Origin of the sequence: [Collinsella] massiliensis, assembly GCF_002161605.1 — a bacterium.
Classification (GTDB): Bacteria; Actinomycetota; Coriobacteriia; order Coriobacteriales; family Coriobacteriaceae; genus Enorma.
Genome location: NZ_NFIE01000001.1, coordinates 1 through 56,116, shown reverse-complemented (window position 1 = coordinate 56,116; position 56,116 = coordinate 1). Strand labels below are relative to the sequence as shown.

The following is a 56,116-nucleotide window of genomic DNA, read 5'->3' as shown; positions in this document are numbered from 1 at the left end:
TATCTCATACCAGCAGGTCAGGGATTTGGAAGCGCGCGAAACTATCCTAACAATTTGCGCAACGGAGCGCTAAAATATGCATCGGCGCGAAACGTCATCGGCGATGCCCGCCGATCTCGATTTGGTCCGAACGGAGTCGATGGGCGGCTCCGTGCGATATCAGGCTGCATGGCCTGTGTTTGGAGGCAAATATGGGACGTTTTACCAACCCGCGTGACCTGTACTTCGGTGAGGGTGCGCGCCATGAGGTGAAGAACCTCAAGGGCGAGCGCGCGGTCATCGTCACCGGCGGCGGCTCCATGCGTCGCGGCGGCTTCCTGCAGGAGCTCGAGGCGGACCTCAAGGAGGCCGGCTTCGAGGTCAAGCTCATCGAGGGCGTCGAGTCCGACCCGTCCGTCGAGACGGTTATGAAGGGCGCGGCCGTGATGACCGAGTTCCAGCCCGACTGGATCATCGCCATCGGCGGCGGTAGCCCGATCGACGCCGCGAAGGCCATGTGGATCAAGTACGAGTACCCCGAGACCACCTTCGAGGACATGTGCAAGGTCTTCGGCCTGCCCGAGCTGCGCACCAAGGCTCACTTCTGCGCCATCTCCTCGACCTCCGGCACCGCGACCGAGGTCACGGCCTTCTCGATCATCACCGACTACTCCAAGGGCATCAAGTTCCCGATCGCCGACTTCCAGATCACGCCCGACGTGGCCATCGTCGACCCCGAGCTCACCTACACCATGCCCGCCAAGCTCTGCGCGCACACCGGCATGGACGCGCTGACGCACGCCATCGAGTCCTACGTCTCCACCGCCTCCTCCATGTACACCGAGGCCAACTCGCTGCACGCCATCCGCGAGATCGTCGAGTGGCTGCCCAAGTCCTACAAGGGCGACAAGGAGGCCCGCAAGCACATGCATGACGCGCAGTGCATCGCCGGCATCGCCTTCTCGAGCGGCCTGCTCGGCATCGTGCACTCCATGGCGCACAAGACCGGTGCCGCCTTCACCGGCGACCACATCATCCATGGTTGCGCCAACGCCATGTACCTGGGCAAGGTCATCCAGTTCAACGCCAAGAACCCCGAGGCCAAGGCCAAGTACGCCTACATCGCCAAGGAGATCCTGCACCTCCCCGGCGAGACCGAGGACGAGCTCGTCGCCGCTCTCGTCCAGGAGATCCGCGACCTCAACGACAAGCTCGACATCCCGCAGGGCATCAAGAACTACGGCAAGGGCGGCGTGAAGGCCGACGAGTCCATCATCGACTACGCCGAGTTCGAGGAGAAGAAGCACGACGTCGCCGCCAACGCGCTGCTCGACGCCTGCACCGGCTCCAACCCGCGCCAGCCCACGCAGGAGGAGATGGAGAAGCTCCTCGAGTGCGTCTACAACGACGTGGACGTGGACTTCTAAGCCACGGGCTTAACGCGTTCGGAACCCCGCCAAGGTTTCCCCGCGAACGCCGCGCCGCCAAGCGGCTGCAAGGACGTTCGCACGGGGCCCTTGGCGGGGTTCCTGCATTACGAGGGAGTAAGCGACGGGGCGACCCGATGCGCCAAGCGAAGGCTTGCAGCGTTCAGGTCGCCCCGTCGGTTTTTGCGTGTGCCCTCCTCGTTACCCGAGCACCTGGATGCCCTTGGGGTAGCTGTTGAGCACCTCGCAGCCGTCCTCGGTGACGATGACGAGGTCCTCGATGCGCACGCCCATGTCGCCCGGCAGGTAGATGCCCGGCTCGATGGAGAAGCACATGCCGGGCTGCACCGGCTCGTCATGCGTGGCCGAGACATCGCCCGGCTCGTGGTCCTGCAGGCCGATCTGGTGCCCGAGGCGGTGGTTGAACTGCGGGCCCCAGCCGGCGTCCTCGATGATGCGGCGCGCCGTGAGGTCGATCTCGGCGAACGTCACGCCGGGGCGCACGATGGCCTCGGCGGCCTCGTTCGCGCGCCGCACCGCGTCGTATACGGCGCGCTGGTGTTCGGTGGGCTCGGCGGTGAAGAACGTGCGGGTCATATCCGAGCAGTACCCGTCGCGCTTGCACCCCACGTCGAAGAGGACCATGTCGCCCGGGGCGAGCGGCGTCGCGTCGGGCTCGTGGTGCGGGTCGGCGGCGTGCGCGCCGAAGCTCACGATCGGCGAGAAGGAGTGGTCCTGCGCGCCGAGCCTGCGGTACGTGGCGAGCAGCCCCTCCGCGATGTCGAGCTCCGTCGCGCCGGGGCGCACCTGCTCGGCGAGCCAGGCCATGGCCTCGTCGTTCGTCCGCGACGCGATGCGCATGAGCTCCTGCTCACGGGCGTCCTTGATGGCGCGCGCGTCGTCCACGGCGTCCGAGGCGAGCACGAAGTTCGCGGCAGCCCCGGCCTGCATGAGCGGGACGAGCCAGCGCGCGGCGAGCTCCTTGTCCACGCCGAGCGGGCGCGCCGCGTCGATGGCGTCGCAGAGCATGGGGATGGGGTCGTCGGTGTCCGAATGGCTCACCACGCGCGCGCCGGTGGCGGACGCGTCGGGGAAGAGGCGGTTCACGAAGAGCGTCGGCGTGCCGTCGAGCGGCAGGTAGAGGGCGAGGAGCCGCTCCAGGGGTTCGGTGTAGTAGCCGGTGAGCCACCAGATCGAGAGCGGGTCGACGATGAGCAGCTGCGTGAGGTCGCGCCGCCTGAGGTTCGCGCGGACGCGCTCGATGCGTTCGATGTCCATACTGCCTCCTTGGGTTTTGGCGATGTCGCGGCTAAGTGTAGCATCGCGCGCTGAGGACAGCTGGCAGGGAGCTCCGCGAGGGGCTGGTTGCCCCGTTGCGAAGCGCGGAAGCGCGTGCGGCCGGGAGTTTGTCGCCCCTCCGGGTGCCTCCCGTAAAACTCATTCCAGTTGTGTGTGCATCTTTTTGGGAAGGGCGCCGATACCGCCCTTCCGTCGCAACAAAACCCCAGGTCGCGAAGAGCTGGATGTGCGATGCGGACGGCGGGCGCAAAAAGATACACACACAACTGGAATGAACTTTCCCGTGCCCCCCGCGAGAGCCCGTTTTCCGCCCGGTTGCCCCGATGCGCGACCCGAAACCCGCCCCGCCGAGCGCTTCGCCGCGCCGGTGGCGTGTTTCCGTTCGGGTGCGCGCGCCCGAGCCGCTCCGCCCCGCGCCCCGCCCGCGTATAATAATGCGAATTGACCGGGTGTCGCCTGCGCGCGCCCCGGACAGCACGATACGTAGATTGGAGCGCCCATGGCACTCACCGAAGACGATGTGCGCGGCATCGCGGACTACGCGCGCATCGCGCTCGAGGGCGACGAGCTCGCCGAGATGTGCGCGTACATGAACGACGCCGTCGAGATGCTCGAGCCCATCCTCGCGTACAACCTCCCGGACGTGGACCCCACGTTCCATCCCATCGGCGGCCTCTCGAACGTCATGCGTGATGACGCGCCGGATGCCGCGCGCGCGTTCACGATCGACGAGGCGCTCGGCAACGCGGCGAGCACGCGCGGCCGCAGCTTCCGCGTGCCGTCGATCCTAGGCGAGGAGGAGTAAGGCATGGCGACCCTTGATACCCTGACCGCCCGCCAGATCGCGGCGGGCGTGCGCGACGGTGCGTTCTCCGCGACCGAGGTCGCCCGCGCCGCGCTCGATGCCATCCAGGCGCGCGACACCGAGGTGCAGGCGTTTCTGCAGGTGACGCCCGAGCTCGCGCTCGAGGCGGCCGCGCGCGTGGACGCCGCCCGCGCCGCGGGCGAGCCCCTGCCGCCGCTCGCGGGCGTGCCGCTCGCGGTGAAGGACAACATGAACCTCGCGGGCACGCGCACCACCTGCGCCTCCCGCATGCTCGAGCACTACGAGAGCCCCTACACCGCCACGTGCGTCGCACGCATGCTCGATGCGGGCTGCGTGCCGGTGGGCAAGGCGAACATGGACGAGTTCGCGTTCGGCTCCTCGACGGATTCCTCCGCCTTCCACCCCACGAACAACCCCTGGGACACCGCGCGCGTGCCCGGCGGCTCGTCGGGCGGCTCGGCGGCGGCGGTCGCGGCGGGCGAGGTGGCGCTCGCGCTCGGCTCGGACACGGGCGGCTCCATCCGCCAGCCGGCGTCGTTCAGCGGCGTCGTGGGCATGAAGCCCACCTACGGCGCCGTGTCGCGCTACGGCGTGGTGGCCTTCGGCAGCTCGCTCGACCAGGTGGGGCCCTTCGGCCGCACGGTCGAGGACGTCGCGCTCGCCATGGACGCCCTGGTGGCGGGCGGCCGCGACCCGTATGATTCGACCTCGCAGGACGTGCCCCCGCGCTTCGCCGATGCCGTGGACACGGACATCGCGGGCATGCGCGTGGGGATCATCCCGGCGTTCATGGACGCCGACGGCCTCACCCCGGAGGTGCGCCGCGCCGTGGAGGGCGCCGCGCGCGCGCTCGAGGCGGCGGGAGCCGAGCTCGTGGAGGTCGAGCTGCCGCACCTCGACGCCGCCATCGCCGCGTACTACGTGATCGGCCCGGCGGAGGCGTTCAGCAACCTCGCGCGCTTCGACGGCATCCGCTACGGCTACCGGGAGCCCGACTGCGCCACGCTCGCCGCCCAGAGCTCGCTGTCGCGCGCGCACGGGTTCGGCGCGGAGGCGAAGCGCCGCCAGATGCTCGGCGCGTACCTGCTCTCCTCGGGCGTGTACGACAAGTACTACTACGCCGCGCAGAAGGCGCGCACGCTCATCACGGAGGACTACGCCCGTGCGTTCGACCGCGCCGACGTGCTGCTCATGCCCGCCGCGCCGCGCACGGCGTTCAAGCACGGCGAGATCAGCGACCCCACGCAGATGTACCTCTCGGACATGTACACCATCTCGCTCAACATCGCGGGCAACGGTGGCATCACCGTGCCCGTCGGCCTGGGCGAGGAGAGCGGGCTGCCGGTGGGCGCGCAGCTCGTGGCGCCCGCCTTCGCCGACGAGCGGCTCATCGCGTTCGGCGCGGCGCTCGAGCGGGCGTGCGCCGGCGCATGGGATGCCGTGCGCGGCGCCGCTGCCGCGGGGGAGGGTGCGCGCATGGGCGCCCCCGTCGCGCCCGCGTTCGCCGGGAAGGGGGGTGAGCTCGCATGAAGGAGCTCAACGAGGTGCTGCGCGACTGGGAGGCCGTGATCGGCCTCGAGATCCATACCGAGCTCACGACGCTCGAGACGAAGATGTTCTGCGGCTGCAAGCTCAGCCACGACGACGAGCCGAACACGAACGTGTGCCCCGTGTGCCTGGGGCTCCCGGGCGCGCTGCCGGTGCCGAACAAGCGCGCGATCGAGTACATCGTGAAGGCGGGCCTCGCCACGAACTGCGAGATCCAGAAGCACTCGATGTTCTACCGCAAGCACTACTTCTATCCCGACATGGCGAAGAACTTCCAGACCACGCAGGGTCCGGTGGCGTTCGCCATGCACGGCAGGCTCGACCTCGAGGTCACGGGCCGCGGCGCCGCCGAGCGCCCGGAGTGTGCGTTCGGCGCGGCGGAGGCCGAGAGCCTGGCGAGCGCCTCGGCGGGCGCGGTCGGCCTCTCCGCGAGCATGGCGCGCGACCTTCCCGAGCAGGGGGGCGCGCTCGCGGGCCTCTCGGGCTACGACACGGCCTCGCTCGCCGTGCCCGAGCGCCGCGAAGACGGCTCCTACACGGTGCCCATCCGGATCCTGCGCATCCACATGGAGGAGGACGCGGCAAAGATGGTGCACGTGGGCGGCGAAGAGGGGCGCATCGGCGGCGCGGCCGAGAGCCTCATCGACTACAACCGCTGCGGCACCCCGCTCATCGAGCTCGTGACCGAGCCCGACCTGCGCACGCCCGAGGAGGCGCGCCTGTTCATGGAGAAGCTCCGCCGCATCTTCCTGGCGCTCGGCATCTCCGACTGCTCCATGGAGAAGGGCTCCATGCGCTGCGACGGCAACGTGAGCCTGCGCCGCCGCGGCGACGCGCGCCTGGGCACCAAGACCGAGCTCAAGAACCTCAACTCCTTCAAGGCGCTGCACGACGGCCTCGCGTACGAGATCTGCCGTCAGGCCGAGGTGCTCGAGGCGGGCGGCGAGATCTACCAGGAGACGCGCCACTGGGAGCCGAGCCGCAAGCGCACGGTCGCCATGCGCGTGAAGGAGACGGCGGACGACTACCGCTTCTTCCCCGACCCCGACCTCGCGCCGTTCGACCTCACGGACGAGTTCATCGAGCACTGTCGCGCGGAGCTGCCGGAGCTGCCGGACGAGCGCCGCGACCGCTACGTGCGCGAGCTGGGCATCAAGCGCGCCGACGCGGAGCAGATCGCGGGCGACCCGGAGGTCGCGGCCTTCTTCGAGGAGGCGGTGGGCGGCCTTGCCGGCAAGGAGGCGCAGACCGTCGCGAACCTCGTGGTGAACGAGCTGCCCGCCTACCTGCGCGGCGCAGGGCTCGTACTCGCCGAGAGCGTGCTGCGCCCCGAGCAGGTCGCGGGCCTGGCGAAGCTCCTCGCCTCGGATGCCATCAGCTCCAACCAGGGCCACGAGGTCTTCGAGGCCATGGCCGCCTCGGGCGACGATCCCGAGCGGATTGTCGATGCGCGCGGCATGCGCCAGGTGAGCGATGCCGGCGCGCTCCAGCCCATCGTGGACGAGGTGCTCGAGCGCTGCGCGGAGCAGGCGCAGCAGTACCGCGACGGCAACCAGAAGGTGCTCGGCTTCCTCGTGGGCCAGTGCATGAAGGCGAGCCGCAGCAGCGGCAACCCCAAGCGCTTCAACGAGCTGCTGCGCGCGGCGCTCGAGGCATAGAAACGCCGGTGGGCGGGTACGTTTCCGAACGCGCCCGCCCGCTGGTTTTGCATGCGCGTATGCACGGCGCGCCCGGTGCCGCCGCCGCGCTATGCAGTTTCAAATCGTGGATACTTTATTTCGATAAAGTTTCCTATCAGTTTTGTATCAATTCGCACCCCGATGGAAGCTATTGTTTCCCTACCCAAAATATACGGAAGGAGTTTCATCTATGTCCATGGCAGATATCTCGCGCCGTCGGTTCATCGAGGCGATGGGCGCGGTCTCCACGATCGGTCTTGTGGGTCTTACCGGCTGCGGTGCCCAGCGCGCCAGCGACACCGGTTCCTCTGCGGGTGAGGGCGGCATCGCCGACACCATCACCTTCGCGCAGGGCGCCGATCCGCGCGGCCTCGACCCCGCCTACGTCGACGACGGCGAGTCCGCCAAGGTCATGTCCAACATCTACGACACGGTGCTCCGCTTCGACGTCGAGTCCACCGAGGTGCTCCCGTGCCTCGGCGAGATGCCCGAGATCTCCGATGACGGCCTCACCTACACCTTCAAGATCCGCGAGGGCGTGAAGTTCCACGACGGCACCGACTGCGACGCCGACGCCATCGTGACCTCCATCACCCGTCAGCTCGAGCCCAACCGCACCGAGGACATGCCCTATGCGTCCTTCGTGTTCGGTTCCGAGGAGGCGAACACCGGCATCGCGTCCATCGAGGCGCCCGACGCCACGACGCTCGTCATCACCCTCCGCTCGCCCTCCACGCCGTTCATCAAGAACATGGCCATGACGCTCGCCGCCCCCATCGTGGCGCCGTCCGCCATCGAGGCCGGCGACTCCAACGAGAACCCCGTCGGCTCGGGCCCCTACAAGTTCGTGTCCTGGTCCAAGGGCGAGAACATCGTGCTCGAGGCCAACGAGGACTACTGGGATGAGGAGCGCAAGCCCCAGACCAAGAACGTCATCTTCCGCTTCATCACCGAGAACTCGAGCCGCGTGACCGCCCTCAACAACGGCGAGGTCGACATCATCGACGGCATCGACGCCTCCGTGGTGCCCACCATCACCGATGCCGGCAACAAGCTGTTCAGCGAGGACGGCATGAACATCAACTACCTCGCGTTCCGCAACGACACGGGTGCCTTCTCCACCGTCGAGGCGCGCCGCGCCTTCTGCCAGGCCGTGAACGTCGAGGAAATGGTTCAGAGCCTCTACGGCGAATACGCGGGCGTGGCCACCTCCGTCATGCCGCTGTGGATGGCCCCGTACGACGAGGACATCAAGCAGACCGCCTACGACCCGGAGGCCGCGAAGGCCGCCTTCGCCGACCTGGGCATCACGAGCTGCACCATGCTCACCTACACGAACCCCCGTCCGTACAACTCCATCGGTGGCCAGCCCCTCGCCGAGGCCATCCAGGGCTACCTGGCCGATGCCGGCGTCGACATGGACATCGTCTCCTATGACTGGACGACCTACCAGACCAAGGTCGACACGGACGCCTTCGACTGCTGCCTCTACGGCTGGGTGGGCGACAACGGCGACCCGGACAACTTCATGAACCTGCTCGCCGATGAGAACGTCTCCATGAACGTCGGCCGCTATCGCAGCGATGCGTACAACCAGCTCATCCAGCAGGGCCTCAGCACGCCCGACGGCGACGAGCGCGACGCCATCTACAAGCAGTGCGAGCAGATGGTCGCCGACGAGATGCCGTGGATGCTCATCAGCCACGCCAAGAACCTCGCCGCCTACGCGCCGAGCATCAACAACTTCTACTATCACCCGACGGGAGTCGTCCACATGGAGCTCGTCACCAAGACGGCGTAACGCTCCCATGCTCACGACGCGGTTTTGCTAACATAACGCGGGCCGGGCTTGCTCGGCCCGCGTTGTCGTTGCAGGCAGGGCGCGCAGGGTCGCGCCGCTATGAATGGAAGGAGGGGGTAGCATGCTGAAATACGTTCTCAAGCGCATCTTGCTGGCGATCCCGGTTCTGCTGGGCGTCTCCATCATCGTGTTCCTCATCATGCGCGTGTTCTCCGCTGATCCGGCGCCCGTCGTGCTCGGACAGCATGCTACTGAGCAGGCCATGGAGGCCTGGCGCGAGGCGAACGGGCTGAACGACCCGCTCATCGTGCAGTATTTCAATTTCCTGGGAGGTGCCCTCACGGGCAACCTGGGGGAGAGCTACTACACCCACACACCCGTCACGCAGGAGCTGCTGTCGCGCTTCCCGGCGACCATCGAGCTCGCCCTCGTGGCGATCATCATCGCCTCCGTGGTGGGCGTGGCGCTCGGCGTGCTCTCGGCGACGCACAAGAACTCGGTGATCGACGGCCTGTCCACGATCATCGCGCTCGTGGGCGTCTCGATGCCCATCTTCTGGCTCGGCGTGCTGCTCATCATCTTCTTCGCGGGCTACCTGCATGTGCTGCCCAGCTCGGGTCGCATGGACCCGTTGCTCCAGCCGGTGGGCGGTACGGGTTTCTACCTGCTCGACACCCTGCTCATGGGTGACTTCGAGGCGTTCTCGGATGCCGTGGCGCACATCACCCTGCCGGCGCTCGCGCTCTCCATGTACTCGCTCGCGGTCATCACGCGCATGACCCGCTCGAGCATGCTCGAGACGCTCGGCGAGGACTACGTGCGCACGGCGCGTGCCAAGGGCCTGAAGAAGCGTCGCGTGGACATCCATCATGCGCTGCGCAACGCGATGCTGCCCGTCACCACGGTCATCGGCCTGCAGCTGGGCAGCCTCCTCGGCGGCGCGATGCTCACCGAGACGGTCTTCGCCTGGCCGGGCATCGGCAAGTTCGTGGTCGACAGCATCCTGAAGTCCGACTTCCCCGTCGTGCAGGGCGCGGTGCTGCTCATCGGCACGATCTTCATCATCATCAACCTCGTGGTCGACGTGATCTACGCATACCTCGATCCGCGCATCTCCTATAGCAAGGAAGAGGGGTGATCGACATGGCAGAGGCAACGCTTCAAGCGAACGAGCCCCAGAAGCAGGCGCAGCCCGATCCCGAGAGCGCGCCCAAGCAGGCGGAGAAGACCGAATCGCTGTGGAAGGACGTCTGGTACTCGCTGCGCCAGAACATCCCCGCCATGGTGAGCCTTTTCGTCATCCTGCTGCTCGCCATCGTGGCGATCGTCACCTACTTCTGGCCGCAGGTGCTCCCGTACGACCCGTACGCGCAGGACCTCTCCGCGTCGTTCCAGCCGCCCAGCGCGGCGCACTGGTTCGGCACGGACCAGCAGGGCCGCGACATCTTCAGCCGCGTGCTCATCGGCAGCCAGATCTCGCTCACCGTCGGCCTGCTCTCCGTGGCCATCTCGCTCGTGATCGGCGTGGTGCTCGGTGCCGTCGCGGGCTATAAGGGCGGCATCGTCGACACCATCATCATGCGCATCATGGACATGATGCTCGCCATCCCATCCATCCTGCTCGCCATCGCCTTTATGGCGGCGCTCGGCCGCGGCATCGACAAGGCCATCATCGCCATCGGCTTCGTGTCGATCCCCGAATACGCGCGCATCGTGCGAAGTCAGGTGCTCGCGGTCAAGCAATCGGATTACGTGGCGGCCGCGCGCGTCATCGGCGATTCCGACGCGGTGATCATCTTCAAGCACGTGCTGCCCAACGTCATGCCGTCCATCATCGTCCGCGCGACGCTCGGCATCTCGAGCGCCATCCTCGACGCGGCCGCCCTCGGCTTCCTCGGCCTGGGCGTGCAGCCGCCGGCGGCGGAGTGGGGCGACATGCTCGGCCGCGGCCGCAACTACATCTTCGCGGCGCCCTACGCCATGATCTTCCCCGGCCTCGCCATCACCATCACCGTGCTCGCGTTCAACCTGCTCGGCGACGGCATCCGCGACGCCTTCGACCCCAAAGCCAGGAAGAGGTGATACCTGTGGCATTGCTTGAAGTGCACGACCTCGTCACCGAGTTCCCCACGCGCAAGGGCGTCGTCCGCGCCGTGAACGGCGTCTCGTTCGACGTCGAGCCCGGCGAGATCCTCGCCGTGGTGGGCGAGTCCGGATCGGGCAAGAGCGTGACCTCGCTGTCCATCATGCGGCTCCTCCAGGATCCCGGCCATGTGGCGGGGGGTTCCATCACGTTCGACGGCAAGGACCTGCTCGCCGCGACGGAATCCGAGATGGAGCAGATCCGCGGCGCGCAGATCTCGATGATCTTCCAGGAGCCCATGACGAGTCTGAACCCCGTGTACCGCGTGGGCGACCAGATCGTCGAGGCCATCCGCACGCACTCGGACATGAGCAAGAAGGACGCCTGGGCGCGCGCGGTCGAGATGCTGCGCGTGGTGGGCATCCCGAGCCCCGAGGAGCGGGCGCGCGACTTCCCGCACCAGATGTCGGGCGGCATGCGCCAGCGCGTCATGATCGCCATGGCGCTCTCCTGCGACCCGAAGCTGCTCATCGCTGACGAGCCCACCACGGCGCTCGACGTGACCATCCAGGCGCAGATCCTGGAGCTCATCTACAAGCTGCGCAACGAGTTCAACATGGCGGTGCTGCTCATCACGCACGACCTGGGCGTCGTGTCCGAGGTGGCCGACCGCGTGGTGGTCATGTACTGCGGCCAGGTGGTCGAGGAGGGCGAGAAGTTCGAGCTGTTCGAGTACCCGCTTCACCCCTACACGCTGGGCCTCCTGCGCTCCATCCCGCGCCTCGAGGACGAGGCGTCCGAGCGCCTGTACATGATCAAGGGCTCCGTGCCCAACCCGCTCGACATGCCGAGCGGCTGCCCGTTCTCCGACCGCTGCGAGCGCGTGACCGAGCGGTGCCGCAGGGAGCGCCCCGAGCTCAAGGAGGTTCCGGGCACCACGCGCCGCGTGCGCTGCTTTCTCTACGACGACGAGGCGGAGGTCGCCCATGCCGTGGAGGCCACGGAGAAGGCGCACGTGGTCAAGGCGAAGCTCGAGGCCGAGGAGCGCGAGCGCATCGAGCGCGCGCGCAAGATGAGCGGCGGCGCCGAGGTGACGGTGGAGATCGAAGAGGAAGAGGAGGTGCGCTAGCACATGGCTATCGATAAGACGGATACCCTCATCGAGGTGCAGCACCTCACGAAGAGCTTCGTCGCCGGGTCGAGCTTCTTCGGCAAGCCGACGTCCTTCGTGCGCGCGGTCGACGACGTGAGCTTCTCGATCCGCCGCGGCGAGGCGTTCGGCCTCGTGGGCGAGTCCGGCTGCGGCAAGACCACGATCGGCAAGATGATCGTGGGCCTGCTCAAGCCCACGAGCGGCAAGATCCTGTTCGAGGGCGAGGACATCACCGCCCTGAACCAGCGCGACCGCCGCAAGCTCTGCAGCGACATCCAGCTCATCTTCCAGGACCCCTACGCGAGCCTGAACCCGCGCATGACCGTCGGGCAGATCGTCGCCGAGCCCATGATCGTGAACAACATCCTGCCGAAGGACAAGATTGACGACCGCGTCGACGAGCTGCTCGAGCGCGTGGGTCTCGCCTCGTACATGAAGAACCGCTACCCGCATGAGTTCTCCGGCGGCCAGCGCCAGCGCGTGGGCATCGCTCGTGCGCTCGCGGTGAACCCGAAGCTCATCGTCTGCGACGAGCCGGTCTCGGCGCTCGACGTGTCCATCCAGGCGCAGGTGCTCAACCTGCTCGACGATCTGAAGGAGCAGTTCGGCCTCACGTATCTGTTCATCGCGCACGGCCTGAACGTGGTCAAGCACATCTCCGACCGCGTGGGCGTGATGTACCTCGGCCGCCTCATGGAGGTCGCGCCGAAGAACTCCCTGTACCACGAGCCGCTGTGCCCGTACACGCAGGCCCTGCTTTCGGCGATCCCGAGCCCGGATCCCAAGCTGCAGCGCAAGCGCATCATCCTCGAGGGCGACGTTCCGAGCCCCATCGACCCGCCGGCGGGCTGCCGCTTCGCGAGCCGCTGCTTCGCGAAGGTCGCCGCCTGCGACGTGGCCGCGCCCAACCAGCGCGAGGTGCTGCCCGATCACATGTGCGCGTGCCACCGCTACGACAACGTGCTGCCCGAGCGGGCGCACGAGGTCGCGCGCGAGATCCAGTACGACGCCGCCCGCCCGAGCTATGGCCGGGGGAGCGACCTGGTGAACGCGGATCCCGTGGTCACGTCGTAGGACGCGGACGATATAGCTGAACGTTGTATATGAGAAAGGGCGAGCTCCCGAGGGGAGTTCGCCCTTGTTGTGTTTGGTGGAGCCGCGGAGAATCCGCGTATTCGCTACGCGAATACGCAACCGCTGCGGCGGCTTGCGCCGCCTTGCGCGCTGCGCTGGCAAAGACGCTTGCGCGCTTTGCGCAGCTTCGCGCCCCGCACGGAGTTCGATTCTCCGCGCCGCAAAACGACATGCGGGCGATGGCAGAAAGCGCCGTCGCCCGCATGGGATATGGTGGTGGAGCCGCGGAGAATCGAACTCCGGTCCACGGTAGCCCCCTGATCGGCATCTCCAGGCTCAGTCGCTGGTTTGGTCTCGGGCGCTGTGCGCGCAGCGACACGCTCGCAGCGCCCCAATCGGTTCGGTCTTAGCCCGCGCCATACCGATCACGTGCGCGGGAGCATTCCCCTAGCATGACACCGCACCCGGAGCGGGGAACATCCGGGATTGGTGTGTCGCTATAAACTAAGCGGCAAGAGCCAGCTGAGGCTCGTAAGAAGAATTCTTGTCAATTCAATTTGACGGTACCCCTGTTTAACGTGGCGAGGAGACCACGGCCTGCTTCCTCTCTCAAGGCTATCGTGTCGAAACCAGTCGGCCCCGAAGGGGTCTGGATCGGCAGGGTGGATTCCATCCGCCGAACTCGACCTGTCAAAGAACGGCGCCCGAAGGCGATACTCCAGCATAGCACGGCATGAACCGCTGCTCAAGCGCACGGCGTAGGTGCCCGTGATAAAAAGGTGTCAGTCACCTTTTTATCACCACGGCGATGCTTCGCACGCGCATGCGTGACTGGGTGATAAAAAAGTGACTGACACCTTTTTATCACGGCGGGGAGCGCGACGTAACGAACCGTGCCCCGTGGGTAGAATGAGCCGAAAAGCACCCGGGCACGGGAACGGCGACCGTGCGGTACGGAAGAAGGAGATACGCATGCGAGATGCGTGGAGCGGCATGGCGGACACGGAAGGTGCCGAGCGCGCGAGGAACGCGGGGCGCGCCGCCCTCATCCTCGAGGGTGGCAGCTTCCGCTCGGAATTCACCGCGGGCGTGCTCGACGTCATGCTCGAGCGCGGCATCGAGGTGCCCGCGTGCTTCGGCGTCTCGGCGGGCGTGCTCTGCGGCCTCAGCTTCAAGTCGCGCCAGATTGGCCGCGCGAACCGCGTGAACCTCGCCTTCTGCAACGACCCGCGCTACATCTCCACGCGCTCGCTCGCCACGACGGGTAGCATGATCGGCTACGATTTCATGCTCAACGAGGTGCAGGACCGTATCGACCCCTTCGACACGCGGGCGTTCAGCGACAACCCCATGCGCCTCATCGCTACGGTGACCAACATGACGTTCGGCACGGCGGAGTACCTCGAGGTGCGCGATGCCTCGCTCGATATCGACATCGTGCGCGCGTCGACATCGTTGCCCCTCGTGACGCAGCCGGTCGAGATCGCAGGCAGCAAGTACGTCGACGGCGGCGTGGCCGATTCCGTGCCCATCGAGCACGTGCTGGGCGACGAGGGCTTCGACCGGGTGCTCGTGGTGCTCACGCAAGACCGCTCCTACAAGAAGGAGCCGTACCCGCCCGAGTTCATGGCCGCGGCGCGTGCGCGCTACACCGCCTACCCGTACCTGCTCGACGCCCTCGAGACGCGGCACGACCGCTACAACGCGCAGCGCGAGCGCATCTGGGAAGCCGAGCGCGCGGGCAAGGCGCTCGTCATCGCGCCGTCCCGACCGGTGGAGGTGGGGCATGTCGAGCGCAGCGCCCCGAAGCTCCTCGAGCTCTACATCGAGGGCAGGCAGGAGGCCGAGCGGCACCTCGACGAGATTGCAGCGTTCCTCGGATAGCCCCATGCGCACCCGATGTGCTCGATGTAACCATTCTGCAAAAAACTGAATGAACGAGCGCCGAAAATTCGATTCAGCGTGTAGCTGTGCTACCCTTGCAGGGCAATGCGAGCGGCGTGCCGGCGGTAGCTTCCGGGCGCGCCGCCGAAGAGAACCACGTGAAGGGACGAGGCACATGGCGTATGCAGCGGGAGTTGTCGGGGCGGCGGGGTACGCGGGCGTCGAGCTCGTGCGCCTGCTTTTGGCGCATCCGGATTTCGAGCTGCGCGCCATCACGTCGAACGCGGATGCGGGGCAGGCGCTCGCGAGCGTCTACCCGGCCTTCGCGGGCGTGAGCGACCTCGTGTTCACGACGCATGACGACCCAGCGCTCGCCGGGTGCGACGTCGTGTTCCTGGCGGTGCCGCATACCGCCGCGCTCGCCGTCGTGCCGCAGCTGCTCGCCTCCGGCGTCACGGTCGTGGACCTCTCGGCCGATTACCGCCTGGACGACCCGGCGGTCTACGAGCGCTGGTACGGCGTCGCGCACACCTCGCCCGAGCTTATCACCGAGCGCGCCTTCGGCCTGCCGGAGCTCTTCGCCGATGACCTTGCCCGCCTGGCCGAGCGCCATGCTGCGGGAGATGCCGTGCTCGTTGCCTGCGCGGGCTGCTTCCCCACGGCGACCTCGCTCGCCGCGGCACCCGCGATGCGCCTGGGCTGGGTCGCGGACGAGGGACCCGTGGTCGTGGACGCCATCTCGGGTGTCACGGGCGCCGGCAAGACGCCCTCCGCGCGCACGCATTTCTGCAGCGCCGACGAGAACCTCGAGGCATACAACGTGTGCCGCCACCGCCACACGCCCGAGATCGAGCAGATCCTGGGTGCCTCCGGCCGCGTGGTGTTCACGCCGCACCTCGCCCCGCTGCGCCGCGGCCTGCTCTCGACGGTGACCCTGCCGCTCGCCCCGGGCGCGCGCGGCCTCACGGCCGAGGACGCGGTGGCGTGCTATCGCGATGCGTACGCCGGCCGCTCGTTCGTTCGTGTGCTCGACGCCGGGCAGACGCCGAAGACCGCGTCCGTCGTCGGCAGCAACGCCTGCCAGATTGGCCTCGCCGTGAACGCGGAGGCGGGCGCGCTCATCGCGATCGGCGCCATCGACAACCTGTGCAAGGGCGCTGCCGGCCAGGCGGTGCAATGCGCGAACATCGTGTTCGGCCTCGATGAGCGACGAGGCCTGCCCCAGGTCGCGTTGCCCATCTAGTCGCGCAACCTGGCTTCCGCGATCGGGCGCGCCGGACGTCTTGCCTGCGTCCGGCGCGCCTTCGCATCACACGATTCACCCCTACGGATTGGAAGATGACCCGATATGGATTACGAAGCATTCGACGAGCAGCTGCGCGCCGTCCCGAACGGCGGCGCGACGAGCGCGGCGGGATTCCGCGCCTCCGGCGTGCATGCCGGTTTCCGCAAGAACCCCGAGCGCGCCGACCTCGCGCTGCTCGTGGCCGATGAGCCGTGCCCCGCGGCCGGCACGTTCACCCAGAACCGCTTCTGCGCCGCGCCCGTCACGGTGTCGCGCGAGCACCTGGGCGGCGTGGGCGCGGGCATGGTGCGCGCCGTGGTGGTGAACTCCGGCAACGCGAACGCCGCCACCGGCGAGCCCGGCCTCGCGGCGGCGCGGGAGACCTGCGAGATCGCCTCCCAGCTCTTGGGCTGCGAGCTTGAGCAGGTGCTCGTGGCGTCGACGGGGGTCATCGGCGTGCCGCTGGAGACCGGATGCTTCGAGACGGGCCTGCCCCGCGCGATCGACGCCCTGTCCCGCGACGGCGGGGCGGCGGCTGCCCGCGCGATCATGACCACCGACACGCACCCCAAGGAGTACGCGGTGGCCTACGAGTCGCGCGACCTCGAGTACGTGGGCTGCACGTTCACCGTGGGCGGCTGCGTGAAGGGCTCGGGCATGATCATGCCGAACATGGCCACGATGATCGCCCTCATCACCACCGACGCCCCCGTTGCACCCGAGGCGCTGCACGCGCTGCTCTCGGACGCCGTGGCGCGGACGTTCAACAAGGTGACGGTCGATTCCGACACCTCGACGAACGATACCTGCATCATGCTCGCCTCGGGTGCGGCGGCGCGCGGCGCGGCGCCCATCGCCCCGGGCAGCGAGGCGTACGAGGAGCTCGGGTACGCGCTCCTCGTGGTGTGCGAGTCGCTCGCGCGTGCCATCGCCGCAGATGGCGAGGGATCCACGAAGCTCGTGACCGTGAACGTGGACGGGGCGGCGACGCCTGCGGACGCGGACGCCTGCGCCCGCGCCGTGGCGAACTCGCCGCTCGTGAAGACCGCCATCGCGGGGCGCGACTGCAACTGGGGCCGCATCGCCGCCGCGCTCGGGAAGTGCGGCGTGCCGTTCGACCAGCGTAAGGTCGACATCGACATCATGGGGCTGCCCGTGTGCCGCGCCGGCCTCACGGTGCCCTTCGACGAGGACGAGGCGCTCCGCCGCTTCGAGGCGCCCGAGATCGTCATCTCGGTCGACCTGGGCGCCGGCGCGTGCTCCACGACGGTCTGGACGTGCGACCTCACGCACGAGTACATCTCGATCAACGCGGATTACCGTTCGTAGCGCGTGATCGGCGCAGCCGCCCCGCGCGCCCCGCTGCCGGGCGGCGCCCGCCACGCGTTCTGCCTGTTTGCAACCTTTGGGAGGAATGAGATGAAGTACGCGCGCGACCTCGCGCCCGCGCTCACGAACGAGCAGTTGGGCGAGCAGCTTTACGAGACGTTGCCGTGGGTCAAGAGCATCACCGGCAAGACCGTCGTCATCAAGTACGGCGGCGCGGCCATGGTCGATGCGGACCTGCGCGAGAAGGTCATGGGGGACATCCTGCTGCTCAAGATCATCGGCGCCCGCGTGGTGATCGTGCACGGCGGCGGCGCGGCCATCAACGAGGCGCTCGGCCACTACGACCTGCCGGTCGAGTTCAAGGGCGGCCAGCGCGTGACGACGCCCGAGGCCATGGAGATCGTGCGCGAGGTGCTCGTGGGCAAGGTGAACCAGGAGCTCGTCGCCGCGCTCAACAAGCACGGCGCCGTGGCGGTGGGCGTCTCGGGCAGCGACGGCGGCACGATCCTGGCCGAGCAGCTCGACCCGGAGCTCGGGCGCGTGGGCAAGGTGTGCCAGGTGAACACCGACTACCTCGAGACGCTCCTCGAGAACGACTACATCCCCGTGGTCGCGACGGTCGCGCAGGGCACCGATGGCGGGTTCTTCAACATCAACGCGGACCTTGCCGCCGGGCACATCGCCGCCGCCATCCACGCCCACAAGGCGATCTTCCTCACGGACGTCGATGGGCTGTACGCGGATTTCGCGGACAAGACCTCGCTCATCTCGAACCTCACGCTCGACGAGACCGAGGGGCTGCTGCGCGCGGGGGAGGTCTCGAAGGGGATGATCCCCAAGCTCGAGGCATGCGTGACGGCGCTCAAGGGCGGCGTGTACCGCGCGCACATCATCAACGGGACGACGCCGCATTCGCTGCTCGTGGAGCTCTTCACCTCGACGGGCGTGGGCACCGTGATGCACTCGACGCTCGAGTCCTACGAGTTCGACCAGCATCCGCATCCGGTGGGCGCGTTCGCCTCGCGCCTGGTGGAGACCGAGGAGTGGTAGCCAGGCGGGATTCGAGATGGCCGTTTCGCAGGGAGACGATAGGGTAGGGGGACGAGATGTCGTTTGAGATGGAGCATGAGCTCGACGCGGCGTACGTGATGCCGACGTTCGGGAGGAGCCCGGTGGAGTTCGTGAGCGGCGCGGGCATGACGCTCACCGACAGCGCGGGGAGGGAGTACCTCGACTTCCTCGCGGGGATCGGGGTGTGCTCGCTCGGTCACGGGCACCCGGCGCTCACGCGCGCCCTCGAGGAGCAGGCGAAAAAGCTCCTGCATGTGTCGAATTACTTCTACGTCGAGCACCGCGGGGCGGTGGCGGCGCTGCTCTCCAAGCTCGCGAACGGGGACGCCGCCGGCGCGCGCGAGCTCGCGGAGGCGGTGCGCTCGGGCGACGAGCAGGTTGTGCGCACCGCGGCAGCGCCCGCGGAGGGCGAGCAGGTGTGGCAGACGTTTTTCGCGAACTCCGGCGCGGAGGCGAACGAGTGCTCCATGAAGCTCGCGCGGCTCTACGCCAAGCGCGCGGGCAACGGTGGGAACACCATCGTCTGCCTGCGGGGTGGCTTCCACGGCCGCACGCTCGAGACGCTCGCCGCCACGATGCAGGACCGCCTGCAGGACGCCTTCCGCCCGCTGCCCGGCGGGTTCGTCGCCTGCACGCCGAATGATGTGGACGAGCTGCGTGCGATCTTCGGGCGCCTGGGCAGCGAGGTCTGCGCCGTCATGATCGAGCCCATCCAGGGTGAGAGCGGGGTGCACCCGCTCGACGCCGCCTTCGTGCGGGCGGCCGCGGAGCTCGTGCACGGCGTGGGCGGCGTCCTCATCTCCGACGAGGTGCAGGCGGGTGTTTTCCGCTGCGGGGCGCCCTTCGCCATCCAGCTTGCGGGCGTCACGCCGGACATCATGAGCCTCGCGAAGGGTATCGCCGGCGGCGTGCCCATGGGCGCGTGCGTCGCGCGGGCGGAGGTGGCCCAGGTGTTCCGCCCGGGCGACCATGGGACGACGTTCGGCGGCAGCTGCCTCGCCGTCGCGGCGGCCGAGGCGGTGCTCTGCGAGCTCGTGCTGGGAGGGTACGCCGAGCGCGCCCGAGAGGTGGGCGCGTATCTGGCCGAGCGGCTCGCGGAGCTCCCGCACGTGGTCGAGGTGCGCGGCGCGGGGCTCATGCGCGGCTGCGACGTGGACGAGGCGGCGGGCGACGCGCACGACATCGTGGCCCGCGCGCTCGAGGCGGGCGCTGTCATCAACGCGACGGGCGCGCACACGCTGCGCTTCCTGCCCCCGCTCATCTGCACGAAGGCCGATGTGGACGCGCTCATGGACGTCCTCGCCGCGGTGGTAATCTAATACGGGGGGCGAGATTGCCGCCTCCTGACGGAGGCGTTTCGGCTATACTCCTTTCACACGGGCGATTGGCGCAACGGTTAGCGCAGGTGCTTTACACGCACAAGGCTGGGGGTTCGAGTCCCTCATCGCCCACCCGGGATATGTGGCGGCGCCGGCGACGGCGCCGTTTTTTGTCCGCGCCCGATGGGGGACTCGAACCCGTGAGGGCGCGGAGCGGTGCAAACGCGCTAGCGTTTGCCGCGGAGCGCGCGAGGCCGCGCACGCGGCCGAAGCGGGGCGCGCGGCGGAGCCGCGCGGAGTCCCTCATCGCCCACCCGGGAACATGGGGCGGCGTCGGCGACGGCGCCGCTTTTTCGTCCGTGCCCGATGGGGACTCGAACCCGTGAGGGCTCGCCGCCCATGCGGAAAAGCGGTGCGCTCGCGACGCCGCCCCGGTCATGCCCGCATCGCGCAGGTATGATGGAGGGGCAGGTAAGCGACCGACGCGGAGGAACCATGGATATTCCCTATTTGCCCGAGGTGCCGACCGGCGAGCTGCGCGAGCGCCTCGCCCGGGTGCGCTACGTGTTCACCGACCTTGACGGGACCATGATGGGGCCCGGCTCCTCGGTGCTCGCGAACGCGTCGGGCGAACCGAGCCTCGACCTCGTGCGCACGCTCCTCGAGCTGCGCCAGGCGGGCGTCCAGGTCGTCCCCTGCTCCGGCCGCAACCGCGCGATGATGCGCGAGGACACGCGCCTGCTCGGCCTCAACGCCTTCATCGGCGAGATGGGCGGCATCGTCATGACCGACCTCTCGCACGATACCTGGGAGTACTTCACGGCCGAGATGGCGTTCGACCCCGCCTGCGGCCTCACCCCGCACGAGGTCATCGAGCAAACGGGGCTCTGCGAGGCGTTCATCTCGCGCTATCCGGGCATGCTCGAATACCACAACGACATGTCCGCCGGCTACAAGCACCGCGAGGTGACGATCGGCCTGCGCGGCGAGATCCCGGACGAGGAGGCCATCGCGCTCCTCGACGCCTCGGGTATGGCGCTCGATTGGGCGGACAACGGCTTCCTAAACTACATCTCCGCACCCACCACGCTCCAGCTTCCCGAGGGCGTGCGCGGCCGCGCGTTCAACGTCATGCCCAAGGGGCTCAACAAGGGGCGTGGCATCGGCCGGTTCTGCGAGATTCTCGGCATCCCGCGCGAGGAGACGCTCGGCATCGGCGATGCCGCCTCGGACTTCCTCATGGCGGACTACACGGGCGCGTTCATCATGGTCGAGAACGGTCTGGCGGATCCGGGCGCCGAGGAGTTCCTCGCGACGCACCCCGAGGCGCGCGTCGCCCCGGGCCGCATCGTCGACGCCTGGGTGGCGGGCATGCGCAGCCTGCTCGAAGCGAAGGGTCGCTAGCCCATGGCAGACGCATCGAGCACGCGCGCGGCGAGCCTTGGTGCGACCCGCGCAGGGGACGAGCTGGCGCTCATGGAGGACGACCGTCCCATCGGCGTCTTCGATTCGGGCCTGGGCGGCCTCACCGTCGCCCGTTCCATCGCGACCGCGCTGCCGCATGAATCGATCTACTACGTGGGCGACACGAAGCGCTGCCCCTACGGCACGCGCACCGAGGACGAGGTCCGCTCGTTCGCGCTGCAAGCCGGGCGTTGGCTCGAGGCCCACGACGTGAAGATCATGGTCATCGCCTGCAACACGGCGACGGCGGCGGCGCTCACCGTCGCGCAGCAGACGCTCGCGATTCCGGTAATCGGCGTCATCGCGCCGGGTGCGCGCGCGGCGATCAACACCACGCGTACACGCACGGTCGGCGTGCTCGCGACGCCGCTCACGGTGCGCACGGGCGCGTATACGCGCGCCATCCACAACCTCGATGCGAGCGTCGAGGTGTACGGCTGCCCGGCGCCGAGCTTCGTCGAGATCGTTGAGCGCGAGCTCGCAACCGGTGCCCACCTGCAGGAGCGCTGGCTCGAGGACGGCGACATCTTCGACACGCCCCAGGTGCGCGCGGAGGTGGCGCGCACGCTCACGCCCATCACCGAGACGAACGTGGACACCGTCGTGCTCGGTTGCACGCACTTCCCGCTGCTCGCGCGCCCCATCCGCGCGGCGCTCGGGGCGGGGGTGCGCGTGGTGTCGTCGGCGGAGGAGACCACGCGCGAGCTCACGGACATCCTGAGCCGCCGCGGGCAGCTCGCGGGCGAGCAGACCGTGCCGCAGCACCGCTTCGCCACCACGTCGGACAACATCGCCGAGTTCGCGGCGGCGGGGAGCTTCATCTTCGGGCGCCCGCTGCGCAGCATCGAGCACGTGGGCATCGATGAGCTGGAGCGCTTGGCGCGATGATAAAATCCAGCCTGTCTGCTTTTTATCATGCATTGGGCAAGGAGCATCATGGAGTATATGGAGATTGACCGCGAGGGCGGCCGTGCCGCGAACGAGATGCGCGAGGTGTCGCTCACGCGCGAGGTAATGGGTAACGCGCTCGGGTCGTGCCTCGTGGAGTTCGGCCGGACGCGCGTGCTGTGCGCCGCGAGCATCGAGGAGGGCGTGCCCGGGTGGCGCAAGGCGAGCCGCGCGGGGTGGGTGACGGCGGAATACGCCATGCTGCCCGCCGCGACGAACCGCCGCTCCGCGCGCGAGCGCGGCAACCGCAAGGGCCGTTCCATGGAGATCGAGCGGCTCATCGGCCGAAGCCTGCGCACGGTCACGAACCTGCGGGCGCTCGGCGAGTTCACGGTGACGGTCGACTGCGACGTCATCCAGGCGGACGGCGGCACGCGCACGGCGAGCGTGACCGGCGCGTGGGTCGCGCTGCACGACGCCCTCATGGCGTGGGTCGAGGCGGGCAAGATCGCGCGCCTGCCGCTCACCGGGCAGGTCGCGGCGGTCTCGATGGGCGTCGTCGACGGCTGCGAGCTGCTCGACCTCGATTACCGCGAGGACTCGCGGGCAGAGATCGACATGAACCTCGTCGCGACCGATACGGGCGAGATCGTCGAGATCCAGGGGACGGGCGAGCGCACGCCGTTCGATCGCGCGCGCCTGGGGCGCCTGCTCGACCTCGGCGACGCCGGCATCAAGAAGCTCATCGAGCTGCAGAACGAGGTCACGGCGTTCCGGGATTAGTCGCGCGCCGCTGCGGCGGGAGAAACGCATGCAACGGCATGAATTCGGGCACAGGCACTACGGAGGCGGACATGGCACTGGAGAAGATCGACCCGGCGACGCTCGACCCGGAGCACACGGTGGTCGTCGCGACGGGGAACGCGCATAAGCTCGTGGAGATCGCGGAAATCTTGGGTCACGCGCTGCCGGGCACGCGCTTCGTGGGCGTGGGGCAGCTCGGCGACTTCCCCGATCCCGAGGAGACGGGCACGACGTTCGCGGAGAACGCCCTCATCAAGGCGGAGGCCGCTGTCGCCGAGACGGGGTTTGCCGCCGTCGCCGACGATTCCGGCCTCATGGTGGACGCGCTCGGCGGCGAGCCCGGTGTGTACTCCGCGCGCTACGCCGGGGTGCACGGCGATGACGCGGCGAACAACGCGAAGCTGCTCGCCAACCTCGAGGGCGTGGAGGATGCGCAGCGCACCGCGCGCTTCGTGAGCTCCATCGCCTTCATCGAGCGCGACGGCACGGTGACGATGGGCGAGGGCTTCTGCGAGGGCATGATCGGGCGCGTCGGCCGCGGCGAGCACGGCTTCGGCTACGACCCGCTCTTCCTGCCGGACGATACGCCGGGCAAGACCATGGCGGAGCTCGAGCCGCAGGAGAAGAACGCCATCAGCCACCGCTTCCATGCGCTTGAGGACCTGTGCGCGAAGCTCGGCGCGCGCGGCGACGCCGGGGATGCCGCTGCCGGCGCTGCGAGCCCGCAGGGAGGTGCCCGATGAGGGCGGTCATCCAGCGGGTGCTGCGCGCGAACGTGACGATCGACGGCGTGGAGACCGCGCGCATCGGCCAGGGTTACCTCATCCTGCTCGGCGTGGCGGCCGAGGACACCGAGGCGGAGGCCGAGCGCCTCTGGAAGAAGATCTTCGCCCTGCGCATCATGGAGGACGAGGCGGGCAAGACGAACCGCTCGATCGATGACGTGGGCGGCGATGTGCTCGTGGTGTCGCAGTTCACGTTGTTCGCCGACTGCCGCCATGGGCGCCGCCCGTCGTTCACCGGCGCGGGCGACCCCGGGCACGCCAACGAGCTCTACGAATACTTCGTCTCGCTCGCGCGCACAGATGTGCCGCGCGTCGCCACGGGCACGTTCGCGGCGGACATGAAGGTCGGTCTCGTGAACGACGGTCCCTTCACCATCGTTCTCGATACAGACACGCTCTAGGGGCGCTGGCGTCCGCCTGCGCCCGGCCGCACGCCCGCCCTGCGTCGGCGATTCGCATTTTACCTGCATGGCTGCTATAATCTTTACGTTTGACTATCTTGGGGGCATGCTCCCCATATTCCATATGCCTGCAGGAGGCGTCGTTTCATGGCAGAAGCTGAAGTCAATAAGGTCGAGGAAATCCAGGAGCTGCTGCGCGGCATGGTGAACCGGCCGGTGAAGGTCAAGGCCAACATGGGCAGGACGCGCGTCATCGAGCGCCTGGGCGTCATCAAGTCCGTGCACCCCGCCGTCTTCGTGGTCGAGGTCACGGAGCGCCGCGGCCGCACCTCGCGCCAGAGCTACCAGTACGTCGATGTGCTCACGGGTACGGTCGAGCTCTTCGACACCGAGACGGGCGAGCATATCTTCACGCCCGCGTTCGACCAGCCCGATGAGGGCTAGCGGGCCGAAGCGCCGCGTCGTCGTCTCGGCTCCGGCCAAGGTCAATCTCTATCTGGGCATCCATACCGAACGGGACGAGCGCGGCTACCATCGCGTCGATTCCGTGATGGCTGCGCTCAGTCTCGCGGACACGGTCACGGTCGAGCCCGCCGGTACCCTCGAGGTCGTCACCGTGCCCGCGGCGGATTTCCCCATGGAGCAGAACACGGCGTACCGCGCCGCGGTCGCGCTCGCGCAGGCGTTCGGGCTCGAGCCCCGCGCACGCATCGCGATCGAGAAGCGCATTCCGCTCCGCGCTGGGCTCGGCGGTCCCTCGGCGGACGCTGCGGCGGCGATCATGGGCCTCTGCGCGCTGTGGGGGCTCGACGTGCACGATGAGCGCGTGGAGGCGGTCGCGCGCGCCATCGGGGCGGATGTCCCGTTCTTCCTGCATGGCGCCCTTGCGTACCTCGACGGTGCGGGGGATTGCCTGCGCGAGCGCTTCGAACCGCTCGCCGGCCTGCCCGTCGTGCTCGTGCGGCCGCAGGGCGAGGGCGTGAGCGCGGGCGCCGCATATGCGCGCTTCGACGAGGATCCCCAGCCGCTGCCGCCGCTCGAGCCCGTCCTCGAGGCGCTGCGCGCTCACGATGCCGCCGCGCTCGCCGCGCGCGTGGCGAACAACCTCGCGCCCGCGTCGTGCGCGCTCGCGCCCGAGATCGACGAGGTGCTCGCGTGGCTACGCGGTCGCCCCGGCGTGCGGGCAGCGCTCATGTCGGGCTCGGGGTCGTGCTCGTTCGCCCTCTGCGCGTCGCTCGATGACGCGCGCGCGATCGTCCAGGCGGCACAGGCCGAGCGCGGATGGTGGGCGTATGCTGCGACGATGGAGAAGTCGGGAGCGCGCGTGATTGAGCGCTAGCATTGTCCGGCATGTTCTGCTACTATACCTACTTGCTTCGGGTTGTGGCTCAGTTTGGTAGAGCACCGCGTTCGGGACGCGGGGGTCGCTGGTTCAAATCCAGTCAACCCGACCATAGCAAAGACGCAGGCCAGAGTGGTTATCCGCTCTGGCCTGCTTTGTTTTAGGCTGCTTGAATGGGTTGGTTGGGGACGTGTTCCTTTCAACCCATTTGGGGGGGGTGAAAGGAGCACGTCCCCAACCAACCATGCGATCCGTTTAGCTGTGCGACCCCACGCTGGGTGGCGTACCGTGTGCGCGCGATGTATGCGCCCAGGCGGAAAGTATTTCACATCGCGGCGGAGAAGCCGCGCTATCTTGCAAGCTTGCTCGAGGAGTCGGGTTCGCGCGACTTGCGGCGACAGGGTGAGCGCCATCGCCTTCGCGTGCTTGCTGCGATGCGCCCCCGATGGTAGGCTCCGTGTTCCTCAAATATTTTGGAAATCAATTTACAAAAATGATTAGCCATAGTACAATACCCAAAATCACATTCCGCAAAAGGAGGAATCGATGAGCGAGATGACCTTTACCTCAGCCAGCGCCTCAAAGTACATTCGGAGCTTAGAGCAGGAAAAAGCGCATCTCATCGCCCGTGAGCGTGAGAACGCCACCTACGTTTTGTCTCAAGGCGAAGAAGGGCTTCCTCCCGAGTACGATTATGAGCAGACGTTTACCCTAGTCGATGAAATTGACGGCAAGGTGCGTGCTGTTCGCCATGCCTTGCATGCCTTTAATGCCACGACGGTCATCCCCGAAGAAGGGATTACGATCGACGAGGCGTTGGTGCTGATGGCTCAGCTCAATAACAAGCTTGCGCGCCTTGAGCGACTTCGCTCGCATGAGGCGAAGAAAAGGTGCCCTGCGAGCATGTTCAGGGGAAACGTCGTTGTCGAGTACGAATATGCGAACTACGACGTTGCGCGCGCAGCGCAGGATTACCGGGAACTGTACGAGCGTATCGCGGAGCTCCAGCTGCGCTTGGATCTGGTGAATCAGACCGAGCGATTCTCCGTGACCATCTAAGCATTCGATACTCTCGTTCCGGGCGCAAAGTTCCTCTATTTGGTTATGAAAAGACCATCGGTTGCGGTTCACGCGTTTAAGTTGTTCCTAGTTTGTTGTTAGTAGTGCGTTACTGATAGTGTGTTGCAACAACACGTGGGATCGCATTCCTGTCTGCTTTGCGCCGAAAACCTCCTGCGCCATCTTAGCTGATGCCCGCAGGTGGTCGCAGAGGTTCGGTTTCATGCGGCCGCTTTCGTCGTTAGCCCATCAAATCAAATGCAAACAAGTTCTCACGTTCGGCGGTTAAGCTACGGGCGGTTTGCTCGAGTTCGAGCAAACGGTCGGCATGTTCGGTATAGGCTTTCGCTATAGCAGCCTGCACGGTCACATCGGGGATGGGAATCGATGCGTTGCGCAGGTCGCGCGGCGATATCTGACGGAGCGTCGATGTACCGCTTGCGGTTTGATTGAGGATCTGCTGGCCTTGGGAACTCGTAAGGAAAGCGAGCAGGAATACCGGGTCTACCCCTTCGGTCACCTCGATTGCAAAGAGGTTGTCTGCAAGAAGATAACCGTCGACACGCTGCGCGAATGAGTTTTGGTCGATGAGGCAGGCTTTGTAGGGATGCCCGGTCCGCGACAGAACGAGCCGTGGGCCCGAGAACGGTTTGATGTTCTGGGCGGTTATATCTGCGGAGTTGTAATAGCGAGCGCTGCAGGGAAATCCCCTGTCCGCGTCGAGAAGATAGTTCCGTCCATGCTGGAAATCCTTGGAGGTGATGTAGGCGATTGCAGGATGCGCGCAGGTACGACTCGGATAGAATGCGCGTTTCGAGTTCGTCGCCTGCAGAGGGGCAACTGAAGAGAGCTTGTTTTTTGGTATTCCGCGGACAACGGTGGAGAACTGGCTGAACGGCTTCGCGTTCTTTGGAGGACGCGGTGGCGTGAGGTATCTGTCTGGAATCAGCAGGTAGTCGTTAGCGATGACGTCTTCAGGACGCAGGGAGACGTTGTGTTCGGCGGACCGCTTTCCTTCCTCCGTGCGCTCGTCATTGCATGATGGCGCTACGAACTGGATGGTCTCGGAATTCCGCTGTAGTAGGACGATGGCATCGTAGCTGATGTCTACGGATACGCCCTGTTCGTTGGCGTAGGACACATCAAAAGGTGTGGGCAGCTTGATTATCGCCGAGATGTAGTGATGCTCGACGAACCTTCGCTGTCCGATGCGCCACGCCATGCGCGATAACTGTGCGTTTTCCATAAGGATCGCCGCCGCACCCTGCTCGCCAGCCAGGTACAGTGCGATGCCCGCAAGCGTCCAGGCGGTGTGACGAGGGATTTCGATGCCGAGGCTCGTGTATACCGCTTCGAGCGCGTCGGTCTCGTCTTGCGTGATCGAAACGCTTCGTGGTGGCGCGCAGACCGCTAGACGGGTGCCGTTTTGGCGTTGCGAGGGAAGGGGGATCACGCCGGTCGGGGCGGAAACATTGCGCAAATCGGCGGAATCGTGCAGGATGGTGCAATCGTGCAGGATCTCATCGAGTTCAAGCACCGTACCGGTGGAGCACGACCCCTGAACCTCGTAGTCCCAATCTTTGGAGCCGAAGAACGCAGAGACCTGAGTCACGCCGGCGAAAAGCTCGACCACGCTCGCAGGTTCCCCCTGGATTAGTTGCATGCAAGTACCCAGGCCATCCGTAAGTCCATCCTGCGCTGCCGAACTGATAGCGATCAAATCATCCACGCAAACCCCTTTCATGCTCTATCCATTGTACTGAAATGCTGGAAAGTAATTTCCACAAGAACGTGGGAGTGACGCGTTATGCATGTGACAGATGAGTGCGCTCAGCAGTTTCTCGAGGTCTTCCAACAGTTTGTGCGGTATGCAAGCGGCCGGTCGATGGGTCATGCGGCGGTAAGTCCCTATCCGTTTGCCGAGGATCCCGGCGATGATCCCACACACGATCTCGAGACCTGCTTTCAGAACATGCTGAGTAGGCCAAGTATCGTTGAGAGGTTTGTCGATATGAACCGGCACCGCCTCTCGGAGGATCAAGAGGCGATCGCGCTGGGATGGGAAGACCGCCTATGTGGAACGTGTATCATGCTGGGATTCGCAGACGACTACGTCGTGGTGGATCATGACGGCATGCTGTTCGCAGCCGATGACATCTCGGGCGAATTCATGGAGCGGGCCTCCCAGATGCCCTTTGCGGCAGAGGCCATGCTTCTCCCATATGCGGGAGAGATCGTGTTGCCGAAGCCGTTTCGCGTCATGGGATTTTCCAAGGCTGCTTACAGCAAAGCCGAGATAGCAAGTTTCCTTGAAGCGAAGCCACCACTCATTCGCGGAGCGGAGGCATTGCGCTCGGTGGCGCGCGTTCTGCATGAGCCGTTCAACAACTGGGAAGCAGGTGAGTCCGAAGCCGATTACTGCTGGAGGGAACCCGAGCCTCGAGCTTTCCGTCGCGGTGCGCTCTACGGCCTCGACGGCGTGGAGCGCGAGAAGCTGGTGAACAGGGAGGTGGGGCACTATGGGTACGAGTTGGGCAGCGATTGGTGGCGTAGAAAAAGGCAGCGCCCCATCAAACAGGCCATTGAGCCAACGCTTTCCGCAGCGCTTTCGTGCTTAACTAAGAGCGAATTGCTGGATATTGCAAGAGCTGTGCAGCTGAAGAAATGCTCTGTCTTGAAGAAGGCAGACCTTGCGCAAAAGGCCTGCACGCACCTGTTGTCTAGTCGAGACGCGGAGGCCTTGAGCCCGTTTGTCGAAGACTGCCTCGATAGCGAATTGGATCTGCTGGGAGAGCTGCTTGAAGCGGGCGGTGTCATGGGCATCCCTGCAGATGATCACCCCTTTACCGCAACGCATGCCCCTCTGAGCTTCACATACCAAGACGGGGATAATCTGATTGCGTTTATACCACGGGAGTTTTGCAACGAACGACTTGAACGCTGCTTGAGTAGTGAGCGTGCGAAGCGCAGGCAAGAACGTCAGGCTCGGTCTGCTCTGGACGCTTGCGTATTTCAGTACGGCATCATTCCGCTCGCAGAGGCATATGCGGAGTATGCAAGGCTTGCAGAAGATCCGGAGGACATCCAGAGGTTTCGCGCATTGGCGATGGAGCAGTCGGGTGCGGCCAGGCTGGTACATGAGGGTGAGACGGAGTACCTCATGCATGCCTCACTAACGGACGACAAAGTTCAGGCGGTCGTCGCACAGATTTGCAAATATGAATCGACGTGTCGATCTGCATACTTCTCTCGCATCGCGAAGGCGCGAGACGATGGGGCGATGCGACGCATGACGACGGGTTTGATGGAGTTTGACCGTCGCGAATACTGCGCGAGGCGCAGACAAGAGATACGTACATGGATTGAGAGCAAAAACGCCGCCGATGTGAGCCGCCTTATCGAGGCACATGACCAGGCGCCGCGCAAACCGTTGAACGCCGCCTACCTAGAATACGGACCCGTGGAGGCGGTGCGTATGTCCCCTGAGGGGCGAGCGCTTCAGGCCGTGCTGGATGGACTGGTTCCCTATAGCGAAAATGAGTATCGGTTCGCGGATAAGCTGCTCGAGGAGATTGCGACCTGCAGCGTGGAATGCGGTGAGTTGGATGGCGCATTCGATGCCTTGCGGCGCGAAGAGTACGATTTCCAAGCCACCTATGCGCCTGTGCTTATTCGGTCGGCGATGAACCTTTACAACAGCCTGCCTTTGTGGGGAGAACGCGGATGGTCGGCCAGAGAACGCGCCGAGAGCATCGCGGGAAAGCCTATAGCGTTTGCCCCTGACGGTGTGCCGCTTTGCGCTGGTTCTTTTTACACGGCTGCGGAGGTTCAGCAATTCGGGGCTACTCCGCCTTCATAGGGGGTTTCAGATTTTCAGTGGATGGTCGCGACTCAGTTGGTTCCCAAGCACCGACCAAAAGACTCGACCGGTTCCGCTACGCGACCTCGCTCTTGTTGTCGCGGTGCCGGGATCTCCCATGTTGGCTCCAAAAGATAAGAAAAATGCGGCTGAAGGTACGGGTACCCGCAGCAGCTAAAAGCCCGAGGGCTTTTCACAATAACTGAAGTATACCCGAGTGAGACGAACGGGGGAGGCACTTGGGAAGTGCGGGCCATCCATCGAAAGGTCCCATAGCTCGCGCTTCACTTCGGTGCATGGGAGATAAACGTGCACCACGCGGGCGAACACGGTAAAAGAGCCGCATCTCTCCCGAAATCTGCCCACTCGCCCTTACCGCCCGATGGTCTCCTCCACGAGGTCGATGAGCTCCTGCTGGCTGTGCACGTTGCACTTGTGGTAGATGTGGCGTGTGTGCGTCTTGACCGTGTTGCCGGAGATCGTGAGCCGCTCCATGATGGACTTCCCGCTGTGGCCGCGCGCGAGCAGCTCGAAGATCTCGCGTTCGCGCGCCGTGAGGCCGCGCTCCTGCGCGAAGAGCGCGAGCGCCGCGGCGGCACGCGCCCCCGCATCGGCTCCCGGCAGCGCCTCGCGCTCCTCGGTGGGCGCCGCGGGCACGATCTCGCTGAAGAACGCGCGGAAGCTGAATCCCGACAGGCCGATCCACACGAACGCGAAAAGCACGAGCACGAGCGCGGCGCTCGTGATGAGGATCGCATCGGCGCTACCCCCGTCCTGTGCGGCGAGCGCGCCCCGGGCGATCGCGAACCCCACCGACGAGGAGCAGCTCGACACCGCGAAGCCGAAGGGGATGCTCGCGAGCGACCACGCGGGGTTGCGCGCGGCGATGCTCGCGAAGGTGGAGAGCATGAGCGCGTAGAAGCACTGCGACCCGATCTCGATGATCGTCGAGGTGAACCCCTGGGAGATCGAGGTCGCCGGCATGAGCAAGAAGCCCGCGACCACCACGAGCGCGCTCACGTGGAAGGCGGCGTCCTCGTCGAAGGTGATGCGCTTGGCGCGGCTCCATACGAGCATGAGCGCGCCGAACACGACGGCGATGAGCGCGTACTGCCAGTTCTCGATGGCGCCGAATCGCACCGAGGTCGAGAAGCCGAAGGTGGTCTCGAACAGGGCGATGCACGCGAAGAGCTTGCTCGAGATGGGCACGAACGAGAACGGGTTCGTGGGGGCGAGGTCGCTCGGCGGCGCGGCGTCGCGCATGCGGGCGAACAGGTCGCGCTGGCAGGCCGAGCCGGAGGCGATGAGCGTGCAGAGCATGATGCTCGCGAGCATGAGCGGCGAGGCCTCGGCGGCCGAGCGCATGAGCGGCCACACGGCGTACCCGATGGCGATCCCGCTCAGCGCGGCGAACATGGTGCGGTCGCCGCGCGGGATGCGCGAGAGCGTGAGCACCGCGAGGATGGTCCCCCAGGCGCGCCCGATGTTGAACAGGGTGTCCGCCACGAGGAACAAGGTGGTGTCCGCTGGGTTGGCGGCCACGCTCGTCCACAGGATCGCGCCCACCGCGGCGCAGGCGGCGGCGATGCCCGAGAAGCCGGCGAGCGACAGCGCACTCGGCTGCCGGCGCGCCAGAATCGCCACGGGCACGTAGATGAGGCCTGAGATGAAGATGCTCACGTTCATGGCGACGCCGTCCACGACGGGGAGCATCACGCTGTTGTGCATGAGCATGACGAGCTCGACGAGCGCGATCTGGAACACGGCGGCCGACCAAGGGAGCGAGGGGAGATGTCCCTGCGTATCCGCCATGTAACCCCCTCTCACCCCATTGGGGTGATAGCCGTTTACCGTCTAAATCATACCGCTTGCCCTCGCGAGCGGCGGGTGAAATCGCCGACCGATGCGCCCCGCCCGGACATCCGCGCCCCCACGGCGCCGCGTCCTGGCGTAGTATCTCTCATGGCAAAACCCGTCCCGGCAAGCGGGCGGTTCCATGGTAAGGAGCACCGATATGGCTACGGTAACCGAGGAAGCGAAGGCGCTGCAAGAGCAGATCGTGACGGATCGCCGCTGGCTGCACCAGCATCCCGAGCTCGGCTTCGATCTACAGGAGACGTGTGCGTACGTGCGCGGCCGTCTGGAGGAGATGGGCTACGAGGTCTCCGAGCCCTGCGAGGGAGCGCTGCTCACCCAGGTGGGCGACCCCGCCGCCGGCCCGGTCTTCATGCTGCGCGCCGACATGGACGCCCTGCCCGTGGACGAGGCGACCGGCCTGCCCTTCGCCTCGACGAACGGCAACATGCACGCCTGCGGCCACGACACCCACACCGCCATGCTGCTCGGCGCGGCGCAGATCCTGAAGGACCACGAGGCGGAGCTCAAGGGCTGCGTGAAGCTGCTCTTCCAGCCCGACGAGGAGGGCTGCGCGCCCGTGGAGTACTGCGGCGGCGACGCCGTGCTCGAGGCGGGCGTGCTCGAGAACCCGCATGTGGACGCCCTCGCCGCCCTCCATGTGCAGGCGCTCGACTTCGAGGCGGGCGGCATCTTCACGCGTCCCGGCACCATCTTCTCGTCCATCGACGACATCGACGTGCGCATCACCGGGTGCGGCGCCCACGGCTCCACGCCGCAGCAGGGCATCGACCCCATCAACATCGCCTGCCACGTGTACCAGGGCTTCCAGAACATCATCGCGCGCGAGGTCGATCCCACGCAGACCTGCGTGGCCACCTTCGGCAGGATCGAGAGCGGCCGCGCCGCGAACGTGATCCCCGACAGCGCCTCGATGCTCGGTACCCTGCGCACGCAGGACGCCCAGGTGCGCGCGGGCTTCAAGGAGCACGCGCAGCGCATGGTCGCGGGCATCGCCCAGGCGTTCGGCGGCACCGCCGAGGTGAGCTTCCTGCGCGGCGTGCCCAACACCTACAACGACCCCGCGCTCACCGAGGAGCTCACGGGCTATGCGGCCGAGATCTTCGGCGAGCCCGTCCGGGAGCTCGAGGCGCCGTTCTCGGGCACCGACGACCTCGCGATCCTCTCGCAGGAGGTGCCCACCACCTACTTCATCCTGGGCACGGGCACGCTGCCCGGCCACGAGGGCTGCGGCATGCACCATCCCAACGTCGACTTCGACGAGTCGGTGTTCTGGAAGGGCGCTGCGCTCCTCGCGGGCTGCGCGCTCACCTATCTGGACCGTCACGCGGAGTGAGGCAGGCTCCCGTGGCGGAAGCGGGCGGGGCAGCCGGGGCGCAGGCGCAGGAGACCGTCTGCGCGCGGGTACCCCGCCCGCCCCATGCGGGGAGCGTGCGCGCTGCGCTTCATCATCGCGCATCAAGGCCGGGGCGCCCAAGCCCTGGCCTCGGTAGGGGGGAGACCCCGATAGCAAGGAGGAATATATGGCAGAAGCAGTGAAGAAAAAGAAGAAGCGGGGTATGCCCACCTCGTTCACCATCCTGTTCGGGTGCCTGGTCTTCGTGGCCATCTGCACCTGGATCGTGTCGGCGTTCACGCCCGACGTCACCGGCGCCACGCTCGCGCAGGTGCTGCAGGCGCCGTTCGCCGGCTTCAAGAACGCCATCGACGTGTGCCTGTTCGTCATCGTGCTCGGCGGCTTCCTGGCCATCGTCAACAAGACCGGTGCCCTCGACGCCGGCATCGCCACGCTCGTGCGCAAGCTCGGCAACCGCGACACGCTGCTCATCCCCGTGCTCATGCTCGCGTTCGGCATCTGCGGCTCCACCTACGGCATGATGGAGGAGACGATCCCCTTCTACATCCTGCTCGCCTCCGTGACCTTCGCCATGGGCTTCGACTCCATGGTGGGCGCGCTCATCGTGCTGCTGGGCGCCGGCCTGGGCACCCTGGGCTCGACGGTCAACCCGTTCTCCATCGCCATCGCGTCCTCGGCGCTCACCGACATGGGCATCGCGGTGAACCAGGGCACGCTCATCGCCGTGGGCTTCCTGCTCTTCGTGATCTCCGAGGGCATGGGCATCTTCTTCGTGATGCGCTACGCCAAGCGGGTCAAGGCCGACCGCGCCAACTCCGCCATGACGCCCGAAGAGCTCGCCAGCATGGACGCCGCCTACGCCGACGAGACGAAGGTGCTCGAGGAGGAAGAGAGCGCATCGAACCTCAAGGACGCGGTGCTCACCGGCAAGCAGAAGCTCGTGCTCGTGCTCTTCGCGCTGTCGTTCATCGTCATGATCATCTCGTTCATCCCCTGGGAGAGCTTCGGCATCGACTTCTTCGCCCTGGGTGCCACGCCCGATAACCCGAGCACCGCGTGGAGCGCCTTCCTCACCGGCCTGCCGCTCGGCGAGTGGTACTTCACCGAGTGCGGCATCTGGTTCTTCGTGATCTCGATCATCATCGGCCTCGTGGGCGGCCTCGACGAGAAGGAGCTCGTGAACACCTTCGTCGACGGTTGCTCCACCATGATCTCCACCGCGCTCGTCATCGCCGTGGCGCGCGCCATCTCCGTGCTCATGGCCGAGACCGGCCTCGACGTCTTCGTGCTCGAGGCGGCCGCGACCGCCCTGAGCGGCGTCTCCGCGGTGATCTTCGCGCCGGCGAGCTACGCGCTGTACTTCGTGCTGTCGTTCCTCATCCCGTCGAGCTCCGGCATGGCGACCGTCTCCATGCCCATCATGGGCCCGCTCGCCGACAGCCTCGGCTTCTCGCCCGACATCATGATCATGATCTACGTGGCGGCGCACGGCGTCGTGGCCATGATCACGCCCACGAACGGCGTCATCGTGTCCGGCCTGGAGCTCGCCCACACGAGCTACACCACCTTCCTCAAGCTCACGCTCAAGTTCTTCATCGCGCTCACGGTCGTGACGGCGGCCGTGCTCACGGTGCTCATGCTCGTGATGTAGCCGGGTCGCACCGGCTCGTGCCCGGGGCGTTTCCCGGGGGAGGGGGCGCTGCCGCTATCCGGCGGTCGGCGCCCCCTCGTCACCTGGTCCCGTTCCACCGATCTCACCAACCGAAGGGAAGCGCGTCCGATGGACGTCCTGTATATCGCCTCGCAGATGGTCATGCTCTCGCTGCCGATCGCGCTCGGGTACGCCATCCACAAGGCGGGCATCATGAACGACGGGGTGGACCACGGCCTCTCGCGCCTCGTGCTCGAGGTCGCGCTGCCCTGCCTCATCGTGTCGTCCATCAGCTCGGTCGAGGTGCTGCCGGGCGCCGGCACCGTCGCCGTCGTGCTCGCCTGCTCCGCCGGCGCCTATGTCTTCGCGCTCGCGATGGGCTACGGCGTCTCGGCCGCCATGCGCGTGCCGGAGGACGTGGCCCCGGCGTACCGCTACCTCATCACGTTCGGCAACTGCGGCTTCATGGGCTTCCCCGTGGCCGAGGCCGTGCTGGGGCAGCAGTCGGTGCTTCTGCTCGCCATCGCGAACATCCCTGCGAACCTCGTCATGTTCTCGCTCGGCGTCTCGATGTTCCGCTCGCACGGCGGATGGCGGCGCATGCTCGCCTCGTGCGCGGCGAGTCTGAGGACGCCCACGCTCATCGCGAGCATCGCCACGCTCGCCCTCGTGCTCGCCGGCGTGAACGACCTGGGCATCCTGGGCGGCGCCTTCGACATCGTGGGGCAGCTCACCACGCCGGCCGCCCTGCTCATCGTGGGGTCGTCGCTCGCGCGCTTCGACCTCAGGGCGATGTTCGGCAACTGGCGCGCCTACGTGGCGACGTTCTTCCGCCTGCTCGCGATTCCCGTGGTCGTCCTTGTGGCGCTGCAGGCGCTCGGCGTGAACCCCGCCATCACGGCGGTGGTGGCGCTCGGCATCGGCATGCCCGTGGCCACGAACGGCACGCTCTACTGCCTGCAGTACGACGTGGACCTGAAGCCCATGGTGCAGGCCACCTTCCTCTCGGTGGTGGGGTCCATCGCCACGATCCCGCTCGTCGTGAGCCTCATCTAGGCTGCCGCGACCTTACATATTAGTTACGAACCGTTTACGCGCGGGCGCGTCCCCCGCGTGCCCGATGCGTCGAAAACCCGAGGTCGCAAGCGGTGCCCAGTATGCGTGCGGGGCATGTGTAAAATGTACCGAAGTTGTTCGCGGGGCTTGGGCGCGGTATACTCGTTCGAGCTTGTGTACCAATCGTACGGAGGAATAGTATGCCTAAAGGCTTTGAGTGGATCGTCATTCTGATCATCGCCCTGCTCATCTTCGGACCCAAGGCGCTCCCGCAGCTTGGCAAGTCGCTCGGCTCGACGGTGAAGAACCTGCGCGAGGGCATGTCCGGCAAGGACGAGGAGACCGAGGCGCCCGCGTCCGAAAGCGATGAGGATCGCGAGATCCGCGAGCTCGAGGAGAAGCTCGCCGAGGCCAAGAAGAAGAAAGAGGAGGGCGAATCCGATAGCCCCATTTCGGAGTAGCTTTGTTCTTCCTATAGAACGTTTGCGGCCGGCTACCCCGCGGGGGTCGTCGGCCGTTATCATGTGTAGCGCATAGCACCTGGATAGATGCAAGGAGCCCGCTCAATGGAAACACCTGAGTTTGTACTTACCTCCGAAGGCCGTCAGAAGCTCGTCGACGAGCTCGCGTGGCGCGAGGGCGACCTCACGAAGGAGATCGTCGAGCGCATCAAGACGGCGCGCGACTTCGGCGACCTCTCGGAGAACTCCGAGTACGACGACGCCCGCGAGGAGCAGGCGAAGAACGCCGCGCGCATCGCCGAGATCCGCGCCATCCTGGCTAACGCGAAGGAGGCCGAGGACACCGGCCACACCTTCACCGTCTCGCTCGGCTGCGTGGTGGAGCTCGTGGACGAAAACGGCGAGGTGAGCGAGGTCACCATCGTGGGTAGCACGGAGACCGACTCGCTGCGCCACCGCATCTCGAACGAGTCGCCCATCGGCCGCGCGATCATCAACCACGCCGAGGGCGAGACCGTCGAGGTCCAGCTCCCCTCGGGCAAGACGCGCACGTACACCATCACGAAGATCTCGCGCTAGGCCCCGGGTCGAGCGCGCCTCGTGCACACAGGCTCCCCGGGGTCTCGGCCCTGGGGAGCCTTTTTTGACGAACCCCTCAGACTGATAAATTGGTGTCAGACACCTTTTTATCACCACGATACCGAAATTGCAGCGCCCTATGAGCAAGGAGAGATGATGGCAGAGCAGCAGGAGCAGGGACGCCCGGCCGACGCGCCGGAGGCGGCCTCGACGCTGAACGACGAGCGCGCGCACCGCTTGGCCAAGCGCGCCGCGATGCTCGAGGCGGGTGCCGACCCGTATCCCGAGCATTCCGAGGTCACGGACCATGTGGCCGATATCGAGGCGGCCTACGCCGGCCTCGCCGCCGGTGAGGACACCGAGGACGTGGTGAGCATCGGCGGCCGCGTCATGGCCAAGCGCGGCCAGGGCAAGATCGCGTTCGTGGTCGTGCGCGACCCGTCCGGCGAGATCCAGCTCTTCTGCCGCGTGAACGACATGCGCCCGGAGGACTGGGAGCTCCTCGGCGAGCTCGACCTCGGCGACATCGTGGGGGTGACCGGTGTGGTGGTGCGCACGAAGCGCGGCCAGCTCTCCATCGCGCCGAAGCGCCTCACCCTGCTCTCCAAGGCCGTGCGCCCGCTGCCCGAGAAGTTCCACGGCCTCTCCGACAAGGAGACCCGCTACCGCCAGCGCTACGTGGACCTCATCATGAACGACGACGTGCGCGAGACCTTCCGCAAGCGCTCGGCCATCATCTCGGCATTCCGCCGCTACATGGAGGACAACGCCTACATGGAGGTGGAGACGCCCATCCTGCAGACCATCCAGGGCGGCGCCACCGCGAAGCCCTTCATCACGCACTTCAATGCCCTCAACCAGGAGTGCTACCTGCGCATCGCCACCGAGCTGCACCTGAAGCGCCTGCTCGTGGGCGGCTACGAGCGCGTGTTCGAGATCGGCCGCATCTTCCGCAACGAGGGCATGGACCAGACGCACAACCCCGAGTTCACCACCATGGAGGCCTACCGCGCCTACAGCGACCTCGACGGCATGAAGGAGCTCGCCGAGGGCGTCATCAAGGCCGCGAACAAGGCCATCGGCAACCCCGAGGTCATCGAGTACCAGGGCCAGACCATCGACCTGTCGGGCACGTGGCCGAGCCGTCCCATGACCGAGATCGTCTCCGAGGTCATGGGCCGGGAGCTCACGCTCGACACGCCCATCGAGGAGCTGCGCGCGGCGGCCGCCGAGTGCGGCATCGAGGTCAAGCCCGAGTGGGGCGCCGGCAAGCTCATCGCCGAGATCTACGACGAGCGCGGCGAGGATTCCATCGTGAACCCCACCTTCGTGTGCGACTACCCCGTGGAGGTCTCGCCGCTCGCCAAGCGCTTCGAGGACGACCCGCGCCTCACGCACCGCTTCGAGCTCGTCATCGCCGGGCATGAGTACGCCAACGCCTTCTCCGAGCTCAACGACCCCGTCGACCAGGCCGAGCGCTTCGCCCGCCAGATGGAGGAGAAGGCCGGCGGCGACGACGAGGCCATGGAGTACGACGAGGACTACGTGCGCGCGCTCGAGTACGGCATGCCGCCGGCGGGTGGCATCGGCATCGGCATCGACCGCGTGGTCATGCTGCTCACCGATTCCGCGAGCATCCGCGACGTGCTGCTCTTCCCGCACATGCGCCCCGAGAAGGGGAGCGCGAACGGCGCGGCCGCCGCGAAGGCCGCCGAGGCCGCGGCCGCTTCCGGCGCGAGCCCGTTCGTCGAGCCGAAGAAGCCCACGATCGACTACGGCAAGGTGAAGGTCGAGCCGCTCTTCGAGGACTTCGTCGACTTCGACACGTTCAGCCGCTCCGATTTCCGCGCGGTGAAGGTCAAGGCGTGCGAGGCCGTGAAGAAGAGCAAGAAGCTGCTCGCGTTCACGCTCGACGACGGCACGGGCACCGACCGCGTGATCCTCTCCGGCATCCACGATTACTACGAGCCGGAGGAGCTCGTGGGCAAGACGCTCATCGCCATCACGAACCTGCCGCCGCGCAAGATGATGGGCATCGATTCCTGCGGCATGATCATCAGCGCCGTGCATGCCGAGGGCGAGGGCGACGATGCCGAGGAGCGCCTGAACGTGCTCATCGTGGACGACAGCATCCCCGCCGGCGCGAAGCTGTACTAGCTAAGGAAGCTTGCTGGGCTTCGGCCTGCACCACGTTGCAGGGGCGTGACCGAACAGATACGGAATGCAAGGGCGACCACCCGTTTGGGTGGTCGCCTTTTTGCTATCGATGCGGTAGAAACGCGCTAGCTCACGTCTCCTGTCAGATTAAAACAAACAAAATAATCTGTGAAACACAGAAATATGTATTGAATCAAAAATCAAATCATCTATAGTGAAGACGGTGGTCCGACGGTGGCATCTACGCGGAAGGACTGATGCATCCATGAATATGGTGAAACTCGGCGATACGGGCATCGAAATATCGAAAATCGGCCTAGGCACATGGGCTATCGGCGGAGGTCCGGCTTGGAACGGTGATCTCGATACTCAGGTGTGCATCGATACGATTCACAAAGCGGGCGAGGTGGGCATCAACCTCATCGATACCGCTCCCGGCTATAACTTCGGCAACAGCGAAGTTATTGTTGGCAAAGCGCTCAAGGGCATGAATCGCAAGGACGTTATTCTTGAGACCAAGTGCGGTATCGTGTGGGAGCGCACAGGAAGCCTGTTTAACAAGGTGGGTGACCGTCAGCTATATAAGAATCTCACCCCTGAATCGGTTCGGGAGGAGATTGAGGCGAGCCTCGAGCGCTTGGGAACTGACTACATCGACATCTACATGACCCACTGGCAGTCGGTCGAGCCGTGCTTCACGCCTATCGAGGAGACTATGGAGGTCTTGCTTGATCTAAAGCGCCAGGGGAAGATTCGCGCAATCGGCGCTGCGAACGTCACGACCGATCACATCAAAGAGTATTTACGCTGCGGAGAGCTCGATATCATTCAAGCTAAGTATAGCCTGCTTGATCGTGCCGTCGAGGACGAGCTTTTCGATCTTTGTCGCGAGAACAACATCGTTATCCAGGCGTATTCTCCGCTTGAGCAGGGTCTCCTCACCGGAACCATCGAGAAGGGCTATGTGCCCACTGGTGCGCGCGCGAACAAGAAGTGGTGGCAGCCCGGGAACCTCGAGCGCGTTATCGACATGCTCGATAGCTGGAAGCCTCTGTGCGAGAAGTACTCGTGCGGCATCCCCACGCTTGCGCTCGCTTGGGTGCTCGCGCAGGGTGACTTCATCTCCATTCTGAGCGGGTCGACAACGCCTGAGCAGGTCGAGGAAAACATTCGTGCGGTTCAAATCGGGCTTACGAAAGACGATGCCGATTGGATGCGCGAGCAGGCCGAGCTGCTCGACGCGTAAGACGGCTGGTTTAGGGGGGCGTACCGCGTGTCACGCCCCCCGATACGTGCATTTTTGGGTGCGAAGAAAAGGGGAGCGACGTGATGACGACAGCAAGGCTCGGCGACATGGATGAGGCATACGAACAAAAACGGATGCCCGAGACGGAGGAGCCGAACAGCGATGCCCGGATTGATCGCTTGCCGGAGACGTTCTGGCGTTGGAAGATCTTTCTCATGTCCGGCCTTGCCGTCCTGTTCGCATGGAGCAACTATGTGAGCGGTCTCGTGCTCGCCCAGCTAACAGCTATCGGCTGGGTTGATGCGACCAGCAGCGCCTTGTTCACCTCAGTGTATATGGCGGGAATGTTTTTCGGGTCGCTTCTGGGTGGCGTCATCGGTGATGCTATAGGTCGACGAAAGGGCTATTTACTCTTTGTCGGCCTCCACACCCTCTGCATGTATCTCGCTGCTGTTGCGCCGAATATCGAATTGCTTACGGTGATTCGTGCGGTAATGGGATTTGGATTGGGCGCGCTGCTTGTGACGATCTTCGCTGGGTTTTCTGAATATGTTCCCGCGGCGACGCGTGGGACCTGGATGGGGAGAAATTCGTTTCTGGGCAACTGTAGCAATCCCATTTCGTCACTTCTGGCAACGCTTGTTACGCCACTCGTAACCGCAGATGCGAACTGGCGCCTCATGTTCGCGATCCCCGCCGTGCTCTCTACATTGGTATGGCTATGGGCTTGGCGGCAGTATCCCGAATCGCCACGATGGCTTGAAAGCCGGGGGCGCTTCGCCCAGGCTGCGCGCGTATTGAACTCCATTGAGGATGAGGTCGAGCGAGAAAGCGGCGCCCCGCTGCCACCTGTTCACGCACACGCCGGTGCGTGCGGGGATTGTGCCTCGTCCGCGCATGAGGAGATTCCGTATAAGAGCCTTTTCCACGGCGACTTGCTGCGACGTGTCGTGCTCGGAGCGTTCGTGCTCGTGGCCATGAACGTGACTGCGTACACTCTGATGACGTGGCTCCCGACGATCCTCTTGCTCAAAGGCATCGATCTCAACAGCTCGTTCGCGCTTTATACCGTCATGGCGATAGGTGCGCCTGCGGGTGCCTTTTTAGGCATGCTGCTTATGGATCACCTGTCAAGAAAGGTGATGGGCATCGGGTTGTTGCTCATCATGGCTGTTCTCGGACCGGTGTTCGCGCTGCAGCAAAACCATCTTGCCATCTGCGTGTTGGGGTTTTTGCTCCAGGTTGTGGTAGAGATGTACGTGGTTTTCTCATCTGGTGTATATGTGCCCGAGATTTGGCCGACGGAGGTTCGGATGCGTGGATCCGGCCTTGCGAATTCGATAGGGCGTTTGAGTGGCATCGTTACGCCATTTTGCGTGGCCGCTCTTCTGAGCGCTTCGGGTGTGGTTCCGGTGTTTCTCATGATGTCCTGCGTGGCGCTGTCCACGGCGGCGGTCATCGCTCGGCTCGGGTTCGATACGCGTGGCATGACGGCGGAGGAGATCGGCAATGTAGCCGTTGGTGGTCATGCCCGGGCATAAGTGCAGATATGGATATAATGACGCTAGAGGGAGGGGTTCCATGCAAGCTCCGCCCGTCCCGCTAGCTAGGTGTAAATGAGGTGCAATATGGTCGCCCAAAGTCGGCGTCAGTTCATCCAAGGTGAGCTGTCTCAGACAGGCAAGGTCGTTGTCTCTGATTTGAGTGAACGGCTCGGTGTTACCGAAGAGACTATCAGGCGGGATTTGGAGCGCCTCGAAGCGGATGGCGTACTCAAACGGACATACGGTGGAGCCATTCCGAATCCGGAGCGCCGCTTGGTGACCGATGTCCAGTACTACAAGCGTGCCGCTCAGCGCGTCGATGAAAAGCGCAAGATTGCTCGGAATATGCTCCCCTTACTCGAGCATGCGCACACGGTCGCGGCAGACTCGAGCAGCACCACAGGAGAAGCTATCAAGCTTATCAAGGACCGTTCCGATTTGACGTTGCTGACCAATTCGACAGCTGCCCTGCAAGAGCTTGTCGATGGCAAGTTGTCTGTTATGGTTCCGGGCGGTGAGTTTCATCGCGGTACGCTCTCTCTACGCGGTGAAGCAACGAAATCGGCTATCAGACGGTATCGCGTGGATGCGCTTATCTTTAGCTGCATGGGCATCGACGAGAATGCCGTATTTGACAGCAGGCCGGAGGAGACAGAGGTCAAGCGCACGTTCATTGACCAGGCGGAAACGGTGATTCTCCTCGCGGATCATACGAAATTCGGCCGGGCGGCGTTTGTGCGTGTGGCATCGCTCGACAAGATAGACTATTTGGTAACCGATGAAGAGCCGAGCGAGGCATGGAAAGCGATTTGTGAGGAGCACCAGATAACGCTCGTGTATTAGAAGCGATGACCATCTGTGTGATACCGAAGGTAATTCGGTTGAGGCTGTAAGTGAAGCGCATACGGACGGGGTTCGACGGGCTGTCGGACTCCGCTCGCATTTCATATTAGCTATAAATGTTTGAAACACAGACTGGTAAGACCGTTTAGCGCTAAAAATATGCCATTCACAGATATATTTCTTTGAAATCCAACAATTTGCGTCTGAAACACAGAATTAGCCCTATACTCGTCACTGCAAGGCGTTTGAAACACAGGACCACCACCAAACGCCTGCGATTGGCAGCAGAACGAGGTAAGGAGAGCTCATGCTGTATCAGGAGACCAGGGAAGAGGTTCTGAAGTTCGCGGTGAAGTGTCTCGAGCACGGTCTGATTCACGGCACCGCCGGTAATGTTTCCATGCGCGTTCCCGGTGAGGAGGCGGTTGTCATCACGCCGAGCGGCATTCCGTATGACACGCTGAAGCCCGAGGATCTCCCTGTCGTCTCGCTGTGGGGCGAGGTCATCGATGGCGATCTGAAGCCGTCTTCTGAAACCCCCATGCACACCGCTATCTTCCGCGCTCGCGCGAATGTGAACGGTGTGGTGCATACGCATTCCATGTATGCAACGGTAATGTCCATCATGCAGAAGGAGATCCCCGCGATGGTGCCGCCTTCGAGCGCGTTTGCGCCCGTGCCGTGCGCGCCCTTCCAGCTTCCCGGCTCGAAGGAGCTCGCTGAAACCGTCGTTGCGACGCTTGGCGAGGACCATCTTGCTTGCACCATGCAGAATCATGGTCAGATCACCTGCGCGCCCACGCTTGCAATGGCTTACAAGGGTGCCGAAACCGTTGAGGAGTGCGCCCAGATCGCCTACCTCGCATATCAGGCGGGTTCCATGCAGGGTCTCCCCGAGGACGCGCGCGTAGAGCTGCGTCGTCGCGCCCTGAAGGGTCAGGCCGTATAAAGAGTAGGTAGTTTTCGGTCGTTGAGTTCGCACTTGTAGAAAGGACGTGCACTCATGAAGGAATTTCGAATCTTAGGTGTCTGTGGAGCAGGGCTCTCAACCTCGACCACGGTGGCGCGCACCCTCCAGGTGGGTATGCAGGAGCGTGAAATGCCCGCACAGATCCGGACCTGCAGCGTGCAGGAGGCAACGGGCACTATCGAAGGCTATCAGCCCGATGTGATTCTCGCTACCGTTGCGACCACCTCGTTCGAAAACCCCAGCGATGCGAAGGTGTTTTCGGGTGTGCCGCTGCTGACGGGAATCGGTTCCGACGAGCTGCTCGATGAGATCGTCGAGTATCTCAAGAGCGTTTCCGCCTAGCGAGTGCACGTAGCTATACCCGAAGGGGTTACGCCTGAAAAGGGGGTTGTACATGGAAATCGTCCTTAACTTTGTCGAGACGATCGTCGGCCTGGGCGCCTTTGTCATGATGCCCGTCATCCTGTTCATCATGGGTCTGTGCTTTGGCATGAAGGTCAAGGACGCCGCGCGTGCCGGCATCATCGTCGGCGTCGGCTTTAAGGGCATCTCGCTCACCACGGGCCTCATTACCGAGACCATGACGCCGCTCGTCCAGAAGCTCCAGGAGCTCTGGGGTTTGGGACTCGAGGCGGTGGACGTGGGCGTTCCCGTCGTGAGTGCCATGGCGTTTTCGGATGGCATCTTCGTGCTGTGCATGATCGCCACGCTGCTTGTCGTCAACGTGATTCTGATTCTGCTTAAAGTGACCAAGACGCTCAATGTTGACCTGTGGAACTTCTGGCACTACCTGTTCATCGGAGCGATGGCGACGGTCATCACCGGCAACATGGCCATTGGTATCGCAATCGGCGCTGCCTATTCGGTCTGCAACCTGATACTTGCCGATCGTAACCAGGACATCATTTGCGAGGTTTGCGGCGAGCAGTATCGCGGTCTGTCCTTCTGCACCATGGCGTTCCCGGTTTTGGTGCCGTTCGTTCAGGGCATCGACTGGATCATCGATCACATCCCGGGTGTGCGCAACATCAATCTCAACCTGCGCAACCTTCCCAAGGGTTTGTCGTTCATGAGCGAGCCCTCCATCCTCGGCCTGCTCATCGGTGTCGTCCTTGCGCTTCTCGCGCAGTACACGTGGGATCAGGCGCTTACGGCGGGCATGAGCCTCGCCGCCGCCATGGTGCTGCTGCCTCGCATGATTTCCATCTTGGTTGAGGGCCTGTCCTCCATCGTCGCGGCTGTCCGTAAGTTCGTCACCAAGCGCATGCCTGGTCGCGAGCTCCGCATCGGCATGGACTTCGCCCTGCTCGTCGGCGATCCTGATATGATCTCGCTCGGCCTCATCATGACCCCGATTTCGCTGCTGCTTGCCGTCGTGCTTCCCGGCAACGCCGTGCTGCCCGTTATCGGTCTGACCAATCTGAGCTACATGATGATGGCCCCCGTGATCGGCACCAAGCGCAATATGTTCCGTGCCTTCATTGCCGGCATCATCTGCATCATCGTCGTGTTCTATACCGCCACGTGGCTGGCTCCGCTCATCACCCAGGCGGGCGTCAACGTCGGCCTGCTCGAGCCCGGTGGCGTGTACTCGCTCTTCAACACGGGCGAGCACATCGGTACCGTGATGCTCATGCTTCTCTCGTTCTTCTTTAACTAGGAGATTTGAGGGGCGGGCGGGGCGAATGAGCCTGCGCGCCCCATTTTTTCGGACTCGCTACCTTGGCGGTCTGCTTCCATAACAGCTTATTTGATTCGGAGGTTTCCAATGGATATGCCGAAGAGGGATGAGATCGTTGAGATTTTCTCAAAGGCGATTTCAGGCGGTTATGCTATCCCGCACATCAACCATTCTGACTACGGCGATCTGATAGCCATCGCCGAAGCGGGTCGCGAGGCCCAGACGCCCATTATTGCTGCGGGCACGATGATGACCACGAGCGCAATGGGGTTCGATAAGATTTCGGCCATCGCGCACATTCTCGCCAGCGAGGGCGAGACACCATTTATCTTGCATTGCGACCATTGCCCCGATCCTGTGCTTTGCAAGCAGGCTGTGGATGCCGGATACAATTCGGTTATGATTGATGCTTCCGATAAGCCTCTCGATGAGAACATCGCTATCGTGAAGGACGTCGTTGAATATGCGCACGCTTGCGGGGTTTTCGTTGAAGCTGAAGTAGGCCATGTCGCGCATGGCGACGGCGCCTCTTGGGATGCGAACGTTGACGAGGCGGTCAAGCTCATCGAGGCTACGGGAGCGGATGCCCTGGCGGTTGCCATTGGTAGCGAGCACGGTTTCTATAAAGAGCCGCCGAAGCTTAATTATGATTTGCTTAAGCAGGTGAGCCAAGCCCTGCCGAGTGTGCCGCTCGTGCTTCACGGCGGTTCGGGTATCCCCGCGGACGATGTGCGCCGCGCGGTGCGCGATGGCATCCGCAAAGTGAACGTGGGTACTGACGTGCGTTGTACCTATGTCGCCGGCCTGCGTGATGCGATTGCGGAGATGGGTATCGAGCGTCATACTCAGGACATCATCGCCTTTGCTCAGGCGCGTGCTAAAGAGAAGATTTTCGACGTGATTGAGATGTGCGGTTCGCGCGGCAAGGCGTAGCTAGAGGAGGAAGCGATGATTGACGCAGAAGATCTCGATCTGTTGAAGCCCGAGCTCGCGTTTACCGACATCGAGGCGGACGATACGGAAGATCTGTTTCAAAAGATGCTCGCTCGACTTGAGCCCATGGGCTATACCAAGGAGAACTGGCTTGATGCGATGATTACGCGCGAGCGGGCCTATGCCACGGGCTTGCAGACGCCGACAATCGGCGTGGCCATTCCGCATGCGGACAACTGCGTGAACAAAGCATATATCGCCGTGGTGAAACCGGTGAAGCCCGTGGTGTTCCAGCCGATGGGCGGTATCGGAGATGAGGTGCAGGCTGAGCTCATCATCAACCTCGGCATTGTGCGTGAGGGCGGCCAGGTGGATATGCTCCAAGCGCTCATGAAGGTGTTTATGGACGATGCCGCTGTGGCCGATATCATGACCCAGCACACGCCCGAGGAGCTCGTTGCCTGCATCAAGCGTCATCTTGCGTGATGAAGCTGGAACGTCAATTTGTTACATGAACTGAGGGGCTGCCGGGATGTGCTCGGTAGCCCCTCGAGCGCGTTAGGCGCGGATCAGTCTTATATCGTTTCCGATGTTCCGTTGTCCTTACCAGAGAGTATTATGGGTGAGGTGCACCTAAAAAGAGATGCCATCAGGTAAAACGCTTCCGGTGCGAGGTCAATCCCCTGGGGAATCATCTCGTCCGCCTGCAAGCGCATCTATGAGGCGTGAGGCCGCGCGCATGGCATCTTCCCATGTGACATCCCGCGCGTAATCTGATTTGGACTGGTAACGGAACCACATCTCTCTCATCCGTTCGTCGTCTTCGAGCTCGCTCAGGATGAGTCGTGCATTCTCAGGCGACGAGTCTGTTCCCCGTTTGGCAAAGGTTGCTCTAATCGCCGCTTTCAAGGTATGTGGTTCTATGGAATCGCCCTTTACCTCGAGGAGCACGAAGATGTCGTAGAAGTCGCGCATTCTCGTGTTGGCGACACCGCGAGAGATTATGGTCTCGAGCTTCTCTGTGAGCAGAGTTTCCAGGTTGTACGCCATGATGGGAATCTCACCGTCTTCGAGGAGGCGTGGGTAGCCGAGCTCGATTGCTCCCGGCGTGATTGGGTCGTCGGTCGAGAAATCAAGCTTCATGGGGATTCGGGCACGGTCGAGAAGAGCCTCCATCGACAGCCTGATTCCCGGGTAGTCGTGTTCGTCCATGATGCGGTCGACCGACTTCACATGGAAGTCCATCCCGTCGTCCGTCTCGATCATGCAGATTTCTTCGACGACCCGTATGATCTCATCCTCCTGCAGCGTGATGCCCTCCACCGTCGCGTCGATGTCCATGGTCGTGCGCATGGAGACGCCGACGAGCGCCGTGACGAGCGCCCCGCCCTTTACGATGAAGCGACCCCTCCACGGCGAGCGCGCGAGCCGATCGAGGAACCGCTCCATGGCGTACAAGCGCATGGCTGTCTGAGCCTTCGCGCTATCGCTGCCGACGAGGTTCTTGATGCGGTCCATAAGTTGACGCGAGCTGGTGATCATAGGAGCACCTCCAGATAGGTGGCGAGCAGGCGCTCGACCGAAAATGCCCGGGCATAGCGCATGAGGAGCGGGATGTCGCGGCGGCGCGACCGCGCGTAGCCTTTGAGGGCGGCGAGCAGCTCCTGCTGATCGACCGTGGTTCGGCTGCGCAGGAGGTCCACAAGGGTTCGCTCGCGGTCGTAGCACCGTACGAGGTGGCCGAAGGGAGTCTCCGCTACGCCGAGTCCGAGCTCCAGCAGATCAGGCCTGACCTTGTATACCTTCACGCCATCGCGTGCAAGGGCGGCTGAACCCGTGCCGGTGGCGAGGGTCGCGGTTACCGTTGCCGGCTCTCGTTCTGAGAGCCCGAGCAGGAACAATGCGGTCTCATGGGAGAAGATGAGCTTGGGATAGCGGAACTGGAGCACATGCAGGGGATCCTCCCAGGACGCGGGGTCGCGATAGAGTCCTCGCGCCTCGCGCACGAGCCCCATCTCGTGCGCATAGAGGGAGACCGCCTGCGGTGAGATTCCGCGGTACGCCGCCTCCCTGCAGGAGAGATAGCCGTTTCCCTCGTCGATGAGCTGTTCGAGCTGCTCCCGCTGCGTCATGCTCGCTCCTCTGCTTGTTATATTCAAGCCCAAATCATATATCAAATGGGCTTGAACTTCAAAAGCATCAATGAGGTGCTTGCAGCTCTACAAAGGCGGAGAACGTCAAAAGAAGTGTGAGAAGAAGGGCGGAACAAAGGCGTCCTGCATGAGTTGATTCGCTGCAGGGTATGCGGGGAGACGCGTTACGGCGAAGGGCCTGCCCCCGTGGAGTTCCGGGAGCAGGCCCTTCAGGAGATCGTAGGGCGATCATGGGGTGTTGTGGACGGGTCGCGTATCGCGCTGCCTTGGGACGCGAGCGGCTGCGCCGTATTCGTTACTTGCGGTTTGCGATAAGCTGCAGCGCGCCGATGGCAATGCAGACGATGCTCGCCAGAACGTAGAGCCATCCGCCGAAGGCAAGGCTCACGCCATCCTCGAGCGTGATGAAGAGGAAGATGAGTCCAAGGACGCCAGCGGCCAGGGTGGCGATGTCGCCCTGCTTGTTCTTATAGACGAACGCGGCGATAAGGGTGCCGATGCCGGGGATGAGGTAGTACAGGTTGCGGATCTCGCCGTCGATGTGCGAGCCGTAGAAGTCGACGCCGAACGTCATCTGCATGGGGCTCATGTCGAAGATGCCGTAGATGCTGTAGAACGGCAGGAAGAAGGCGATTACGAGCACGGCGCCGGCGATGATGCGCGCGAGGGGCAGGATGCCGCCGAGGTTGCCGGCGAGGCTGCCGAGCTGCGAGGCGCCGCTCGCGATGGGCGAGGGGGTCGGCGCGGAACCGGGAACCGGGCCGGGTACGGGGCCGGGAACCTGACCGGGGGCGGGAGCACCCGCAGGCTGCGCGTCGGGCGCAGGGGCGCTCGCGGGCTGCGGGATGGGCGCGCCGCAAGCACCGCAGAACTTAGCGCCGTCCTCGTTCTTGGCGCCGCATTTCGGACAAAACATACGCGTTCCTTTCTGTCTGCCCGCAGGTGCCGCGCACGGCGACGACCGCAGGGCTCGTTTCCGACAGGCTCCCTCCATTATGCAGCGTCGCCCGGACAATGCGTGTATGGAATTGAAAAAGTTTGCAGGGCTGCGCGCGCAACGCCTCGCGCACCCGCCTGCCGTACAATAAGACGGTTTCGCATTGAGGGCGGCGCGACGCACGCGCGGCCGCGCCCGCACCGCGCGCATCGGACGGGGCCCGGTCGCCCCAGCGTTTGGGAGGTAGCTATGGCGCAGCAACAGCGCGACATGTTCGACGACCTCATCGACATCACCAAGGGGCTCAGCGGCATCACCGAGCCGTTCAACGACCTCGCGAACGCCTTCCTGGGCAACCCCGAGGCCGAGGCGAAGGAATGGAACCCGGCGGATTACAAGGAGCGTCCGCGGGCGAACACCGTGCCGTGCCTCGCGTGCCGCTCGGAGAAGAGCAGCTGCCGCGCGTGCGTGAAGGTGTGCCCGGTGAACGCGATCGAGATCGAGGACGGCGGCATCGACATCCTCGATAGCTGCCGCAAGTGCGGCCTGTGTGCGCCGGTGTGCCCCACGGAGGCCATCTACTCGCCGCAGAAGCGCCCGAAGCGCATCTACGATGCGGTGGCGGCCGCCGCCACGGCCTACGAGACGGCGTACGTGACCTGCACGCGCGCGCTCCGCCGCGTCCCGCGCGACAACGAGGTCGTGCTCGCCTGCGTGGGCGACGTCACGCCCGAGACCTGGTTCGCCATCCTCATGGACTTCCCGAACGTGAGCGTGTACCTGCCGCTCGACATCTGCACGGCGTGCCGCAACGCCCAGGGCGAGGAGATGCTGGGCGACGCCATCGCCACGGCCGAGGAATGGTCCGGCCGCGGCATGGGCCTCGAGGTAGACGCGAAGGCGCTCACCTGCGAGAAGTCGCGCGCGTTCGAGCGCAAGGAGTACTTCGACAAGATCAAGCAGACCACGGGCCTCGCCATGGCGAAGCTCAACCCCGCGGCGGCCGCGGTGACGACGGTGTCGCAGCGCATCAAGGAGCACACCAAGAAGCTCTCCGCGCTCGAGCGCTCGCTTTCCGCCTCGACGGGCGCGAACTCGCTCAAGCGCCGCCGCGTGCTCACGCAGAGCCGGCAGCTTTTGCTCTCGACGCTCCAGGCGCACCCCGAGCTCGCGCCGAACGTGCGGGTGAGCGTTCCCGAATGCGATTTCGAGCGCTGCACCCTGTGCGGCGATTGCGTCGAGGCCTGCCCGCTGCGCGCCTGCGACCTCGTGGGGTCGGGAACCTTCACGGTCGAGCCCACGTACTGCACGGGCTGCGGCCTGTGCGCGGAGGTCTGCCAGCCGGGCGCCCTCAAGATGGTGGAGCGCGACGGCGCGGACCTCGTCGTCCCCGATCCGGAGGCCGAGCAGCGCGCGGCCGAGCAGGCGCGTGCCAAGGCAGAGGCGGACAAGATGAAGGCTGAGGCCAAGAAGAAGCTTGACTCCGTGCTCGACCGCGTGGAGAAGCTCGCGGATTAGGGTCATGGGTAGCCGGAAGCAAGGGGAGCACAACGGTGGCGGTCTCAAAGAGATGGCGGCAATCGCCGCGATCGTCATCGTAGCCGCGCTGGTGCTTTATGCTACAGGCATAGGTTGTCCCATCAAGTTTCTGACCGGCGTCTCGTGCCCCGGCTGCGGGCTCACGCGCGCATGGTTCGAAGCGCTTCAGGGCAATCTGCTCCGCGCCGTGGCATATCATCCGCTCTTTTGGACGGTTCCCGTGATCATCGTCCTTGCCTGCACGCGCAGCGAGCGCTACCACCGCGTCATCGTCGCAGCGCTCTTCCTCGCAATCGTTGCGTTCATTGTGCTGTGGGCATGGCGCTTGGCGATGCCTGCGGACACCGCGCTCTTGGTCGATGCCGGAACGGTGGACGATGTGGTAAATGTCTCGCGGCCGGGTTGGTTGCAGCTCTTCTCGTGATGCCACGTCGCATGTTTCGATTCACGTTGTCTCGGATGCTGTGCCTTGACGCTTGCCTGCGCAAGAAATATCTTTTGGATACATTCGGCTGAAGGAGGCCTACATGTTTTGCAGTCGTTGCGGTAAGCAGATTCCCGATGGAAGCGCGTTCTGTCCGATGTGCGGGGCGAACCTGCAGCCTTCAGGTGCCGCACCGCAGCAACCAGATATTGGCTCGCCGCTCACGGGTGGGGCAATCTACACGCAGACACCGCCTCCCGGCGGCAGGTTCATCCCGACAGATCGTAGCATTTTGGTTTACATCATCCTGTCGTTCGTTACCTGTGGCATCTATGGGTTCTACTTCGTGTACGCCATTGCGCGCGATATGAACACCATGTGCGTCGGAGACGGAGAGAGCACTCCCGGCCTCGCTGCCTACATCGCGCTCTCGATCGTGACGTGTGGCATCTATAACTTGTGGTGGGTCTATAAGATCGGCAATCGCCTTGCGGCAAATGCGCCGCGTTATGGCATGCAGTTCCAGGAGAATGGAACCACGGTGCTCATGTGGTATATCATCGGTCTGCTTCTGTGCGGCCTCGGCCCTTGGATCGGCATGTACATCATTATCAAGAACACCAACATGCTGGCTGCTGCTTATAACAATTGCGCCACGCGTTAGCGTGTTCAGGGCGGCAAGCTCGTTCATGGAAGGAGGTCGTTCGGAAACGGACGACCTCCTTTTCGTGCCGTGGCATTTGGCGTTTGTGAGCCGCGCTGTTTCTCGCGTACAATAAATAAGTTCGAACGAGTTCGTGCCCGCGTGCCGGGCGAGCTGAGAGAGGAAGTGCCTCGTGGCCCTATCCATCGGTATCGTCGGCCTGCCCAACGTGGGCAAGTCGACGCTCTTCACCGCCCTCACCAAGAAGGGCGGCCTCGCCGCCAACTACCCCTTCGCCACGATCGACCCGAACGTCGGCATCGTCGACGTGCCGGACGACCGCCTGGGCAAGCTCGCCGAGATCGCGCATCCCGGCCGCATCGTGCCGGCCACGGTCGAGTTCGTGGACATCGCCGGCCTCGTGAAGGGCGCGAACGAGGGCGAGGGCCTGGGCAACCAGTTCCTCGCGAACATCCGCGAGACGGACGCCATCTGCGAGGTCGTGCGCTACTTCAAGGATCCGAACGTCATGCGCGAGGTCGGGCGCGTGGGCGCTTTCGTCGACCCCGCCGCCGATGCCGACACCATCATGACCGAGCTCATCCTCGCGGACATCCAGACGCTCGACAAGCAGCTGCCCAAGCTCGAGAAGGACGCCAAGCGCGACAAGGAGCTCGCGCCCAAGCTCGAGGTGGCCAAGCGCCTCGCCGCCTGGCTCAACGAGGGCAACCGCGCCGCCACCCTCGACATGACACCCGAGGAGCGCGCGGCCGCCAAGGGCCTGTTCCTACTCACCATGAAGCCCATGCTCTACGTGGCCAACGTGGACGAGGACATGCTCGGCGAGGAGCTCGAGCCCATTGACGGCGTGACGCCGATCCCCATCTGCGCGAAGATCGAGGCGGAGCTCTCCGAGCTCGACGCCGAGGAAGCCGCGGAGTACCTGGAGTCGCTCGGGCTCGAGCGCCCCGGCCTCGACGTGCTCGCGCAGGCCGCCTACAAGCTGCTCGGCCTGCAGTCGTTCTTCACGGCGGGCGAGATGGAGGTCAAGGCGTGGACGGTGCGCCAGGGCGCGACCGCCCCGCAGGCCGCGGGCGTCATCCACTCCGATTTCGAGCGCGGCTTCATCAAGGCCGAGGTGATCTCCTACGACGATTACGTCGAGCTCGGCGGCGAGCAGGGGGCCAAGGCCGCCGGCAAGCTCCGCATGGAGGGCAAGGACTACGTCATGGCCGACGGCGACGTGGTGCACTTCCGGTTCAACGTGTAGCATCGCGTGCTGCCGCGATGCTGCTGCATACCGAAGAGATGGGTTGATAACATGTTCCAATACGGTCGGGTGAACGGGTACCTCACCATCGCGCTCGTGGTGGTCGGGCTGCTGCCGCTCGCCATCACGTTCGTGGTCGTGCCGCAGCTGCCGGACTCGGTGGCCATGGCGTTCGACGCCGCGGGCGATCCGACGCGCTTCGAGAGCCGCTACCAGCTGTTCTGGGTGCCCGCGGTGAGCCTGTTGCTCGCGATCGCGACGATCTTCAACGCGCGCCGGCAGGCGAACGCGAACAAGGAGTCCCGCGTCGCGGCCGAGCTCGTGTACCGGCGCGGCGTGCGGAGCGGCGTCGTGATCGGCGCGCTGCTCACCGCTTGCACCATCTACCTGCTGTTTGCTGCCTACACCGGAACCGGTTTCAGCTTCTCGCTCTAGTCGGTCCGAAACGTTCCCGCCTCGGGGTTTGATCGTACATCGGGGGATACCGGGGTAGCGCGGGCGTATGGCTGCGCCGCCGGGCTTCTTGCTGCGTTGAAGCTCGCGTGATGCGCGCCCCGCCCGCCGTCGCGATGGCGGGCGCCCGCGCTGCCGCGGCAGGTAGAGCGTCGCTTACCTGTGCGTCGCACACCGCCGCCTGTTACTCATTTGTCGAAACAAACAACCGCACGTCGCCCGTCGCCGCACGAACCGGTGCGCGGAGGCGGCATCGGATACGTCCCGCGCGCACGGGTTCGCCCGCGCGTCCCGGGATTACCGCGCATTGTATAGATGCGCTCCGATATGCGGATTACATCGAACGTAAACTATAATTTACGCATCCGACCGGGTTCTTGCAGACACTCGTGCCATGAACGAGAGCATTGAACAGACGGCCGGTCGCAACGTGCGCTCCCTGCGCGAGGAGCAGCACCTTTCCAAGACCGCGTTCTGCCTGATGGCCGGTGTGAGCCGCCCGTATCTCAACAGGATCGAGGCAGGCCAGGCGAACATGTCCATCAAGCAGCTCGACCGCCTGGCGAAGGCGCTCGGTACCGACGTGATCTCGCTGCTGCGGTAAGCCGGCGCGCCCGCTCCACGGCGCCCGCGCGCGGCGCCCTCAACGAACAGGAAAACCTAATCGTCGCTGCGATCGTGGTTGACGGGGCGGTAGAAGAGCCGCTCGAGCTCGCGTGCGTCGCCCGCCTGCGTGAGCGCCCACATCATCTTGGCCACGATGGCCTCGGTGGTCATGTCGCCGCCCCGAAGGATGCCCGGGTGCTCGGCGTAGGCGCGCCCCACCTCGTAGACCCCGAGGTCGAGGCCCTCTTCGGGCACCTGCGTGGTGAGCACGACGGCGCGCCCCGAATCGACCCAATCGAAGATGGCGCGCTTGAACGAAAGCTCTCCCGCGCCGTAATCCGGGATGCCGCCGAGGCCGTAGATCTCGAGCACGAGCGCGTGGTAGGCGGGCATGAGGGCGGAGAAGATGGCGGGGTCGAGGCCGGGCGTGAGCTTGAGCACGGCCACGCGGTCATCGATGGCGTCGAAGTGGACGGGAGCCGGCGCGGGGGCATCGGTCGCGGCGGCATCCCCGCTGGCCGCCCAGGAGCCGGCGCGCACGATGCGGTCGTTCCTGATATAGGCGAGGGGCGGGAAGTTCACGCTCTTGAACGCGTTGGCGCTCATGGTGCGCTGCTTGCGGGCGCGCGTGCCGGCGATGGCGATGCCGCCGAACACGATCGAGACGTCGCGCGATGCGTCGTCGACCGCGTAGAGCAGGCTCTGGTAGAGGTTGAGCTTCGCGTCGGTGAACGAGCTCGTCATAGGGCGCTGCGAGCCGGTGAGCACGATGGGCTTCGGGCTCGCGGGCACGAGGTAGGAGAGCGCGGCCGCCGTATATGCCATGGTGTCGGTGCCGTGCAGGATGAGGAAGCCGTCGAAGTCGGCGTAGCGCTCGGCGATGGCGTTCGCGATGCGGAGCCAGTCCTGCGGCCGCATGTTGGTGCTGTCGATGTTCATGAGCTGCAGGGTGGTGAGCTCACAGAGCCCCTCGACCTCGGGCACGCAGGCGGCGAGCTCCTCGCCGGAGAGCGCGGGGGAGAGGCCGTGGCCGTCCTCGGCCGAGGCGATGGTGCCCCCGGTCGCGATGAGGAGGATGCGTTTCATCGGGTATCCGTTCTCAGAATGATAAAAAGCAGACAGGCTGGATTTTATCATCCGCGTGCGGGGTGACCACTCTGTAGATTGCTTGAACCCCGATGCTCCGCGGGGCGTCGGCGCTAAGATGCTGGCTATAGGTATCTGCGCGCCGCGACCGCGACCGCGCATCCCGCTCCCGAAAGGAACCACGCCATGAAGGCCATCATCCCCGCCGCGGGCCTGGGCACCCGCTTCCTCCCCGCGACGAAGTGCACGCCCAAGGAGATGCTCCCCGTCCTCGACAAGCCGGTCATCCAGTA

51 protein-coding genes, 2 tRNA genes and 1 other RNA gene are annotated in these 56,116 nt (G+C 64.8%); 46 read left to right on the top strand and 8 right to left on the bottom strand.

Annotated features, from left to right (window positions below; all coding sequences use genetic code 11):
- Nucleotides 1-191: 191 nt before the first annotated feature.
- Complete coding sequence (locus B5G02_RS00265) at nucleotides 192-1,406, top strand: iron-containing alcohol dehydrogenase (protein ID WP_094334712.1); 1,215 nt, start codon at nucleotides 192-194, stop codon at nucleotides 1,404-1,406.
- A 201-nt stretch (nucleotides 1,407-1,607) separates the two neighbouring features.
- Here B5G02_RS00265 and B5G02_RS00260 read toward each other — a convergent pair whose 3' ends face one another.
- Entirely contained in the window at nucleotides 1,608-2,684 is a 1,077-nt protein-coding gene (locus tag B5G02_RS00260) for a M24 family metallopeptidase (protein WP_094334711.1), read from the bottom strand.
- A 520-nt stretch (nucleotides 2,685-3,204) separates the two neighbouring features.
- On the opposite strand from B5G02_RS00260, the gene B5G02_RS00255 reads away from it, so the two are divergent.
- The 8 genes from B5G02_RS00255 (at nucleotide 3,205) to B5G02_RS00220 (ending at nucleotide 12,869) form a co-directional block, all read left to right on the top strand.
- Nucleotides 3,205-3,510, top strand: a complete 306-nt coding sequence (locus B5G02_RS00255; RefSeq protein WP_094334710.1) for an Asp-tRNA(Asn)/Glu-tRNA(Gln) amidotransferase subunit GatC — start codon at nucleotides 3,205-3,207, stop codon at nucleotides 3,508-3,510.
- Between the two features lie 3 nt (nucleotides 3,511-3,513).
- Nucleotides 3,514-5,061 (top strand): Asp-tRNA(Asn)/Glu-tRNA(Gln) amidotransferase subunit GatA, encoded by a 1,548-nt coding sequence (gatA, locus tag B5G02_RS00250; RefSeq protein ID WP_094334709.1) that lies wholly within the window; start codon nucleotides 3,514-3,516, stop codon nucleotides 5,059-5,061.
- Nucleotides 5,058-6,737, top strand: coding sequence for an Asp-tRNA(Asn)/Glu-tRNA(Gln) amidotransferase subunit GatB (gene gatB, locus B5G02_RS00245; protein ID WP_094334708.1), 1,680 nt, complete (start codon nucleotides 5,058-5,060; stop codon nucleotides 6,735-6,737). The genes gatA and gatB overlap by 4 nt, the downstream gene beginning before the upstream one ends.
- Nucleotides 6,738-6,948: 211 nt before the next feature.
- A complete protein-coding gene (locus B5G02_RS00240) occupies nucleotides 6,949-8,559 on the top strand; it encodes an ABC transporter substrate-binding protein (RefSeq protein WP_094334707.1) in 1,611 nt (536 codons plus the stop codon).
- Between the two features lie 121 nt (nucleotides 8,560-8,680).
- On the top strand, nucleotides 8,681-9,697 hold the full coding sequence (locus B5G02_RS00235) for an ABC transporter permease (RefSeq protein ID WP_019239134.1): 1,017 nt from the start codon (nucleotides 8,681-8,683) through the stop codon (nucleotides 9,695-9,697).
- A 5-nt stretch (nucleotides 9,698-9,702) separates the two neighbouring features.
- Entirely contained in the window at nucleotides 9,703-10,641 is a 939-nt protein-coding gene (gene nikC, locus B5G02_RS00230) for a nickel transporter permease (RefSeq protein WP_241146093.1), read from the top strand.
- Between the two features lie 5 nt (nucleotides 10,642-10,646).
- A complete protein-coding gene (locus tag B5G02_RS00225) occupies nucleotides 10,647-11,771 on the top strand; it encodes an ABC transporter ATP-binding protein (protein ID WP_269719528.1) in 1,125 nt (374 codons plus the stop codon).
- A gap of 3 nt (nucleotides 11,772-11,774) precedes the next feature.
- Entirely contained in the window at nucleotides 11,775-12,869 is a 1,095-nt protein-coding gene (locus tag B5G02_RS00220; protein WP_094334705.1) for an ABC transporter ATP-binding protein, read from the top strand.
- A gap of 274 nt (nucleotides 12,870-13,143) precedes the next feature.
- On the opposite strand, the gene ssrA is transcribed toward B5G02_RS00220, so the two are convergent.
- Nucleotides 13,144-13,510, bottom strand: a transfer-messenger RNA (tmRNA) gene (gene ssrA / locus B5G02_RS00215).
- A gap of 331 nt (nucleotides 13,511-13,841) precedes the next feature.
- Here ssrA and B5G02_RS00210 point away from each other — a divergent pair.
- The 15 genes from B5G02_RS00210 to B5G02_RS00140 all read left to right on the top strand — a co-directional run bounded on the left by B5G02_RS00210 (nucleotide 13,842) and on the right by B5G02_RS00140 (nucleotide 26,500).
- Complete coding sequence (locus B5G02_RS00210) at nucleotides 13,842-14,753, top strand: patatin-like phospholipase family protein (RefSeq protein ID WP_094334704.1); 912 nt, start codon at nucleotides 13,842-13,844, stop codon at nucleotides 14,751-14,753.
- 175 nt (nucleotides 14,754-14,928) lie between these two features.
- Nucleotides 14,929-15,996: an N-acetyl-gamma-glutamyl-phosphate reductase gene (gene argC / locus B5G02_RS00205; RefSeq protein WP_094334703.1), complete on the top strand. Its 1,068-nt coding sequence runs from the start codon at nucleotides 14,929-14,931 to the stop codon at nucleotides 15,994-15,996.
- Between the two features lie 105 nt (nucleotides 15,997-16,101).
- Nucleotides 16,102-17,367 carry a bifunctional glutamate N-acetyltransferase/amino-acid acetyltransferase ArgJ gene (argJ, locus tag B5G02_RS00200; protein WP_094334702.1) on the top strand — a complete coding sequence of 422 codons (1,266 nt, stop codon included), beginning with the start codon at nucleotides 16,102-16,104 and terminating at the stop codon, nucleotides 17,365-17,367.
- A 90-nt stretch (nucleotides 17,368-17,457) separates the two neighbouring features.
- Nucleotides 17,458-18,417 (top strand): acetylglutamate kinase, encoded by a 960-nt coding sequence (gene argB / locus B5G02_RS00195; RefSeq protein WP_019239127.1) that lies wholly within the window; start codon nucleotides 17,458-17,460, stop codon nucleotides 18,415-18,417.
- Between the two features lie 56 nt (nucleotides 18,418-18,473).
- A complete protein-coding gene (locus B5G02_RS00190) occupies nucleotides 18,474-19,757 on the top strand; it encodes an aminotransferase class III-fold pyridoxal phosphate-dependent enzyme (RefSeq protein ID WP_094334701.1) in 1,284 nt (427 codons plus the stop codon).
- A gap of 59 nt (nucleotides 19,758-19,816) precedes the next feature.
- Nucleotides 19,817-19,889 (top strand) — tRNA-Val (locus B5G02_RS00185).
- A 363-nt stretch (nucleotides 19,890-20,252) separates the two neighbouring features.
- Nucleotides 20,253-21,161, top strand: coding sequence for an HAD family hydrolase (locus B5G02_RS00180; RefSeq protein ID WP_094334700.1), 909 nt, complete (start codon nucleotides 20,253-20,255; stop codon nucleotides 21,159-21,161).
- Nucleotides 21,162-21,164: 3 nt separating this feature from the next.
- Entirely contained in the window at nucleotides 21,165-22,109 is a 945-nt protein-coding gene (gene murI / locus B5G02_RS00175; protein WP_094334699.1) for a glutamate racemase, read from the top strand.
- Nucleotides 22,110-22,157: 48 nt separating this feature from the next.
- Nucleotides 22,158-22,892, top strand: a complete 735-nt coding sequence (gene rph, locus B5G02_RS00170; RefSeq protein WP_094334698.1) for a ribonuclease PH — start codon at nucleotides 22,158-22,160, stop codon at nucleotides 22,890-22,892.
- A gap of 71 nt (nucleotides 22,893-22,963) precedes the next feature.
- Nucleotides 22,964-23,656, top strand: coding sequence for an RdgB/HAM1 family non-canonical purine NTP pyrophosphatase (gene rdgB / locus B5G02_RS00165; RefSeq protein ID WP_094334697.1), 693 nt, complete (start codon nucleotides 22,964-22,966; stop codon nucleotides 23,654-23,656).
- Nucleotides 23,653-24,099 (top strand): D-aminoacyl-tRNA deacylase, encoded by a 447-nt coding sequence (gene dtd, locus B5G02_RS00160; protein WP_094334696.1) that lies wholly within the window; start codon nucleotides 23,653-23,655, stop codon nucleotides 24,097-24,099. The genes rdgB and dtd overlap by 4 nt, the downstream gene beginning before the upstream one ends.
- 147 nt (nucleotides 24,100-24,246) lie before the next feature.
- A complete protein-coding gene (locus tag B5G02_RS00155; protein ID WP_019239120.1) occupies nucleotides 24,247-24,543 on the top strand; it encodes a Veg family protein in 297 nt (98 codons plus the stop codon).
- Nucleotides 24,533-25,438: a 4-(cytidine 5'-diphospho)-2-C-methyl-D-erythritol kinase gene (ispE, locus tag B5G02_RS00150; protein WP_094334695.1), complete on the top strand. Its 906-nt coding sequence runs from the start codon at nucleotides 24,533-24,535 to the stop codon at nucleotides 25,436-25,438. The genes B5G02_RS00155 and ispE overlap by 11 nt, the downstream gene beginning before the upstream one ends.
- A gap of 38 nt (nucleotides 25,439-25,476) precedes the next feature.
- A tRNA-Pro gene (locus B5G02_RS00145) sits at nucleotides 25,477-25,553 on the top strand.
- A gap of 434 nt (nucleotides 25,554-25,987) precedes the next feature.
- Complete coding sequence (locus B5G02_RS00140) at nucleotides 25,988-26,500, top strand: hypothetical protein (protein WP_019239118.1); 513 nt, start codon at nucleotides 25,988-25,990, stop codon at nucleotides 26,498-26,500.
- 241 nt (nucleotides 26,501-26,741) lie between these two features.
- Here the strand turns inward: B5G02_RS00140 and B5G02_RS00135 are convergent, their stop codons facing one another.
- Nucleotides 26,742-28,229: a restriction endonuclease subunit S gene (locus B5G02_RS00135; RefSeq protein ID WP_241146092.1), complete on the bottom strand. Its 1,488-nt coding sequence runs from the start codon at nucleotides 28,227-28,229 to the stop codon at nucleotides 26,742-26,744.
- Between the two features lie 78 nt (nucleotides 28,230-28,307).
- On the opposite strand from B5G02_RS00135, the gene B5G02_RS00130 reads away from it, so the two are divergent.
- Nucleotides 28,308-30,359, top strand: a complete 2,052-nt coding sequence (locus B5G02_RS00130; RefSeq protein ID WP_094334693.1) for a hypothetical protein — start codon at nucleotides 28,308-28,310, stop codon at nucleotides 30,357-30,359.
- A 372-nt stretch (nucleotides 30,360-30,731) separates the two neighbouring features.
- On the opposite strand, the gene B5G02_RS00125 is transcribed toward B5G02_RS00130, so the two are convergent.
- Nucleotides 30,732-32,171: a helix-turn-helix transcriptional regulator gene (locus tag B5G02_RS00125; protein ID WP_094334692.1), complete on the bottom strand. Its 1,440-nt coding sequence runs from the start codon at nucleotides 32,169-32,171 to the stop codon at nucleotides 30,732-30,734.
- A 202-nt stretch (nucleotides 32,172-32,373) separates the two neighbouring features.
- On the opposite strand from B5G02_RS00125, the gene B5G02_RS00120 reads away from it, so the two are divergent.
- The 14 genes from B5G02_RS00120 (at nucleotide 32,374) to B5G02_RS00055 (ending at nucleotide 47,198) form a co-directional block, all read left to right on the top strand.
- Nucleotides 32,374-33,570, top strand: a complete 1,197-nt coding sequence (locus B5G02_RS00120; RefSeq protein WP_019239114.1) for a M20 metallopeptidase family protein — start codon at nucleotides 32,374-32,376, stop codon at nucleotides 33,568-33,570.
- A 187-nt stretch (nucleotides 33,571-33,757) separates the two neighbouring features.
- A complete protein-coding gene (locus B5G02_RS00115) occupies nucleotides 33,758-35,242 on the top strand; it encodes a YfcC family protein (RefSeq protein ID WP_094334691.1) in 1,485 nt (494 codons plus the stop codon).
- Between the two features lie 129 nt (nucleotides 35,243-35,371).
- Entirely contained in the window at nucleotides 35,372-36,298 is a 927-nt protein-coding gene (locus B5G02_RS00110; RefSeq protein ID WP_094334690.1) for an AEC family transporter, read from the top strand.
- 200 nt (nucleotides 36,299-36,498) lie between these two features.
- Nucleotides 36,499-36,759, top strand: a complete 261-nt coding sequence (tatA, locus tag B5G02_RS00105; protein ID WP_094334689.1) for a twin-arginine translocase TatA/TatE family subunit — start codon at nucleotides 36,499-36,501, stop codon at nucleotides 36,757-36,759.
- Nucleotides 36,760-36,864: 105 nt separating this feature from the next.
- Nucleotides 36,865-37,338 (top strand): transcription elongation factor GreA, encoded by a 474-nt coding sequence (gene greA, locus B5G02_RS00100; protein ID WP_094334688.1) that lies wholly within the window; start codon nucleotides 36,865-36,867, stop codon nucleotides 37,336-37,338.
- Between the two features lie 156 nt (nucleotides 37,339-37,494).
- Entirely contained in the window at nucleotides 37,495-39,495 is a 2,001-nt protein-coding gene (gene lysS, locus B5G02_RS00095) for a lysine--tRNA ligase (RefSeq protein WP_019239109.1), read from the top strand.
- Between the two features lie 265 nt (nucleotides 39,496-39,760).
- Nucleotides 39,761-40,741 carry an NADH-dependent methylglyoxal reductase gene (ydjG, locus tag B5G02_RS00090; protein WP_019239108.1) on the top strand — a complete coding sequence of 327 codons (981 nt, stop codon included), beginning with the start codon at nucleotides 39,761-39,763 and terminating at the stop codon, nucleotides 40,739-40,741.
- Nucleotides 40,742-40,824: 83 nt separating this feature from the next.
- Nucleotides 40,825-42,282, top strand: coding sequence for an MFS transporter (locus B5G02_RS00085; RefSeq protein WP_019239107.1), 1,458 nt, complete (start codon nucleotides 40,825-40,827; stop codon nucleotides 42,280-42,282).
- A gap of 87 nt (nucleotides 42,283-42,369) precedes the next feature.
- The gene (locus B5G02_RS00080; RefSeq protein ID WP_094334687.1) at nucleotides 42,370-43,128 is read left to right on the top strand and encodes a DeoR/GlpR family DNA-binding transcription regulator; all 759 of its coding nucleotides are present in this window, start codon (nucleotides 42,370-42,372) and stop codon (nucleotides 43,126-43,128) included.
- Between the two features lie 307 nt (nucleotides 43,129-43,435).
- Nucleotides 43,436-44,077: a class II aldolase/adducin family protein gene (locus B5G02_RS00075; protein ID WP_019239105.1), complete on the top strand. Its 642-nt coding sequence runs from the start codon at nucleotides 43,436-43,438 to the stop codon at nucleotides 44,075-44,077.
- Nucleotides 44,078-44,131: 54 nt separating this feature from the next.
- Complete coding sequence (locus B5G02_RS00070) at nucleotides 44,132-44,440, top strand: PTS sugar transporter subunit IIB (protein ID WP_019239104.1); 309 nt, start codon at nucleotides 44,132-44,134, stop codon at nucleotides 44,438-44,440.
- Nucleotides 44,441-44,492: 52 nt separating this feature from the next.
- Entirely contained in the window at nucleotides 44,493-45,758 is a 1,266-nt protein-coding gene (locus B5G02_RS00065; protein ID WP_094334686.1) for a PTS transporter subunit IIC, read from the top strand.
- Between the two features lie 108 nt (nucleotides 45,759-45,866).
- Nucleotides 45,867-46,712, top strand: a complete 846-nt coding sequence (locus tag B5G02_RS00060; RefSeq protein WP_019239102.1) for a class II fructose-bisphosphate aldolase — start codon at nucleotides 45,867-45,869, stop codon at nucleotides 46,710-46,712.
- Nucleotides 46,713-46,727: 15 nt separating this feature from the next.
- A complete protein-coding gene (locus tag B5G02_RS00055; protein ID WP_019239101.1) occupies nucleotides 46,728-47,198 on the top strand; it encodes a PTS sugar transporter subunit IIA in 471 nt (156 codons plus the stop codon).
- A gap of 189 nt (nucleotides 47,199-47,387) precedes the next feature.
- Here the strand turns inward: B5G02_RS00055 and B5G02_RS00050 are convergent, their stop codons facing one another.
- From B5G02_RS00050 to B5G02_RS00040, 3 genes are all read right to left on the bottom strand, one after another.
- Entirely contained in the window at nucleotides 47,388-48,254 is an 867-nt protein-coding gene (locus tag B5G02_RS00050; RefSeq protein ID WP_094334685.1) for a nucleotidyl transferase AbiEii/AbiGii toxin family protein, read from the bottom strand.
- Entirely contained in the window at nucleotides 48,251-48,844 is a 594-nt protein-coding gene (locus tag B5G02_RS00045; RefSeq protein ID WP_094334684.1) for a type IV toxin-antitoxin system AbiEi family antitoxin domain-containing protein, read from the bottom strand. Before B5G02_RS00045 ends, B5G02_RS00050 begins: the two co-directional genes overlap by 4 nt.
- 316 nt (nucleotides 48,845-49,160) lie before the next feature.
- The gene (locus B5G02_RS00040) at nucleotides 49,161-49,781 is read right to left on the bottom strand and encodes a zinc ribbon domain-containing protein (RefSeq protein ID WP_019239098.1); all 621 of its coding nucleotides are present in this window, start codon (nucleotides 49,779-49,781) and stop codon (nucleotides 49,161-49,163) included.
- Nucleotides 49,782-50,051: 270 nt separating this feature from the next.
- On the opposite strand from B5G02_RS00040, the gene B5G02_RS00035 reads away from it, so the two are divergent.
- From B5G02_RS00035 to B5G02_RS00010, 6 genes are all read left to right on the top strand, one after another.
- Nucleotides 50,052-51,320 (top strand): 4Fe-4S binding protein, encoded by a 1,269-nt coding sequence (locus tag B5G02_RS00035; protein ID WP_019239097.1) that lies wholly within the window; start codon nucleotides 50,052-50,054, stop codon nucleotides 51,318-51,320.
- Nucleotides 51,321-51,324: 4 nt separating this feature from the next.
- A complete protein-coding gene (locus B5G02_RS00030) occupies nucleotides 51,325-51,765 on the top strand; it encodes a DUF2752 domain-containing protein (protein WP_094334682.1) in 441 nt (146 codons plus the stop codon).
- 103 nt (nucleotides 51,766-51,868) lie between these two features.
- Nucleotides 51,869-52,429, top strand: coding sequence for a DUF4234 domain-containing protein (locus B5G02_RS00025; RefSeq protein ID WP_094334681.1), 561 nt, complete (start codon nucleotides 51,869-51,871; stop codon nucleotides 52,427-52,429).
- A 172-nt stretch (nucleotides 52,430-52,601) separates the two neighbouring features.
- Nucleotides 52,602-53,678, top strand: coding sequence for a redox-regulated ATPase YchF (gene ychF, locus B5G02_RS00020; protein WP_094334680.1), 1,077 nt, complete (start codon nucleotides 52,602-52,604; stop codon nucleotides 53,676-53,678).
- Between the two features lie 51 nt (nucleotides 53,679-53,729).
- The gene (locus B5G02_RS00015; protein ID WP_094334679.1) at nucleotides 53,730-54,113 is read left to right on the top strand and encodes a DUF1648 domain-containing protein; all 384 of its coding nucleotides are present in this window, start codon (nucleotides 53,730-53,732) and stop codon (nucleotides 54,111-54,113) included.
- Between the two features lie 412 nt (nucleotides 54,114-54,525).
- Nucleotides 54,526-54,735 (top strand): helix-turn-helix domain-containing protein, encoded by a 210-nt coding sequence (locus B5G02_RS00010; protein ID WP_094334678.1) that lies wholly within the window; start codon nucleotides 54,526-54,528, stop codon nucleotides 54,733-54,735.
- 56 nt (nucleotides 54,736-54,791) lie between these two features.
- On the opposite strand, the gene B5G02_RS00005 is transcribed toward B5G02_RS00010, so the two are convergent.
- On the bottom strand, nucleotides 54,792-55,823 hold the full coding sequence (locus B5G02_RS00005) for an asparaginase (protein ID WP_019239093.1): 1,032 nt from the start codon (nucleotides 55,821-55,823) through the stop codon (nucleotides 54,792-54,794).
- A gap of 186 nt (nucleotides 55,824-56,009) precedes the next feature.
- On the opposite strand from B5G02_RS00005, the gene B5G02_RS09995 reads away from it, so the two are divergent.
- A partial coding sequence (locus B5G02_RS09995) for a sugar phosphate nucleotidyltransferase (RefSeq protein WP_275080499.1) occupies nucleotides 56,010-56,116 on the top strand: 107 nt, incomplete at its 3' end.

What these genes read in the sequence shown, in the direction of transcription:
- murI (WP_094334699.1), top strand. Translation starts at nt 21,165, where the DNA reads ATGGCAGACGCATCGAGCACGCGCGCGGCGAGCCTTGGTGCGACCCGC.
- B5G02_RS00220 (WP_094334705.1), top strand. Translation starts at nt 11,775, where the DNA reads ATGGCTATCGATAAGACGGATACCCTCATCGAGGTGCAGCACCTCACG.
- B5G02_RS00265 (WP_094334712.1), top strand. Translation starts at nt 192, where the DNA reads ATGGGACGTTTTACCAACCCGCGTGACCTGTACTTCGGTGAGGGTGCG.
- B5G02_RS00130 (WP_094334693.1), top strand. Translation starts at nt 28,308, where the DNA reads ATGCATGTGACAGATGAGTGCGCTCAGCAGTTTCTCGAGGTCTTCCAA.
- ispE (WP_094334695.1), top strand. Translation starts at nt 24,533, where the DNA reads ATGAGGGCTAGCGGGCCGAAGCGCCGCGTCGTCGTCTCGGCTCCGGCC.
- tatA (WP_094334689.1), top strand. Translation starts at nt 36,499, where the DNA reads ATGCCTAAAGGCTTTGAGTGGATCGTCATTCTGATCATCGCCCTGCTC.
- B5G02_RS00030 (WP_094334682.1), top strand. Translation starts at nt 51,325, where the DNA reads ATGGGTAGCCGGAAGCAAGGGGAGCACAACGGTGGCGGTCTCAAAGAG.
- greA (WP_094334688.1), top strand. Translation starts at nt 36,865, where the DNA reads ATGGAAACACCTGAGTTTGTACTTACCTCCGAAGGCCGTCAGAAGCTC.
- B5G02_RS00120 (WP_019239114.1), top strand. Translation starts at nt 32,374, where the DNA reads ATGGCTACGGTAACCGAGGAAGCGAAGGCGCTGCAAGAGCAGATCGTG.
- B5G02_RS00015 (WP_094334679.1), top strand. Translation starts at nt 53,730, where the DNA reads ATGTTCCAATACGGTCGGGTGAACGGGTACCTCACCATCGCGCTCGTG.
- argB (WP_019239127.1), top strand. Translation starts at nt 17,458, where the DNA reads ATGAAGTACGCGCGCGACCTCGCGCCCGCGCTCACGAACGAGCAGTTG.
- gatB (WP_094334708.1), top strand. Translation starts at nt 5,058, where the DNA reads ATGAAGGAGCTCAACGAGGTGCTGCGCGACTGGGAGGCCGTGATCGGC.
- rdgB (WP_094334697.1), top strand. Translation starts at nt 22,964, where the DNA reads ATGGCACTGGAGAAGATCGACCCGGCGACGCTCGACCCGGAGCACACG.
- B5G02_RS00065 (WP_094334686.1), top strand. Translation starts at nt 44,493, where the DNA reads ATGGAAATCGTCCTTAACTTTGTCGAGACGATCGTCGGCCTGGGCGCC.
- B5G02_RS00035 (WP_019239097.1), top strand. Translation starts at nt 50,052, where the DNA reads ATGGCGCAGCAACAGCGCGACATGTTCGACGACCTCATCGACATCACC.
- B5G02_RS00155 (WP_019239120.1), top strand. Translation starts at nt 24,247, where the DNA reads ATGGCAGAAGCTGAAGTCAATAAGGTCGAGGAAATCCAGGAGCTGCTG.
- B5G02_RS00210 (WP_094334704.1), top strand. Translation starts at nt 13,842, where the DNA reads ATGCGAGATGCGTGGAGCGGCATGGCGGACACGGAAGGTGCCGAGCGC.
- rph (WP_094334698.1), top strand. Translation starts at nt 22,158, where the DNA reads ATGGAGTATATGGAGATTGACCGCGAGGGCGGCCGTGCCGCGAACGAG.
- B5G02_RS00060 (WP_019239102.1), top strand. Translation starts at nt 45,867, where the DNA reads ATGGATATGCCGAAGAGGGATGAGATCGTTGAGATTTTCTCAAAGGCG.
- B5G02_RS00080 (WP_094334687.1), top strand. Translation starts at nt 42,370, where the DNA reads ATGGTCGCCCAAAGTCGGCGTCAGTTCATCCAAGGTGAGCTGTCTCAG.
- B5G02_RS00075 (WP_019239105.1), top strand. Translation starts at nt 43,436, where the DNA reads ATGCTGTATCAGGAGACCAGGGAAGAGGTTCTGAAGTTCGCGGTGAAG.
- B5G02_RS00115 (WP_094334691.1), top strand. Translation starts at nt 33,758, where the DNA reads ATGGCAGAAGCAGTGAAGAAAAAGAAGAAGCGGGGTATGCCCACCTCG.
- B5G02_RS00190 (WP_094334701.1), top strand. Translation starts at nt 18,474, where the DNA reads ATGTCGTTTGAGATGGAGCATGAGCTCGACGCGGCGTACGTGATGCCG.
- ydjG (WP_019239108.1), top strand. Translation starts at nt 39,761, where the DNA reads ATGAATATGGTGAAACTCGGCGATACGGGCATCGAAATATCGAAAATC.
- B5G02_RS00255 (WP_094334710.1), top strand. Translation starts at nt 3,205, where the DNA reads ATGGCACTCACCGAAGACGATGTGCGCGGCATCGCGGACTACGCGCGC.
- dtd (WP_094334696.1), top strand. Translation starts at nt 23,653, where the DNA reads ATGAGGGCGGTCATCCAGCGGGTGCTGCGCGCGAACGTGACGATCGAC.
- B5G02_RS00045 (WP_094334684.1), bottom strand. Translation starts at nt 48,844, where the DNA reads ATGACGCAGCGGGAGCAGCTCGAACAGCTCATCGACGAGGGAAACGGC.
- B5G02_RS00070 (WP_019239104.1), top strand. Translation starts at nt 44,132, where the DNA reads ATGAAGGAATTTCGAATCTTAGGTGTCTGTGGAGCAGGGCTCTCAACC.
- B5G02_RS00140 (WP_019239118.1), top strand. Translation starts at nt 25,988, where the DNA reads ATGAGCGAGATGACCTTTACCTCAGCCAGCGCCTCAAAGTACATTCGG.
- B5G02_RS00180 (WP_094334700.1), top strand. Translation starts at nt 20,253, where the DNA reads ATGGATATTCCCTATTTGCCCGAGGTGCCGACCGGCGAGCTGCGCGAG.
- argJ (WP_094334702.1), top strand. Translation starts at nt 16,102, where the DNA reads ATGGATTACGAAGCATTCGACGAGCAGCTGCGCGCCGTCCCGAACGGC.
- B5G02_RS00240 (WP_094334707.1), top strand. Translation starts at nt 6,949, where the DNA reads ATGTCCATGGCAGATATCTCGCGCCGTCGGTTCATCGAGGCGATGGGC.
- B5G02_RS00005 (WP_019239093.1), bottom strand. Translation starts at nt 55,823, where the DNA reads ATGAAACGCATCCTCCTCATCGCGACCGGGGGCACCATCGCCTCGGCC.
- B5G02_RS00055 (WP_019239101.1), top strand. Translation starts at nt 46,728, where the DNA reads ATGATTGACGCAGAAGATCTCGATCTGTTGAAGCCCGAGCTCGCGTTT.
- B5G02_RS00260 (WP_094334711.1), bottom strand. Translation starts at nt 2,684, where the DNA reads ATGGACATCGAACGCATCGAGCGCGTCCGCGCGAACCTCAGGCGGCGC.
- B5G02_RS00235 (WP_019239134.1), top strand. Translation starts at nt 8,681, where the DNA reads ATGCTGAAATACGTTCTCAAGCGCATCTTGCTGGCGATCCCGGTTCTG.
- argC (WP_094334703.1), top strand. Translation starts at nt 14,929, where the DNA reads ATGGCGTATGCAGCGGGAGTTGTCGGGGCGGCGGGGTACGCGGGCGTC.
- B5G02_RS00050 (WP_094334685.1), bottom strand. Translation starts at nt 48,254, where the DNA reads ATGATCACCAGCTCGCGTCAACTTATGGACCGCATCAAGAACCTCGTC.
- B5G02_RS00040 (WP_019239098.1), bottom strand. Translation starts at nt 49,781, where the DNA reads ATGTTTTGTCCGAAATGCGGCGCCAAGAACGAGGACGGCGCTAAGTTC.
- B5G02_RS00125 (WP_094334692.1), bottom strand. Translation starts at nt 32,171, where the DNA reads ATGGCGGATACGCAGGGACATCTCCCCTCGCTCCCTTGGTCGGCCGCC.
- B5G02_RS00085 (WP_019239107.1), top strand. Translation starts at nt 40,825, where the DNA reads ATGACGACAGCAAGGCTCGGCGACATGGATGAGGCATACGAACAAAAA.
- B5G02_RS00010 (WP_094334678.1), top strand. Translation starts at nt 54,526, where the DNA reads ATGAACGAGAGCATTGAACAGACGGCCGGTCGCAACGTGCGCTCCCTG.
- nikC (WP_241146093.1), top strand. Translation starts at nt 9,703, where the DNA reads ATGGCAGAGGCAACGCTTCAAGCGAACGAGCCCCAGAAGCAGGCGCAG.
- B5G02_RS00110 (WP_094334690.1), top strand. Translation starts at nt 35,372, where the DNA reads ATGGACGTCCTGTATATCGCCTCGCAGATGGTCATGCTCTCGCTGCCG.
- gatA (WP_094334709.1), top strand. Translation starts at nt 3,514, where the DNA reads ATGGCGACCCTTGATACCCTGACCGCCCGCCAGATCGCGGCGGGCGTG.
- lysS (WP_019239109.1), top strand. Translation starts at nt 37,495, where the DNA reads ATGGCAGAGCAGCAGGAGCAGGGACGCCCGGCCGACGCGCCGGAGGCG.
- B5G02_RS00025 (WP_094334681.1), top strand. Translation starts at nt 51,869, where the DNA reads ATGTTTTGCAGTCGTTGCGGTAAGCAGATTCCCGATGGAAGCGCGTTC.